Origin of the sequence: Arthrobacter sp. NPDC058192, from assembly GCF_042883665.1 — a bacterium.
Lineage (GTDB): Bacteria > Actinomycetota > Actinomycetes > Actinomycetales > Micrococcaceae > Arthrobacter.
In genome coordinates this window covers 56952-113010 of record NZ_JBHVVJ010000008.1, presented here as the reverse complement: position 1 = coordinate 113010, position 56059 = coordinate 56952, and the positions used below count along the sequence as shown (strand labels likewise).

The 56059-nt window shown below is 68.3% G+C and carries 55 protein-coding genes, 1 tRNA gene and 1 riboswitch (2 of these 57 only partly in view); of the genes, 23 read left to right on the top strand and 33 right to left on the bottom strand.

The genetic code is table 11. The annotated features are described in order from the left end of the window. The 4 genes from ACFVVK_RS10120 to ACFVVK_RS10105 form a co-directional block, all read right to left on the bottom strand. Positions 1-333, bottom strand: partial view of a SixA phosphatase family protein gene (locus ACFVVK_RS10120; RefSeq protein ID WP_390266288.1) — the 5' portion only. Its footprint begins 195 nt before the window's first position; 333 of the gene's 528 nt are visible here — the first part of the coding sequence; it begins with the start codon at positions 331-333; the stop codon falls past the left edge of the window. Positions 334-388: 55 nt separating this feature from the next. Further along, positions 389-592: a dodecin family protein gene (locus ACFVVK_RS10115; RefSeq protein WP_390266287.1), complete on the bottom strand. Its 204-nt coding sequence runs from the start codon at positions 590-592 to the stop codon at positions 389-391. A 152-nt stretch (positions 593-744) separates the two neighbouring features. Then, positions 745-1608 carry a winged helix-turn-helix domain-containing protein gene (locus ACFVVK_RS10110; RefSeq protein ID WP_390266286.1) on the bottom strand — a complete coding sequence of 288 codons (864 nt, stop codon included), beginning with the start codon at positions 1606-1608 and terminating at the stop codon, positions 745-747. Positions 1609-2196: 588 nt separating this feature from the next. Then, entirely contained in the window at positions 2197-3186 is a 990-nt protein-coding gene (locus ACFVVK_RS10105; RefSeq protein ID WP_390266285.1) for a hypothetical protein, read from the bottom strand. 228 nt (positions 3187-3414) lie between these two features. On the opposite strand from ACFVVK_RS10105, the gene ACFVVK_RS10100 reads away from it, so the two are divergent. From ACFVVK_RS10100 to ACFVVK_RS10075, 6 genes are all read left to right on the top strand, one after another. Beyond that, positions 3415-4155 carry a response regulator transcription factor gene (locus tag ACFVVK_RS10100; RefSeq protein ID WP_390266284.1) on the top strand — a complete coding sequence of 247 codons (741 nt, stop codon included), beginning with the start codon at positions 3415-3417 and terminating at the stop codon, positions 4153-4155. A gap of 21 nt (positions 4156-4176) precedes the next feature. Continuing rightward, on the top strand, positions 4177-5814 hold the full coding sequence (locus ACFVVK_RS10095; RefSeq protein ID WP_390266283.1) for an ATP-binding protein: 1638 nt from the start codon (positions 4177-4179) through the stop codon (positions 5812-5814). 156 nt (positions 5815-5970) lie between these two features. After that, positions 5971-6158, top strand: a riboswitch (cyclic di-AMP (ydaO/yuaA leader). After that, complete coding sequence (locus ACFVVK_RS10090; protein ID WP_390266282.1) at positions 6158-6967, top strand: hypothetical protein; 810 nt, start codon at positions 6158-6160, stop codon at positions 6965-6967. Its footprint overlaps the riboswitch before it by 1 nt. 163 nt (positions 6968-7130) lie before the next feature. After that, positions 7131-8648 (top strand): glycosyltransferase, encoded by a 1518-nt coding sequence (locus tag ACFVVK_RS10085; RefSeq protein WP_390266281.1) that lies wholly within the window; start codon positions 7131-7133, stop codon positions 8646-8648. Beyond that, positions 8649-10664 carry a glycosyltransferase family 39 protein gene (locus tag ACFVVK_RS10080; RefSeq protein ID WP_390266280.1) on the top strand — a complete coding sequence of 672 codons (2016 nt, stop codon included), beginning with the start codon at positions 8649-8651 and terminating at the stop codon, positions 10662-10664. Positions 10665-10670: 6 nt separating this feature from the next. Next, a complete protein-coding gene (locus ACFVVK_RS10075; RefSeq protein WP_390266279.1) occupies positions 10671-12752 on the top strand; it encodes an ArnT family glycosyltransferase in 2082 nt (693 codons plus the stop codon). Positions 12753-12787: 35 nt separating this feature from the next. Here ACFVVK_RS10075 and ACFVVK_RS10070 read toward each other — a convergent pair whose 3' ends face one another. Together ACFVVK_RS10070 and ACFVVK_RS10065 are read right to left on the bottom strand one after the other, a co-directional pair. Next, positions 12788-13468, bottom strand: a complete 681-nt coding sequence (locus tag ACFVVK_RS10070; protein ID WP_390266278.1) for an HAD-IA family hydrolase — start codon at positions 13466-13468, stop codon at positions 12788-12790. 112 nt (positions 13469-13580) lie between these two features. Then, a complete protein-coding gene (locus ACFVVK_RS10065; protein WP_390266277.1) occupies positions 13581-13958 on the bottom strand; it encodes a VOC family protein in 378 nt (125 codons plus the stop codon). Between the two features lie 330 nt (positions 13959-14288). Here ACFVVK_RS10065 and ACFVVK_RS10060 point away from each other — a divergent pair, with 330 nt between their 5' ends. After that, positions 14289-14852 carry a YceI family protein gene (locus ACFVVK_RS10060; protein ID WP_390266276.1) on the top strand — a complete coding sequence of 188 codons (564 nt, stop codon included), beginning with the start codon at positions 14289-14291 and terminating at the stop codon, positions 14850-14852. Between the two features lie 42 nt (positions 14853-14894). On the opposite strand, the gene upp is transcribed toward ACFVVK_RS10060, so the two are convergent. Both upp and ACFVVK_RS10050 read right to left on the bottom strand, forming a co-directional pair. Then, complete coding sequence (upp, locus tag ACFVVK_RS10055) at positions 14895-15530, bottom strand: uracil phosphoribosyltransferase (protein WP_390266275.1); 636 nt, start codon at positions 15528-15530, stop codon at positions 14895-14897. Positions 15531-15572: 42 nt separating this feature from the next. After that, entirely contained in the window at positions 15573-16415 is an 843-nt protein-coding gene (locus ACFVVK_RS10050) for a phosphatase PAP2 family protein (RefSeq protein WP_390266274.1), read from the bottom strand. A gap of 74 nt (positions 16416-16489) precedes the next feature. On the opposite strand from ACFVVK_RS10050, the gene ACFVVK_RS10045 reads away from it, so the two are divergent. Next, positions 16490-16990: a nucleoside deaminase gene (locus tag ACFVVK_RS10045; protein WP_390266273.1), complete on the top strand. Its 501-nt coding sequence runs from the start codon at positions 16490-16492 to the stop codon at positions 16988-16990. 10 nt (positions 16991-17000) lie between these two features. Here the strand turns inward: ACFVVK_RS10045 and ACFVVK_RS10040 are convergent, their stop codons facing one another. Genes ACFVVK_RS10040 through ACFVVK_RS10025 form a run of 4 tightly spaced genes read right to left on the bottom strand, consistent with a single transcriptional unit; the run spans position 17001 to position 20863 of the window. Continuing rightward, entirely contained in the window at positions 17001-18296 is a 1296-nt protein-coding gene (locus ACFVVK_RS10040; RefSeq protein ID WP_390266272.1) for a DNA glycosylase AlkZ-like family protein, read from the bottom strand. Positions 18297-18300: 4 nt separating this feature from the next. Beyond that, a complete protein-coding gene (locus tag ACFVVK_RS10035) occupies positions 18301-19404 on the bottom strand; it encodes a glycosyltransferase family 4 protein (RefSeq protein WP_390266271.1) in 1104 nt (367 codons plus the stop codon). 7 nt (positions 19405-19411) lie between these two features. Further along, positions 19412-19810, bottom strand: coding sequence for a 6-pyruvoyl tetrahydropterin synthase family protein (locus tag ACFVVK_RS10030; RefSeq protein WP_390266270.1), 399 nt, complete (start codon positions 19808-19810; stop codon positions 19412-19414). A 3-nt stretch (positions 19811-19813) separates the two neighbouring features. Beyond that, the gene (locus ACFVVK_RS10025; RefSeq protein WP_390266269.1) at positions 19814-20863 is read right to left on the bottom strand and encodes a dehydrogenase; all 1050 of its coding nucleotides are present in this window, start codon (positions 20861-20863) and stop codon (positions 19814-19816) included. A 127-nt stretch (positions 20864-20990) separates the two neighbouring features. On the opposite strand from ACFVVK_RS10025, the gene ACFVVK_RS10020 reads away from it, so the two are divergent. Next, positions 20991-21080: transfer RNA gene (locus ACFVVK_RS10020), tRNA-Ser, on the top strand. Between the two features lie 171 nt (positions 21081-21251). Next, entirely contained in the window at positions 21252-21488 is a 237-nt protein-coding gene (locus ACFVVK_RS10015) for a hypothetical protein (protein WP_390266268.1), read from the top strand. A 21-nt stretch (positions 21489-21509) separates the two neighbouring features. On the opposite strand, the gene ACFVVK_RS10010 is transcribed toward ACFVVK_RS10015, so the two are convergent. After that, positions 21510-22178, bottom strand: coding sequence for an alpha/beta hydrolase (locus tag ACFVVK_RS10010; protein WP_390266267.1), 669 nt, complete (start codon positions 22176-22178; stop codon positions 21510-21512). Between the two features lie 174 nt (positions 22179-22352). Beyond that, the gene (locus ACFVVK_RS10005; RefSeq protein WP_390266266.1) at positions 22353-23339 is read right to left on the bottom strand and encodes a S66 peptidase family protein; all 987 of its coding nucleotides are present in this window, start codon (positions 23337-23339) and stop codon (positions 22353-22355) included. A 127-nt stretch (positions 23340-23466) separates the two neighbouring features. On the opposite strand from ACFVVK_RS10005, the gene ACFVVK_RS10000 reads away from it, so the two are divergent. Continuing rightward, the gene (locus ACFVVK_RS10000; RefSeq protein WP_390266265.1) at positions 23467-24072 is read left to right on the top strand and encodes a dihydrofolate reductase family protein; all 606 of its coding nucleotides are present in this window, start codon (positions 23467-23469) and stop codon (positions 24070-24072) included. 44 nt (positions 24073-24116) lie between these two features. On the opposite strand, the gene ACFVVK_RS09995 is transcribed toward ACFVVK_RS10000, so the two are convergent. The 12 genes from ACFVVK_RS09995 to ACFVVK_RS09940 all read right to left on the bottom strand — a co-directional run bounded on the left by ACFVVK_RS09995 (position 24117) and on the right by ACFVVK_RS09940 (position 37347). Further along, complete coding sequence (locus ACFVVK_RS09995; RefSeq protein ID WP_390266264.1) at positions 24117-24383, bottom strand: hypothetical protein; 267 nt, start codon at positions 24381-24383, stop codon at positions 24117-24119. A gap of 57 nt (positions 24384-24440) precedes the next feature. Continuing rightward, entirely contained in the window at positions 24441-25082 is a 642-nt protein-coding gene (locus ACFVVK_RS09990) for a lactate utilization protein C (protein ID WP_390266263.1), read from the bottom strand. Next, complete coding sequence (locus ACFVVK_RS09985; RefSeq protein WP_390266262.1) at positions 25079-26566, bottom strand: LutB/LldF family L-lactate oxidation iron-sulfur protein; 1488 nt, start codon at positions 26564-26566, stop codon at positions 25079-25081. The genes ACFVVK_RS09990 and ACFVVK_RS09985 overlap by 4 nt, the downstream gene beginning before the upstream one ends. After that, complete coding sequence (locus ACFVVK_RS09980; RefSeq protein WP_390266261.1) at positions 26563-27366, bottom strand: (Fe-S)-binding protein; 804 nt, start codon at positions 27364-27366, stop codon at positions 26563-26565. The genes ACFVVK_RS09985 and ACFVVK_RS09980 overlap by 4 nt, the downstream gene beginning before the upstream one ends. Beyond that, on the bottom strand, positions 27363-28865 hold the full coding sequence (locus tag ACFVVK_RS09975; RefSeq protein ID WP_390266260.1) for a rhamnulokinase family protein: 1503 nt from the start codon (positions 28863-28865) through the stop codon (positions 27363-27365). Before ACFVVK_RS09975 ends, ACFVVK_RS09980 begins: the two co-directional genes overlap by 4 nt. Next, positions 28862-30901 (bottom strand): bifunctional aldolase/short-chain dehydrogenase, encoded by a 2040-nt coding sequence (locus tag ACFVVK_RS09970; RefSeq protein ID WP_390266259.1) that lies wholly within the window; start codon positions 30899-30901, stop codon positions 28862-28864. Before ACFVVK_RS09970 ends, ACFVVK_RS09975 begins: the two co-directional genes overlap by 4 nt. A gap of 38 nt (positions 30902-30939) precedes the next feature. Continuing rightward, positions 30940-32106, bottom strand: coding sequence for an L-rhamnose isomerase (rhaI, locus tag ACFVVK_RS09965; protein WP_390266258.1), 1167 nt, complete (start codon positions 32104-32106; stop codon positions 30940-30942). Then, positions 32103-32477 (bottom strand): L-rhamnose mutarotase, encoded by a 375-nt coding sequence (locus tag ACFVVK_RS09960; protein ID WP_390266257.1) that lies wholly within the window; start codon positions 32475-32477, stop codon positions 32103-32105. Before ACFVVK_RS09960 ends, rhaI begins: the two co-directional genes overlap by 4 nt. A 140-nt stretch (positions 32478-32617) precedes the next feature. Then, the gene (rhaS, locus tag ACFVVK_RS09955) at positions 32618-33703 is read right to left on the bottom strand and encodes a rhamnose ABC transporter substrate-binding protein (RefSeq protein ID WP_390266351.1); all 1086 of its coding nucleotides are present in this window, start codon (positions 33701-33703) and stop codon (positions 32618-32620) included. Positions 33704-33759: 56 nt separating this feature from the next. Beyond that, positions 33760-34773, bottom strand: a complete 1014-nt coding sequence (locus ACFVVK_RS09950) for an ABC transporter permease (protein WP_390266256.1) — start codon at positions 34771-34773, stop codon at positions 33760-33762. Further along, positions 34763-35785, bottom strand: coding sequence for an ABC transporter permease (locus tag ACFVVK_RS09945; RefSeq protein WP_390266255.1), 1023 nt, complete (start codon positions 35783-35785; stop codon positions 34763-34765). The genes ACFVVK_RS09950 and ACFVVK_RS09945 overlap by 11 nt, the downstream gene beginning before the upstream one ends. After that, complete coding sequence (locus tag ACFVVK_RS09940) at positions 35782-37347, bottom strand: sugar ABC transporter ATP-binding protein (protein ID WP_390266254.1); 1566 nt, start codon at positions 37345-37347, stop codon at positions 35782-35784. Before ACFVVK_RS09940 ends, ACFVVK_RS09945 begins: the two co-directional genes overlap by 4 nt. A 173-nt stretch (positions 37348-37520) precedes the next feature. On the opposite strand from ACFVVK_RS09940, the gene ACFVVK_RS09935 reads away from it, so the two are divergent. From ACFVVK_RS09935 to ACFVVK_RS09915, 5 genes are all read left to right on the top strand, one after another. Next, positions 37521-38525 carry a LacI family DNA-binding transcriptional regulator gene (locus tag ACFVVK_RS09935; RefSeq protein ID WP_390266253.1) on the top strand — a complete coding sequence of 335 codons (1005 nt, stop codon included), beginning with the start codon at positions 37521-37523 and terminating at the stop codon, positions 38523-38525. A 9-nt stretch (positions 38526-38534) separates the two neighbouring features. After that, positions 38535-39125 carry an SRPBCC family protein gene (locus ACFVVK_RS09930; RefSeq protein WP_390266252.1) on the top strand — a complete coding sequence of 197 codons (591 nt, stop codon included), beginning with the start codon at positions 38535-38537 and terminating at the stop codon, positions 39123-39125. A 147-nt stretch (positions 39126-39272) separates the two neighbouring features. After that, entirely contained in the window at positions 39273-39911 is a 639-nt protein-coding gene (locus ACFVVK_RS09925; RefSeq protein WP_390266251.1) for a DUF4232 domain-containing protein, read from the top strand. Between the two features lie 77 nt (positions 39912-39988). Then, positions 39989-45118 (top strand): DNA glycosylase AlkZ-like family protein, encoded by a 5130-nt coding sequence (locus ACFVVK_RS09920; RefSeq protein WP_390266250.1) that lies wholly within the window; start codon positions 39989-39991, stop codon positions 45116-45118. Then, entirely contained in the window at positions 45111-46043 is a 933-nt protein-coding gene (locus ACFVVK_RS09915) for an Fpg/Nei family DNA glycosylase (protein ID WP_390266249.1), read from the top strand. The genes ACFVVK_RS09920 and ACFVVK_RS09915 overlap by 8 nt, the downstream gene beginning before the upstream one ends. Here ACFVVK_RS09915 and ACFVVK_RS09910 read toward each other — a convergent pair. Continuing rightward, on the bottom strand, positions 46040-46711 hold the full coding sequence (locus ACFVVK_RS09910) for a YitT family protein (RefSeq protein ID WP_390266350.1): 672 nt from the start codon (positions 46709-46711) through the stop codon (positions 46040-46042). The genes ACFVVK_RS09915 and ACFVVK_RS09910 overlap by 4 nt on opposite strands. Positions 46712-46732: 21 nt before the next feature. On the opposite strand from ACFVVK_RS09910, the gene ACFVVK_RS09905 reads away from it, so the two are divergent. Then, entirely contained in the window at positions 46733-48247 is a 1515-nt protein-coding gene (locus tag ACFVVK_RS09905) for a PLP-dependent aminotransferase family protein (protein WP_390266248.1), read from the top strand. Positions 48248-48263: 16 nt separating this feature from the next. Here ACFVVK_RS09905 and ACFVVK_RS09900 read toward each other — a convergent pair whose 3' ends face one another. The 4 genes from ACFVVK_RS09900 to ACFVVK_RS09885 form a co-directional block, all read right to left on the bottom strand. Continuing rightward, positions 48264-48656: a VOC family protein gene (locus tag ACFVVK_RS09900; protein WP_390266247.1), complete on the bottom strand. Its 393-nt coding sequence runs from the start codon at positions 48654-48656 to the stop codon at positions 48264-48266. A gap of 107 nt (positions 48657-48763) precedes the next feature. Next, positions 48764-49474, bottom strand: a complete 711-nt coding sequence (locus tag ACFVVK_RS09895; protein ID WP_390266246.1) for an esterase/lipase family protein — start codon at positions 49472-49474, stop codon at positions 48764-48766. Then, the gene (locus ACFVVK_RS09890; RefSeq protein ID WP_390266245.1) at positions 49471-50268 is read right to left on the bottom strand and encodes an alpha/beta fold hydrolase; all 798 of its coding nucleotides are present in this window, start codon (positions 50266-50268) and stop codon (positions 49471-49473) included. Before ACFVVK_RS09890 ends, ACFVVK_RS09895 begins: the two co-directional genes overlap by 4 nt. A gap of 88 nt (positions 50269-50356) precedes the next feature. After that, a complete protein-coding gene (locus ACFVVK_RS09885) occupies positions 50357-51070 on the bottom strand; it encodes a TetR/AcrR family transcriptional regulator C-terminal domain-containing protein (protein ID WP_390266244.1) in 714 nt (237 codons plus the stop codon). Positions 51071-51393: 323 nt separating this feature from the next. On the opposite strand from ACFVVK_RS09885, the gene ACFVVK_RS09880 reads away from it, so the two are divergent. The 5 genes from ACFVVK_RS09880 to ACFVVK_RS09860 all read left to right on the top strand — a co-directional run bounded on the left by ACFVVK_RS09880 (position 51394) and on the right by ACFVVK_RS09860 (position 54310). Beyond that, on the top strand, positions 51394-51651 hold the full coding sequence (locus tag ACFVVK_RS09880) for a hypothetical protein (RefSeq protein WP_390266243.1): 258 nt from the start codon (positions 51394-51396) through the stop codon (positions 51649-51651). A gap of 5 nt (positions 51652-51656) precedes the next feature. After that, a complete protein-coding gene (locus ACFVVK_RS09875) occupies positions 51657-52091 on the top strand; it encodes a hypothetical protein (protein ID WP_390266242.1) in 435 nt (144 codons plus the stop codon). 314 nt (positions 52092-52405) lie between these two features. Further along, positions 52406-52582: a CsbD family protein gene (locus tag ACFVVK_RS09870; RefSeq protein ID WP_390266241.1), complete on the top strand. Its 177-nt coding sequence runs from the start codon at positions 52406-52408 to the stop codon at positions 52580-52582. A 93-nt stretch (positions 52583-52675) separates the two neighbouring features. Next, positions 52676-53647 carry a pseudouridine synthase gene (locus tag ACFVVK_RS09865; protein ID WP_390266349.1) on the top strand — a complete coding sequence of 324 codons (972 nt, stop codon included), beginning with the start codon at positions 52676-52678 and terminating at the stop codon, positions 53645-53647. 27 nt (positions 53648-53674) lie between these two features. Continuing rightward, on the top strand, positions 53675-54310 hold the full coding sequence (locus ACFVVK_RS09860) for a DedA family protein (protein WP_390266240.1): 636 nt from the start codon (positions 53675-53677) through the stop codon (positions 54308-54310). Here ACFVVK_RS09860 and ACFVVK_RS09855 read toward each other — a convergent pair. After that, a complete protein-coding gene (locus ACFVVK_RS09855) occupies positions 54307-54612 on the bottom strand; it encodes a hypothetical protein (RefSeq protein WP_390266239.1) in 306 nt (101 codons plus the stop codon). The genes ACFVVK_RS09860 and ACFVVK_RS09855 overlap by 4 nt on opposite strands. 42 nt (positions 54613-54654) lie before the next feature. Then, a complete protein-coding gene (locus ACFVVK_RS09850; RefSeq protein WP_390266238.1) occupies positions 54655-55695 on the bottom strand; it encodes a HoxN/HupN/NixA family nickel/cobalt transporter in 1041 nt (346 codons plus the stop codon). A 227-nt stretch (positions 55696-55922) separates the two neighbouring features. On the opposite strand from ACFVVK_RS09850, the gene ACFVVK_RS09845 reads away from it, so the two are divergent. Beyond that, on the top strand, positions 55923-56059 hold the 5' portion of the coding sequence (locus tag ACFVVK_RS09845) for a hydrogenase maturation nickel metallochaperone HypA (protein ID WP_390266237.1). Its footprint extends 193 nt past the window's final position; the window shows 137 of its 330 coding nt (coding positions 1-137); its start codon is at positions 55923-55925; its stop codon lies off the right edge, out of view.

Here is a 56059-nt window from a genome sequence, read left to right as displayed (position 1 = left end):
CACCATCAGCGTATTGACTGTTTCCGGGACGTGGTTGATGACGGCCAACATCCGCAAGGCCGAGGCAGCGTACAGGCCGTCCTCAAGCTTCGGCGTCGGCGCCTTGTCGCCCAGGGCATGGCACACCCAAGTGCAGGTCTGCCGGGTCCGGAGCGCGCTGGAACACAGAATGAAATCAGGCACGACGCCGTGTTTAAGCAGCCATTTCCCGGCTACGGGGGCGTCGCGGTGGCCGCGCTCATCCAGCGGCCTTTCGTGGTCGGCGACGCCGCCGGGCCAGTCGGACTTGGCGTGCCGCATGATCACGAGGCGTTTGATGTGGTGCGCGCTCATGGCTCAATCCTAGTGCGGCAACCGTGAGCCACGGGCACGCATCGCCCGGCCCGGCTCATCCCTCCAGGACGAACGTCACTTCCAGCACGACGTGCCAGGCCACGACCGCTCCGTCCTTGATTTCCACCTTCTGTTCCTTGACCCATGCCCCGGTGACGTTGCGCAGTGTCTTATTGGCCCGGTCGATACCCTCTTTAATGGCAGCGTCGAACGAGGACGTGGAGTTGGCACTCAGGGTGGTGATGCGTGCAACAGACATGGTTCCTCCCAATAGTCGGATCAACGATCCGAAGCCTACGCCGGAGCCCATAAACACGAAAGAGTCGAACAGCCGAGCGAGCACGTGCCGGAAAAGCGAAAGCGCCCGCCCCTTGGAAGGAACGGACGCTTTCGGCTAAGGATTTATAGGGGCTAGATCGAATACTCCGGAGCGGCCCAGACGACAACCTCGGGGTGCTCGTAGAAGCGGTAGCCCTGCCCGCGCACGGTGCGCACGGTGTTGGCGAGGCGTCCGAGCTTGGAGCGCAGTCGGCGGATGTGGACGTCGATGGTCCGCTCGTTCGGCACCTCTTCGGCGTTCCGCCACAGGCCTTCGAGGAGCTCGTCGCGTCCCACCGTGCGGGTGCCGTTCTCGACAAGGTAATTCAAGAGCTCGAACTCCTTGAACGTCAGGTTCAGGGACTCGCCGTCGAGGTGCACTTCACGGCGGGCGAGGTCGATCAGCACACCGGAAGGCCGCGGATCCTGCGGCTGGGGCAGCCGTGTGGTCTCGGTGCGCTGGCGGGCACCGGCGGTGGGGTCGCCAAACGTGGAACGGACGACGTCGAGTGCTGAACCCGGTGCGCTGGCTGGCGCGACGGCGACGGCAGCGTAACTTTCGGCGCCGGTGACGAGCGACTGTGCGTAGGCACGGATTTCCTGGGCGAGCTTGGCGATCGAGGTGCCAGCCGCGGCCGCGGTTTCCTCGTCGATCCCCATGTACAGCACGAAGCCGCGGGCTACGTTATCGCTGGGGGCAGGACGCACAGGGCCGCCGGCACCCGGGGCAATCACGGGCGTGGGCGCCGTGGCCGGGGCGGGGTTAACGGCACGGAGCTGGCCATAGGAGTCAGGGTTATAGCCCTGGGCTGCATATCCGGGGGCAGGGAAGGTCCCGGCGGATCCGGCCGGGGCGAAAGCGGAACGGCCGCCAAAGCCCTGGCGGATCCCGGAGGTCTGGCTGGCCTTGCTGGCGTTACGGACGGAGATGTGGACGTATCCGGATGCAACTGACATGGAATGCTTACCTCAATGTGAATGGCCGTCATCGCGGCTCGAATGCTTCTTTCCCCGCAATGAAAACTGGGGAGGGGCGCCCGACTCTGGGCTGGGGCTGAATGCCTAAAAACTCCTGGGGTGTCAAAGTTAGGCGTGCATTCGACAACAGCGCATCTCGGTACCAGCGGGTGCGCTGATCCAGGAAGCTGCGGCTGCAGATGCTGTTGAGTTCTTGTTCACAATGGAAGTGTGCAACGTAACAATATGAACTTGCAAGTAACAAAGGACGGCAGCTTCCACATAGTGAGACAGAATCCCAAGATGTAGCACAAATCACAATTTCGCCGCCGTGAAAAAATAACAACTGTTTTGCCAACTTGGCGACCATTGGCCCCTGTCGGGCGAATTTTGTTCGACGAACTCGGCGGCTCGGCTGAAATCATTCAAGGCATTCCACGACGGCCAAACCGCCGTACCGCGGCTCGCGGCCTGGGGTTGTCCACGGAGTGGGCACGCCGCCGGACCCGGCGGCTCCGGCGGCTCCGGCGGCTCCGGCGGTTTCGACGGCGCCGGCGGGTCCGGCGGCAATGACCGCCTAACCGGTGGTTAGTTGGACTGGCCCGTCGAGCCGGTCGAGGTTGCTGCCGCGACCATGACCGAGGCGGCCGTGTAACCGGAGCCGTCCTTGGCAGCCACGACGCGCACACTCCCGCCGGCGACGATGTCCGCCACCGTCAGCTGAGACGCCGAGCCGCCGGCCTGCTGGCGTCGCTGTTGCAGATTGCTCACCACTACGTCGCTGCCCAGCGCATAGCTGCGCGTAAAGCCGTCACTGCTTTTAACCGTGACGGAGGACGAGCTCACCTCACTCACCGTTCCCGTCTGCTCTGCCATGGTGACGTACTGGCTTCCCTGCAGCACCACGTAATCCGCATGAACCGCCGCCGAAAGTCCGCCCATCCCGCCGGCGGCGAAGTCGCGGGGGCCGCCCTGCCCGGACATGCCGCCGCCTGCAAACCCGCCCTGCCCCGAGCCCGGCATGCCCGGCGCAAATCCCTGGCCGCCGGCGCCCGGGCCCGCGCCCGCCCCGGCAGCTGCGCCGTCGGCCGTCGCCGAACTTGAGGTCAGCGCATAGACGCCAAGCCCGGACCCGACTGCCAGGACGGCGGCGACTCCGGCCACGGCGAGCCCACGCTTCAGCGTCCACGGCTTGGCGGAGGCGGCCCTGGGTCCGGCTCCCGGCGCGCCCCAGCCGGGCGCGGCGGCCGGGGACGTCGGCTCCGGCTGTGGCATGCCCCAGGCCGGGGCAGCAGCCGGAACCGTCGAGGCCACAGGGGGCACGCCCCAGCCCGACGCGGCGCCGGCGTCGAACCGCCCGGCATCCGCTCTTCCGCCGTCGGGCTGCCCGCCGTCGAACTGGTGACCCTCGAACTGGACGGCTTCAGGTTGCCCGCCGACGAACTGGCGCCCCTCAGGCTGGCTGGCGTCGTGGTGGGAGGCGGGGCGGGGCGCGGTCACGGGCGCGGGCGCCGTTACGGCGTCCGCGGAGGATGCGGGGGCGGGCCCTGAACCGGCTCCGGGATACTGACCGCTCATGATGTTTCTCCTTATTGGTATGTGGTGCGGATCGGTGTTCACTCCAGCGTGCTGACAGATCCTGTGCTGGGGCTGTGCGGGCCGACAGCCGGGCCTGTGACGTTTCGGGCACTCGGAAGCAGAGACCGGCAGCGCCGGGAAGGCCGTCCAGCTCGCTAGGCTGGGATTCACAGGTGCCGCACAGGGTCCCCAAAGCCCCGCCTAACTGGCAGATCGGAGAGTTGTCCCATGGCAACTTCGCACTCCATGACCAACAACCTTCCCCAGCTGACGCATCCGGACGGTTCGCCGATCCGTGCGCTGGTGGTTGACGACGAACCCAGCCTTTCCGAGCTCATGAGCATGGGCCTTCGGATGGCTGGCTGGTCCGTGGCAGTGGCCGGTGATGGGCCGGGCGCCGTGCGGCTTGCCAAGGAATTCCGCCCCGACGTGCTGGTGTTGGACGTCATGCTCCCCGGGTTCGACGGCGTCGAGCTGCTCAACCGGATCCGCGCGTTCGCGCCGGAGGTTCCGGCGCTGTTCCTGACCGCCAAGGATGCCGTCCAGGACCGCATCACAGGCTTGGCTGCCGGCGGCGATGACTACGTCACGAAGCCGTTCAGCATGGAAGAAGTTCTGCTCCGCCTGCACCGGCTGGTCCAACGCTCCGGAGTGGCCGCCATGGACACCGCCGAGCTCGTGGTGGGTGACCTTGTGCTCAATGTCGACACGCGCGAAGTCAGCCGGGCCGGCGCTGAGCTCCACCTGACCGCCACGCAGTTCGAGCTGCTCCGTTACCTCATGGAAAACCCCAAGCGGGTCATCAGCAAGGCCCAAATCCTGGACCGCGTCTGGGAATATGACTTCGGCGGCCAGGCGAACATCGTGGAACTGTACATCTCCTACCTCCGCAAGAAGGTCGACGCCAATCACGCGCCCATGATCCACACCGTGCGTGGCGCTGGCTACGTCCTGAAGCCGGCGGACTGATCCGTGCCCACACTTTCCGGCGTGACCCGGGCTCCCGGACGCGACTGGCGCAACCCGTCCACGTGGCATCTGCGCACCCGGCTGGTACTGGTCGCGATGGCACTGCTGGTGGCCATCTGCGGCGCGGTGGGTCTGTTCAGCTACGCCTCCATGGATCTCTTCCTCACCCGGCAGCTCGATGACCAGCTCGGCCAGGCCTCCCACCGCTCGAGCGAGTTCGGCCGGCCCGCCGTCGGCAACCCGGGCGGCCGTCCCGACCCCCTCGAGGCCCGCGGGCAGGGCGCCGGGACGCTGAACGCACGGCTGCTCGACGGCGCGGTCAGCAGGGCCGGCTTCCTGGCCGGTGACGGCACCCGGGAGAGCCTCTCCCCCGACGACAATGCGGTCCTACTGGCACTCACCCCGAACGGTGTACCAGTGGACCGGACCCTTTCGGCGGGCGCGTACCGGCTTACGGCCGCGCGCGCACCCTATGGCGACATCATTGTCACCGGGCTCCCGCTGGCAGAAAAGCAAAACACCTTAGCCTCGCTGGTGTGGACCATGGTGGTGGTATCCGCCGGAGGGCTTGTGCTGATCGGACTCGCGGGCACGGCCCTGATCCGGCGCACCATGAAGCCGCTGGAGCAGCTCTCCGAAGTGGCCACCAAGGTCTCTCGCCTGCCGCTGGATGCCGGCGAAGTGGCGCTGGGGGTGCGCGTCCCGGCGTCGGCCGCCCATCCTGGAACGGAAGTGGGCAGCGTGGGCCACGCACTAAACCAGATGCTGGACAACGTCGCCAGCGCCCTGGAATCGCGGCAGGAGAGCGAAACGAAGGTACGGCAGTTCGTTGCTGACGCCTCGCACGAGCTCCGCACACCGCTCACGGCCATCCGCGGCTACACAGAGCTGATGCGGATGACCGAGCACTTCACGCCCGACGGCGAGAGGTCCCTGTCCCGCGTCCAAAGCCAGTCTGAGCGAATGACCACCCTCGTGGAAGACCTGCTGCTGCTGGCGCGGCTGGACGAGGGGCAGCCGCTCAAGATGGCCGATGTCGACCTCACCCAGTTGGCCATCGAGACGGTGAGCGACGAAAAGGTCATGGCGCCGGACCATGTCTGGCAGCTGGAACTCCCAGACGGGCCTGTGGCCGTTCGCGGCGACGCGGCGCAGCTCCACCAGGTCATCGCCAACCTCCTGTCCAATGCGCGCAAGCACACGGCACCGGGAACCACAGTGGTCACCGGCGTCATGCGTTCGGCCGACGGCAGTGCCGTGGTCACGGTAACGGACAACGGCGGCGGCATCGCCCCGGAGTTCGTCGGCCGGGTCTTCGCCCGCTTCGCGCGGGCCGACGCCGCACGCAGCAATCCGGCGGCCAACGCCGCACCCAGGCCCGCGGTGGCGACGGCGGGCGCCCGGTCCGGGTCCGCCGCCCGGGAAGTTTCTGCCGCTGTTTCTCGGGCTGCTTCCGGGGGCCGCGGCGGTGCCGCCGATGGCGTCCCCGGCAGTCGCGGCGCGGCTGCTGCCGTGCCGACGTCCGAAGGCACGAGCGGCCTGGGCCTCTCCATTGTCCAGTCGATCGTGGAGGCCCATGGCGGCACTGTGGAAGTCACGTCACGACCTGGCCGCACCGAGTTCGCTGTCCGGCTGCCTGCCGTGCCGCCGGTGGTGTAGCCAGCCCACCGGACCCACCATCTCCAGCTCTATCTCCCCGCCCGGAGACTCGACGCAAGCCGACACCCCGCCACTGTGACTCCTGTTACCAAATTGTGACTTCGGCGTCCGAGTGCTGTAGCGTCTTTAGCGTGCGGCCGTCACTAGTGCCGCGTATCCGGATGAACGCCAAACTCTGCCGCTTCCCGGATTCCGCTCGTACAGGCAGAGGCGGGGGACCCAGAGTTCCCGGGCATTCTGCATTCATGCGCCCTCGGGGTGAAGCCGACACGTGATTTTCCGTGCGGCCGGATGACCTCATCCGAACCCGACAGCTAACTCCGCCGGCGTATGAGAGGCGATCATGACTGAATTCCAGGTACAAACGCGCCCTGACGGCGTTTCCGATTCCCGCACCGCCAAGACGCGCCACCGCGCCGAACCGGCGAAAAAGACGACTGCCCTGTCCCGGCTGGCCGCCGGGTTGGGCATCAGCAGCCGCCGCGCCGCCGTCGCGACAGCCACCTGCGCCGTACTGCTGGCCGGCGGTGCCGCCGCTGTCCAGGCAGCCGAGACGGGCGCCCACGCGACGAACGCTGCGGGCACCGAGGCGGCCACGCTCGCCGACCCGCTGCCCAAGCTTAACTTCGAACAGGTCCTGGTCGCTGCGCCGGCGCCTGCAGCGCAGCACAACACGGCAGCACGGACCGCCGCGGCCAAGCCCGCCAAAGCGCCGGCCGCCGCTCCGGCAAAGGCGCCCGTGAAGGTGGCCGCCCCGGCTAAGGCGCCCGCAAAGGCGGCTGCCCCCGTGAAGGTGGCTGCCCCCAAAAAGGCACCAGCCCCCGCAAAGGCGCCTGTCGCCGTCAACGACCCGGCTGGAGCACAGGCTTACGCCGCCGCCAAGCTGGGCAGCTACGGCTGGGGCGCCGGTCAGATGCCGTGCCTGCAAAAGCTCTGGACCAAGGAATCGGACTGGAAGACCACTGCGACGAACGCCAGCAGCGGCGCCTACGGTGTGGTCCAGTCCCTGCCTGCCTCGAAGATGGCGAGCGCCGGTGCCGACTACATGACCAACTACCGGACCCAGATCAACTGGGGACTGGACTACGTCAAGTCGCGCTACGGCTCCCCCTGCGGGGCCTTGGACTTCCACCTGGCACACAACTGGTACTAGGCCGGCAAAACAGCCAGCCCGCGCACAGCGCGCACAGAGGCCCCGGATCCACGTGATCCGGGGCCTCCTCTGCGCGGGCGGGAGCCGGAGCGGGCCCGATTTCCACAGGCCCCGCACAGCTTCGCCCTAAAGCCTTCATATGGGCCGCCGGGAAAGTGGGACCATGACGTTCACAGACCAGGCCCCAGGAACCCTTCCCCATCCCGCGGCGACGCCGGCGGTCCCGGCGGGACCCGCTGCATCGTCCGCGCTGGCCTTGGCCGACGTGGCCGTCCCGGGCACGCTTGCCGGCCCTGCTGCGGGCGCGTTTGCCCTCCCGTTCACCACCGAAGCTGGCGGGCGCCGGTTGGCCATTGACACCCGTGCCAGCACGCCGGTGCTGGACGTCACCGTCCCCGTCTTCAATGAAGAGCGGGACCTCGAAGCCTGCCTGCGCCGGCTGCACGCCTATCTTCTTGGCTCTTTCCCGCATTCGTTCCGGATCACGGTGGCTGACAACGCCAGCACCGACGGGACGCTCAAGACCGCCGAACGGGTGGCCCGGGAGCTGCGCGAGGTGAACGTGGTCCATATGGCCGAGAAAGGCCGCGGCAACGCGCTCCGCAAGGTGTGGCTCGCCTCGCCGTCGCCGGTCCTGGCGTACATGGATGTGGATCTCTCCACCGATCTGGCGGCGCTCGGCCCGCTCCTCGCCCCGCTCATTTCGGGACACTCCGACCTCGCGATCGGCACCCGGCTGACCCGCAACTCCCGCGTGGTCCGCGGACCCAAGCGGGAATTCATCTCTCGCAGCTACAACTTCCTGCTGCAGTCCTGCATGGGCGCCCACTTCAGCGACGCCCAGTGCGGCTTCAAGGCAATCCGGGCGGACGTGGCCCGGCAACTGCTCCCCCATACGCTGGACAACGCCTGGTTCTTCGACACGGAACTGCTGGTCCTGGCCGAAAAGTGCGGCCTGCGTGTCCACGAAGTGCCCGTGGACTGGACCGACGACCCGGATTCCAGCGTGGACATCGTCCAGACCGCCCTCGCCGACCTGCGCGGCATGACACGGCTGAGCCGGGACCTGGTCTCGGGCCGGATCCCGGTTCCCGAACTGCGCGCCGCCCTGGCCCGCGGGCCGCTGCCGGCATCCTCGCGGGCCCACGAACAAAGCCCCGGCGGAAGCCTCTTCGGACAGCTCGTCCGCTTCGGCAGCATCGGGGTGGCCTCCACCCTGGCATACCTGGTGATCTTCCTGTTCTGCCGCGGGATCATGGACCCTCAGCTGGCCAATTTCCTCGCCCTGCTCACCACCGCGGTGGCCAACACCGCAGCCAACCGGCGCTTCACGTTCGGCATCCAGGGCAGCAGCCAGGCCGCCCGCCACCACTTCGAAGGACTTCTGGTCTTTGGGATTGGGCTGGCCCTGACGTCGGGTGCGCTCGCCCTGATTCACGGCGTGTCGGGCGGAACACCGGACCGCTGGCTTGAACTGGTCACGGTCACCGCCGCCAACTTGGCCGCCACGGCCGTCAAGTTCCTGCTCTTCAGACTGGTGGTCTTCCGCCCCCGGGCCACCCCGGCCATACAGGCGCCGGGCGCCACACCCGCTGTTCCGGTGCCCGGCGCCCCCGGTGCTTCCCTCCTCTGCACGAAAACCGCTTGCACAGAAACCACTTGCACAGAAACGGCCGAGTAAATGACCACTACCATCAGCCCCGCGACCGGCGCCCAGCCCGGCTCCCCCGCCGGCGGCCAGCCGGCAGGCCAGGAATCACAGGCCCAGGCGCATGAAGCGGCAGGATCAACGCCGCTCCCGCTGCCGTCCCGGAGCCACAAGGACAGTCTCCTGTTCGGGTTGCAGCCCCGTTGGGTGCGGCCCTCGGCAGCTCTGCTGTTGGTCATCACCGCCGGGCTCTACCTGTGGAACCTGCAAGCCACCGGCTACGCCAACTCCTTCTACGCCGCGGCGATCCAGGCCGGAACCAAGGACTGGACCGCACTGCTGTTCGGCTCCCTCGACGCCGGCAACGCCATCACGGTGGACAAGCCGCCCGCTGCCCTGTGGATTCCTGCCCTCGCCGGACGGATCTTCGGCTTCTCGGCCCTGAGCATGCTCGTTCCCGAGGCACTCATGGGGGTGGCCGCCGTCGGGCTCCTCTACCTGACGGTCAAGCGGGTCTCCGGCCCTGCCGCAGGCCTGATAGCCGGCGGCGCCCTGGCGCTGACCCCGGTGGCCGCGCTCATGTTCCGGTTCAACAACCCCGACGCCATGCTCACCCTGTGCCTGGTGCTGGCCGCGTATCTCACCACCCGCGCCATCGAGAAAGCGTGCTGGAAATGGCTCGCCGCGGCCGGGGCCGTGATCGGCCTGGCATTCCTGACCAAGATGTTGCAGGGTTTCCTGATCGTGCCGGGACTGGCCCTGGCGTACCTGTGGGCGGCGCCTGCCACCCTCGGGCGCAGACTCTTGCACCTGCTGGCCGCCGCCGCGGGGATCGTGGCGGTAGGCGGAAGCTACCTTGCGCTGTTCCAGCTGACCCCGGCCTCAGCCCGCCCGTATATGGCGGGCTCAGAGACCAACAGCTTCCTGGAACTCACGTTCGGCTACAACGGCCTGGGCCGGATCACCGGTTCCGGCGGCGGCCCGGGCGGCAACGGCAACGTGGGCTTCGGCGGCACGGCCGGCATCACCCGGATGTTCGGGACGAGCTTCGGCGGCGAGGTGTCCTGGCTGCTGCCGGCCGCCCTGATCCTCCTGGCCGCCGGACTCTGGTTCACCCGGCGCGACTCCCGGGCCTCGAGAACCCGTGCGGCGCTCCTGCTGTGGGGCGGCTGGCTGGTGGTCACAGCCGGGATCCTGAGCTTCATGGGCGGCACGGTGCACCCGTACTACGCTGTGGCGCTGGCTCCGGCAGTCGCAGCCCTGGCAGGCATCGGCTCCGTGGAACTGTGGCGGGGCCGGGCCTACTGGCCGGCACGGATTGTCCTGGCCGTGACAATTCTCGCCACCTCGGTCTGGTCCGCCGTGCTTCTGGGCCGCGACCCGGCCTGGCTTCCCGCGCTCCGCGTGGTGGTGGTGGCCCTGGGCGTACTCGCGGCCGTGGCCGTGATCCTGCGCGTGGACAGCCTCCCGGCTCTTCCTGCCCGGTTCCGCAAGGCCGCCACCGCCGGCGTCGTGATCCTCTCCGTCCTGGCGGGCGGGCTTGGCAGCACTGCCTGGACGCTGGCGACGGCGGCCCAGCCGCACTCCGGTTCCATCCCCACGTCCGGGCCCACCGCGTCCGCCATGGGCGGCGGTTTCGGGGCTGCCGGCAGGACGGCCCCCGACGGCGGGAACGTCAGCACCGGCGGCGCCCCGGGCGGCGGGATGGGCGGTATGGGCGAGGGAACCAGCTCGTCCGAGCTGACCGCACTGCTGCGGTCCTCCGGCACCAAGTGGTCCGCGATTGTCTCCGGCGCCACCCAGGCCGCCAGCCTGGAACTCGCCACCGGCACCAGCGTGATCGCACTCGGCGGCTGGAACGGCGGCGACCCCTACCCGACGCTCGCACAGTTCCAGGCCATGGTGGACCGCGGCGAGATCGGTTACTTCATCGCCGGCGGCGGCATGGGCGGGGGCCGCGGCGGCAACTCCGAGGTCGCCGCGTGGGTCGCGGCCAACTACCAGGCCCAGACCGTGGGCAACACCACCGTCTACAAGCTGGGGGCATAGGCAGCCATGACTGACACCCTTTCCCCCGGGGCGGCCCCGACGCCGGACCGGGTTGGCACGTCGCCGCTGCAAGCACCTGACCGCCCCCGGTTCCTGCAGTCCCGGTTGCTGCCGTTCCCCTCTGCCACCCGCTCCAGTGCCCCTGCCGCTGCCGGGCGGACCCGGCCTGGACCCCGGGTGCTGCGGAGGCGGCTCGAATTGGCGGGCCTGCTCCTGGCCACCGCCCTGCTGTACCTGTGGAACCTCAACGTCTCCGGCTGGGCGAATGCCTTCTACTCTGCCGCGGCCCAGGCCGGGTCACAGGACTGGACGGCCTGGTTTTTTGGTTCGTCCGACGCCGCCAACGCCATCACCGTGGACAAGCCGCCGGCGTCGCTGTGGGTGATGGGGTTGTCGGTGCGGCTCTTCGGGCTGAGTTCCTGGAGCGTCCTGGTCCCGCAGGCGCTCATGGGAGTCGGCACGGTCTGGCTGGTCTACCTGGCCGTGCGCCGGGCCGCGATGCCCGCCACGGCCGATGCGCGGCTGGCCCGCCGGGCCGGGCTGCTCGCCGGCGCGGTCATGGCCCTGACGCCGGTGGCCGTGCTGATGTTCCGGTTCAACAACCCGGACGCCCTGCTGGTGCTGCTGATGACGGCGGCCGCCTACGCGGTGGTGCGCTCCATCCAGGACGCGCGGCTGCGCTGGCTGCTGTTCGCCGGGGCGCTTCTGGGCTTCGGGTTCCTCACCAAACAGCTGCAGGTCCTGCTGGTTGTCCCCGGTTTCGCCTTGGCCTACCTGCTCGCCGCGCCGGCCGGGCCGGGCAAGCGCCTTCTGCACTTGCTCGCCGCGGGCGGGACGATGGCCGCCGCGGCCGGGTGGTGGCTGGCCGCCGTCGAACTCATCCCCGCCGCGGACCGGCCCTACATCGGCGGTTCGCAGAACAACTCCATCCTCGAACTGACCCTCGGCTACAACGGCCTGGGCCGGCTGAACGGAGACGAGACCGGAAGCGTGGGCGGCGGCAACGGCTGGGGCACGCCAGGGCTGTTCCGGCTCTTCAACAGTGAGTTCGGCGGCCAGATCGCCTGGCTGCTGCCGTCGGTGCTGGTGCTCGGAGCGGGTCTGCTCTGGCTGGGCCGGCGGGCGCCGCGCACCGACGCCGTGCGGGCCTCGGTGATCATCTGGGGCGCCTGGGTGGCGGTGACCGGCCTGACGTTCAGCTTCATGGCCGGAATCATCCACCCCTACTACATGGTGGCGCTGGCTCCCGGCATTGCCGGGCTCGCCGGCCTCGGCGGCGTCCTGCTCTGGCAGCGGCGGGACCAGCCCGTGGCGGCCGCGGTGCTCGCCGGGGCGGTCGTGGCGGCCGGCGTCATGGGCTCCGAACTGCTCGGCCGCACGGCAACCTTCGTGCCGTGGCTGCGCTGGTTGGTGCTCCTCGGCTCGCTCGCCGCGGCCTGCCTGGTACTGGCGGCCCCGGCGGTGAGGTGGCCCGTGGCGGCGTCCAGGATCATGGCGCGGACGACGGCGGCGCTCGCCGTCGCGGCCGCCCTTGCCGGACCGCTGGCGTACTCATTGTCGACGGCCGCCAGCGCCCACAGCGGCTCGATCGTCAGTGCCGGTCCGGCCGCGTCCGCGCGGGGCGGGGCAGGCCTGCCGCGGGCCTTCGGCGGTACTACCGGCATGAACGGGACTGGCGCGAACGGCGGGGGCGCCGGCCGTGGCCCAGGGGCGGGCGGGGCGGCCGGCATGGGCGGCCTGCTCGGGGCCAGCACGCCGTCAGCGGCCCTGGTGAGCGCGTTGCAGACGGACGCCGGGAACTTCACGTGGGCTGCCGCCGTCGTCGGGTCCAACAATGCCGCAGGCTACCAGCTGGCGACCGGACTTCCGGTGATGGCCGTGGGCGGGTTCAACGGCACGGACCCGGCGCCGACGCTGGCGCAGTTCCAGCAGTACGTGGCCGACGGCAAGATCCATTACTTCATCGCCGGGCAGATGATGCAGGGCGAGAGCGGATCCGATGACGCCGCCCAGATTGCGGCCTGGGTGCAGGCCAATTTCACCGCCCAGACGGTGGGCGGGACCAGCGTCTACCTGCTGGCGGGGTAGTCGGACGGATGCCGGCGGGGCCGGCATCCAGGGCCCTAAAACGTGAAGGACAGGGTGCGGACGCCGGCGCTGCTGAACTCCGTGGTCACCGACACCCCGGAGTAGTCGGGAATGTGAAGCACGCCGTCCGGCAGTTCGCCGGCGTTGGGTCCGACCGCCACTGTCCGGATGCCGGCGGCGACGCCCGCGGCGATGCCGGCCGGCGCGTCCTCGAACACCACGGCGTCGGCCGGGTCCACGCCCAGCAGGGCGGCCGCCCGGAGGTACCCCTCAGGGTGCGGTTTGCCGCGCAGGACATCCTCGGATGTGACCGAAGCGGCCGGCACGGCGATCTCCGCGGCCGCCATCCGGACTTCGGCCAGGTCCCGAGAAGCGGACGTCACCAGGGCCACGGCATCCGGCGGAAGGTTCGCCAGCAGCTCCAGCGCGCCCGGCACCGGAACAATGCCGCGGGTCTCGGCCAGCTCCATCCGGCCCAGTTCCGCCGCCAGCGCAGCGACGTCCGCGCCGGCGGGGGCGAACCTGCGGACCGTGTCCATCGCCTGGACCCCGTGGGAGGTGGCCAGAATCTCCGCGATATCCAGGCCGTAGCGTCCGGCAAACGTGGCCCACACCTGCTCCACGATGCTCGTGGAATCCACCAGCGTGCCGTCCATATCAAACAGGACGGCACGAGCGGTCAGGGTCGTGGCACTGCGGCGGAGGGGAAGGCTCATGACTCCATCCTGCCCCATGTCCGCTCCCCACAGCCGCGGCCCGCTTCACATTGGCCCCGGGCGGGCCGTCACCGCGCCGTCACCGCACGCAATGCGGCGGTATCAGCCGGTTTCAGCCGTTGGGCCGGTTCGGGATGTACTGCACGGCCCATTTGTTGCCGTCCGGATCGGCGAAGTAGACGAAGTGCCCCCAGTCCTGGATGTCGACGTCGCTGACGTCCACACCGTTGTCCTTGAGCTGCCCGTGCGCGGCCTGGATGTCGCTGACCACGAGCTGCAGGCTCGGCGCCGTGCCGGGCGGGGCGTCATTGAGGCCCTCGCCGATCGCGATCGAACAGCCGGAGCCCGGCGGTGTCAGCTGGACGAACCGCAGACCCTCCGTGGGGCGTTCGTCGTAGTCGGCGTTGAAGCCCACCTTGTTGACATAGAAATCCTTCGCCCGGTCAACATCGGACACGGGGACAAACACGAGTTCTAGTTTCCAATCCATGGCGCACAGGCTAGCGCGGGCGGCGATGGGGCGGAAGGGCTCCGCCTACGGCTGCCCGGGTGTTGAGGCCGGGACAGGGACGTTGCAGGCCCTCGGGCAATGCATGAGTTCCCGGTACGGGCAGCCGATGCGCTGGATTCGGCGGCGATAGTCATAGGGCCGCTTATCCGGCAATTTGGTTACGGATGGGGGCCACGGTGGTTCCGATGACGCTAGGATTGTGCCGGAATGACGCACTTAGCAACGACGCTGAGTGGTTGTCGCCAGGTAGCCATGCATCGGCCCATCCAGCGGCAGTGCCTGGTCCCAGCTACACAGGAGGCTGTCCTTATGCCGGAACTAACACCGGATCTTTCCGGGGAATGGCGCATCGATCCGGACCACACGCGGATCGGGTTCTCCACCCGGCACGCCATGGTCACTAAGGTTCGCGGCGCTTTCAACGACGTTGAGGGAATCATCAACGCCGACGTCGAGAATCCCGTCAACTCATCCGTGCGGGTGAGGATTCAGGTCGCCAGCATCGACACCCGCAGTGCCCAGCGCGACGAACACCTTCGCACCAACGACTTCTTTGATGCGCCGGGCTATCCCGAGATCACGTTCGTCAGCACCCGGATCGATCAGGTCGAAGAGGGGAATTTCATCGTCAGCGGCAATCTGACCATCCGCGGCGTAACCAAGGAAATCAGTCTGCCGATCGAGTTCCTTGGGGTTGAACGGGACCCGGCAGGGCAGCTGCGCGCCGGGTTCGAGGGATCCCGCCGCATCGACCGCCAGCAGTTCGGCGTCAAGTGGAACACGGCCCTTGATTCCGGTGGCCTGCTCGTCTCGGACAAAATCACCCTCGAGTTCGAGGTTTCGGCTGTCAAAGCCGAGGCGGGCCAGGGCTGATCTGGCGGGGCTTGCTAGCAGGGCGGGGCTGACAGGGCGAGGCTAGCCCGCGATGCCGTACAGGCGGTCGCCGGCGTCGCCCAGGCCGGGCACGATGTACGACTTCTCGTTGAGTTTCTCGTCAATCGAGGCCAGCACGATGGTCACGTTGGCGCCGGACAGCTCCTCCTCCAGCTTGGCCAGGCCCTCGGGGGCGGCCAGGAGGCAGATGCACGTGACGTCGGAGGCACCGCGCTTGAAGAGGAACTTGATGGCCTCGCGCAGGGTTCCGCCCGTGGCCAGCATGGGGTCCAGGACGAAAATCTGGCGGCCCGTGAGGTCATCCGGGAGACGCTCGGCGTACGTGATGATGTCTAGGGTCTCTTCGTCGCGGGCCATGCCCAGGAAGCCGACCTCCGCGGTGGGGACCAGCTTGGTCATGCCCTCGAGCATGCCGAGCCCGGCGCGGAGAATCGGAACAACCAGCGGGGTGGGCTTAGTGAAAGCCGTGCCGATGGTGGTGCTGACGGGCGTCTCGATGGTCACGGGCTCGGTGCGGACCTCACGCGTGGCTTCGTAGGCGAGGAGCGTGACAAGTTCCTCGGTGAGCTGGCGGAAGACCGGGGACGGCGTGTTCTTATCCCGCAGAACGGTGAGCTTATGGGCGACCAGGGGGTGGTCCACAACGAGAGTGCGCATGCGTCAAAACTATCACCCGGACGCCGGGGACCGTCCCGCGGGTCAGGGCCTATCGGCGCCGTTCGCCCCTGCCCCTTTTCCTGCCGCAGTGCCGCCGCCGTCGGCCGCCGTTGCGCCGCTGGCGCCCGCACCCAGGTGGGCGGGGTGCTCGAAGGTCGGCGCGGGGCCGGCGTGTTCGCGGTGCCGCAGCACATGGAAGAGATGGTGGGCCAGGATCACAATCCCCACCCAGGCCAGTCCCAGCGCCCATCCCACCATCACGTCGGTCATCCAGTGGTGGCCCAGGAAGACCCTGCTCATGCCCATCGCGGCGATGAACAGCACCCCCGCCGTGATGATGACCACCCGGGCGAGCGTGCGCTTGATCTGCAGGCAGGCCAGGTACACCACCAGTGCGATCACCACCGTGGTGTTCAGGGTGTGGCCGCTCGGGAACGAGGGCGAGTTCTCGTAGGGCGGCACGGCGTCGGCGTGGTCCGGGCGGGTCCGGCCAATCAGTTTTTTGCCCAGGCTCGTGGCGGTGATGGAGACGGCGGCGGCGCCCCCGATCAGGATCAGCGGCCGCCAGGTGCGCGAGGTGTAGATCAGCAGTGCCGTCAGGATGCTGGCCAGGATGGGCATTCCGATTCCGCCGCCGATGTTGGTGAACCCGGTGACAAAGGCGTCCAGCCCCGGACTGCGGATCTGTTCCATGAACGCCAGGGTGGGTTTGTCCAGGTTCGCGAGGCCGGCCTCGTCCACCACGTTGTCGTAGAGCTCGGCGACGAAAAGCGCAAGGAAGATCACCAGGATGCCGCCAATGAGCATCGTGATCCACAGTGCGGCGTAGGGCACCACCCACTTGCCCCAGTGTTTCGTCAGCCAGTTCTCGGCTCCGGTCGTCACGGCCGCCTCCCGAATGCTTGGGGCTGCCCAGCTGCGCTGCACAGCACGCTTATGGTTGAACCTATCATTGAGCCATGACCTCCCCCGAGCCCCGCCATGCCGAGTGGCTGGGACTTGCCCTGGCCGAGGCACGCCGGGCCCTGGCCACGGCGGACGTGCCGATCGGCGCCGTCGTCATTGGACCGGACGGCTCGGTTCTGGGTTCCGGACGCAATGAACGCGAGGCACTGGGTGACCCGACGGCCCATGCCGAGATCGTCGCCATCCGGGAGGCCGCCGCGCGGCTGCGGGCCCGCCGGGCGGCGGAGGGCAGGGACGACGATGGCTGGCGGCTGGAGGACTGCACCCTGGCGGTCACCTTGGAGCCGTGCGCGATGTGCGCGGGGGCGGTGGTCCTGGCCAGAATTCCGCGTGTGGTGTTCGGCGCCTGGGATGAAAAGGCCGGGGCGGCGGGCTCCGTGTTCGATATCCTCCGCGAGCGCCGACTCAATCACTGGGTGGAAGTGTATGGGGGCGTGCGGGAGCAGGAATGTGCCGCGCTGCTGCGGGACTTTTTTGCCGGACATCGCGCCTGATCCGTTCCGGCTAGCTGGCCGTACCGGGGGCAATGGAAGCCGCCGCGGCGGCTGCGGAGGCCGCCAGCGCGTCGATCCGCTTCTGCCGGCTGGCCGGTGAGTCCAGGCTGAACGCCCGGAAATCGCCGAGGTCCTCCCGGACCCAGGCTTCCACCTCGGCAATCCGCGCCGTGACGGCGGGCGTGGGGCCATGGAACAGCCAGGTCACGATCCGCTCCTTGGCCGGCTCGTACTGCCAGAGTCCGATGATCCTGCCGCGGTCCAGGATGGGGTGGTCCGGGAGGTCGGCCTGCAGTGCGAGTGATTCCAGCGCCGGTTTGTGCTGGTCTTCCTCCGCAAGCAGGTCCGCCGCGTTGCGCCGCAGCAGGAACAGTGAGTCGGTGCCCGCCAGCAGCTGGATCTGTTCGGCGTCCGGTTCTTCGAACGTGGCCAGCCGGCCGACGTCGTCGGGCAGCATCCACAGCGCGTCACCCCCGGCGAGCGTCAACGCAGTGGGCACCTCGACGGCGCCGACGGCGGCGAGTGCGGTCTTGCTTTGCGCCACGGTGAAGCCCGTAAACCACTGCGACTGTTTGAGGGTGGCTCCCCCGGTCCAGCCCAGGTAGCGGCGGATCAGCTCGGTGCGGGCGGCGTCGTCGTCGAGCGTGCTCGGCGGCAGGTTCCAGAGCTCGTAGGCGTAGCGCTGCTGGTCCAGGCGCCCGTTGGCCGGGACGCGGCGGATCCTGCCCTGTGATTGGAGGATCCCCAGCGCGGTGGGCAGCGTGGTGGCGGCGCCCTTCTTCTTGCCTTCCTCGCCGAGGTTCCGCACGGAGTCACCCAGCTCCTCCTTGAGCTGCCGCGGATCCATTGGCCCCTCCGCCTCGGCGAGCGTGTGCACCACCTGCTCCTCCAGCAGCGTGATTTCACCGCGGTCCACGCCGAGCCTGCCCAGCACGCGCACCGCTTCGGCGGCGTCCTTGCCCAGCTTCAGGGACCACGCGAAGTCGTCCCGGCCCAGGACGTAGGTGCAGCCGCGGGCGGCGGGAAGTTCGAGGATCCGGTGCGCGAGCACGTCCGCGTCCACCTGTTCGCGGCGGATGCCGGCCCGGGCGAAGAGTGTGATGTAGGGATTGGCGCCGCCAACGGACCGGGCCCAGCCGGCCCGGGCCAGAACCTGCTCCGCCGTGCAGCCGGCCAGCGAGCCGTCCAGGCCCTGACGGTGCCAGGCCCATGCCCGGAGACGCTCCCGGGTCAGGGTCTGCGGTTCCGGCATGGTGGCGCGCTCGTCTACCGAGGGCGACGTCGTCGTTGCAGGCTGGGTACTCATGGGCTCATTCTCCAACAGCTTCTCCGTCAGCGGTATCAACCTGCGCCTGCCAGTTTGGCCGCCCGTCCGCGCCCACGAGCTCCAGCACGGTCCGGGCCGTGGCGTCCCAGCCGGGCAGCCCGCCCCGGGCGGCCCGGGCCGCATCCTGCCAGCGTGCCCGCAGCGCGGGGTCGGTCAGCCAGCGGCGCAGCAGGTCCGCGAGCGGGGCCGGGTCCGTTCCGAGGCCGACGGCGGCGCCGGGCAGCGGTGTTCCGCGGCCGGCCGCGAGCGCCTCGACGGCGCCGGTGCCGTCACGGACCACGACGGGAGTGCCGCGGGCCAGGGATTCGATCACCACCAGGCCGTAGGCTTCGGCCCGGGAAATCAGCAGACTGAGATCGGCTGCGCTCCATTCGGACTCGAGTGCTGCGCCCCGGAGTTCGCCGGGGATGCTGACCCTCCGCATCAGGCCCAGACGTTCCACGGAATCCCGGAGCTGCGCGGCGTAGTCGGGGTCGGCGGTGTCCGAGCCGATGAAGGACGCCGTCCATGGCAGGTCCGTGAGTTCGGCGAGCGCGTCAAGCAGGAGCGCCTGGTCCTTGTTCGGCAACAGGGCAGCCACGGCGATGAAGTGCGGGATGCCGGAGCCGGCGGCCAGGCTGCCCGCCGCCAGCGGGGCGGCTGCCGTACCGGGAAGCGCCACCCCGATATTTTCCAGGCCGTGCCGGGCACGGATCCGCGCCGCGGCCGAACCGCTGGTGCAGATGACCCCGGCGGCGGCCGCCATGGCACGGCCCTCCCGTTCCAGGTCCGGCAGGGGCATGTGCAGCAGGATCCAGGCCGGGTGCCCGGCGGCCGCCGCCGCCTCAAGCTCATCGGGCGCACCGGAGGCAATCAGGCTGTCCACCAGGGTCACCGAGCCCCGGGGCGCCGCACCCAGCAGCCGCGACAGCCGGCGCCGGTCCTCCGCGCTGCCGCCGGGCCAGCCGCCGTCGAGCGGGCACGTTTCCACTTCGGCGCCGTGGCCGCTGAGCCCGCGTGCCAGGGCGGCGTTGTAGACGTTCCCGCCGGAATTATGCCGGATGTTGCCGGGCACGACGAGCCGGAGGCGGAGGCTGGCCGGCACCATCAGCGGCCTAGCTTGCGTCGAAGTTCAGCGAGTAGCCCGCCCACGCGTCGGGGGTCTCGCGCAGGGTGACATCCAGGCCGGCGAGATCCTTCCCGTCCGCGCCCACGCGGACCTGCGCGGCGACGGCGTCGGCGATGTACTGCGCGAGGGCCTCCGTGGTGCTCAGCTTGCCGGAGAAGTCGGGGTGTTCGTCGAGGTTCTTGTAGTTCAGCCCGTCAAGGACCTCATCCAGCACGTCCCCCGCGGCGCCGATGTCCAGCACGATTGAGTCGTCGTTGAGCGCACGACGGCGGAACGTCACCTCCGTGACGAAGGTGGCCCCGTGCAGGCCCTGGGCGGGGCCAAAGGCCTCCCGCGGGAGGCTGTGGGCGATCATGAAGTTACGGCGAACGGTCAGACTGAACACGGATTACCTCGTGGCTTCGGTTGGCTGGGCTGGGGATGGGATTGCGGCGGACGGGGTTTCGTTCGGTGGGTATTCAATGACGTGGCACAGGGCGTCAAGGGTCCCGTCGGAGAGGCGCTGGACGACGCCGGGGAGTTCGGCGAATGTGGAGGAACCGGTGAGGAAGACGTCGAACACCGGATCCCGCAGCAGGGAGACCGCAAGCGCAAGACGGTCGGCGTTCGTGCGGCGGTGCCGCCGGGCACGGGCCACCACCCCGACCTGGCTGGCGCGGATCGACAGCCGGCGGGCGTGGAAGTCCTCCCCCAGCGGCAGAGTGACCGACCGGTCGGCGTACCAGGACATTTCGATGATCTCCCCTTCGTCCCCCACCAGCTGCAGGGCCCGTTCGAGGCCTGCCTGCGAGGCGGAGCAGTGGATCACGATGTCACAGTCGGGCAGGGCATTGTCGGGGTGGCAGAAGTCGACGCCGAGGGCCTCAGCGAACGCGCGTTTTGCCGGGTCGACGTCGACCAGCTGCAGCCGCTCCAGCGGGAAACCCGCCAGGAGCTTCGCCACCATGCCGCCCACGAGTCCGGCCCCGATCACGGCGACCCGGTCGCCCAGCCGGGGCCCGGCCTCCCACAGGCCGTTGACGGCGGTTTCCACGGTGCCGGTGAGCACCGCCCGGCGGGCGGGAACGCCGCCGGGGATCACGGTGAGCGACTCGACGGGGACGACGAAGCGGTCCTGGTGCGGGTAGAGGCAGAAGACGGTCTTGCCCGTCCAGCATTCCGGGCCCTCCTCGACCACCCCCACGGTCAGGTATCCGAACTTCACCGGGTAGGGGAAGTCCCCCTCCTGGTTGGGGGCGGCCATCGCCGCGGCCACGCAGGACGGGACACTGGCCTGGTGGACGACGAGCTCGGTGCCCTTGCTGATGCCGGAATACAGGGTCCGGACCAGCGCCTCGCCGGGTCCGGGGGCCGGCAGGTCCTCGCTCCGGAGTTCGCCCTGTTCCGGCCCGACGGTCCAATAGGCGGTGGCCGTGGCGTGCTGTTCAGAATTAGTCATTGTGCTTACGAATCTAGTGCCCCCGCTGTTCGCGGGGAAGCGTGCCGCGCCCGCCCGCAGCGTCATGTGCATGCTGTTGCGGCTCGTTTTGTGGATGGGCGCCCTGCTCCGGTACCCTAGTCAGGTTGGTGACGTGTCCGAGCGGCCGAAGGTGCAACACTCGAAATGTTGTTTGGTGTAAAAGCCAACGTGGGTTCAAATCCCACCGTCACCGCCAAGTAGCGAGGCCCCTGCTTCCCTTTGTTTACAAGGGAAGCAGGGGCTTTTGCTTTGCCAAAAATTGGGCCGGTTGGCACAGCAGTTTCAAGCCGAGACTGAAAGAGCTGCAATACTCTGACGATGGCCGTCTATTTGTGTCCCGCTTCAGATGACGAGCAGGATCACCGAGATGCAGTCACCCGACTATTTCGTAGATGAACAGGTCAAAGGTCCGTTCCAACGGTTCCGGCATGTCCATGAGTTCAGCCAGGACTCAGAAGGAGCCACGATGGTGGATCGTATCGAGTCTGCGGTACCGCTCGGACCCATAGGACGTCTGGCCGAGAAACTGGTGCTGGCCCGCTATCTCCAAAGGCTGATCGAGAGGCGCAACCGACACCTTGCAGGTGACTCGACTCATGAATAAAGAGTCTCGGTAGTCGAAGATTCAACGTTGCAGGAGGTAATCGGCGACGCCGTTCGGATTCGACAGAGCGATGAGGTGACCGCCGGGCACAGCATCCGGCTCCAGGCCAAGGCGATCGCGCGCGACTGCGCGCTGAAATTCGAGCGGGAAGAACCGGTCCCCTTCGCCACTGAGCACCCGGATCGGGATGGCTGGCCAATCCGCGAAGTCGCACGCTGACTCGAAGACAGCATTTGCCTCTGGCCGCTGATGCGTTTCTCCCGCAGCCGCCACCTCGGGTGGAACGTCGTGCAGAAAGTAAGTGTTCAGGTCGAACTCAGTGCTGTAGCCACCGCCCCTAGCGGCCGTCTCGCGCGCGTCGAGCCAGCCCGTGTTATCCCACCATGCACCAGGGGTCTCGCCCGGGTTGGGGATCATCGCGTTCACGAAAACAAGCTCTCCGACGGCGACTCGGGTGCACACCAGCGGCGCAGTGAACCCGCCGAGCGATTGCGCCACGAGCACCACGTCGTCGCTCTCACCGATTGCCTCGACCACCAGGCGCGCGTAGTCGGGCAGACCGGCGTTTTCGTCGTCGCCGGGCAGTTCGACTGCGACTGCCTCGTGTCCGGCCCTTTGCAGCAGCGGGATGACACGACTCCAGTACCAGGCTGCGCCGCCCGCGCCGGGCACCAGCACGAACGTGCTCATGAGGCGGGCCGCAAAGCGCCTGCACCCAGGCACGCGTCAAGGACCAAACCTAGGTCATCACGAAACGGGCGAATGCATAACGTCCATGTCATTCCCACATTTTCGCCAAAATCACCGCGCCCGCAACCCCACCTCCACCGTCGGAGGACGATCTCCTCCTTCTGCAACTGCCCCCTAGCCCGCGGTGATATGGAGTGAGCTGGTTGGTCCGACAGCCAGCTCAGCCCGGCCGCCTATAGGCAGCGTGATCTGCGGCTGCGTGTGTCCGAAGTCGGCGTTGGCCAGGACGGGAAGTCCGCTGAGGCCCTGCTGGGTCCTGACGATCTGCTCCAGGAGATCCTTGGTCATCCGGCTTGCCCGCTGGAAGCGGCCAATGACCAGCCCTGTGATACCTCTGGCATCCGGCACCTGAAGGAGGGAGGTCAGGTCCCGGGCGAAGGTTGCCGGATGACTCTCGTAGTCATCCTCCAGGAAGAGAAGCGCGCCATCGAGCGACGGCATGTGGGGCGTTCCTTGGAGCAGATTGAGTGTGCACAGGTTGCCGCCGACGATGCGGCCCGACGCCGTGCCCGGCTGAACGGCCCACCAGCCTTCTCCGGCGAGAGGGCTCCGGTTGTCCTGGTCGAGGAACCAGTCGTCGTCGGTCCACGATTCCGAAGGCTTTATTTCCTGGTCCTGGCCGTTGAGGAGCGTTTCAACAAACCAGTGACGGGTCTGCTCAAAGTGATCTCTCATCCCAAAGCTCGACCAGTGTGGTCCGGAGTATGTCACCAGTCCCGTGTGGGCGAGGATGGCGTTCTGGAGGGCTGTGATGTCCGAGTACCCGCACAGAATCTTGGGATTGGCCGCAATCAGGTCCCAGTCCAGACAGGGAAGAAGCTCGTTGCTGTTGAACCCGCCAATGACGGTAAGAATGCCTGCGACCTCAGGGTCGGCGAAAGCAGCGTGAAGATCCGCGACCCTTGACTCAACCGACGAAGAGTCAAGGCTGTCACGTTCGTCCACGCGTGCCCCGAACGAGATGCTCAGTCCCATCTCAGCGAACCGTTGCTCGATCAAGGCGCTGTGGTCGTGTTCCATGACCATGGCCCGGCTCCGGGCCGGCGCAACGACCCGAACCAGATCACCGGGGATGAGTTTCCGGGGGTATGTGACATCCATGTGAGGGACGCTAACGTGCAATGCCTGCCCGGGCCAACCAGGGGTCAGCGAGGATGCCAACACGTGCTAGACTCCCCGAAATCCCTCGCGGCCCGCATGCACGTCGCAATCACTCAGGAGGTTCGCAGTGCCGGACACCACCTGCCACATGTCGATCTCGCTGGACGGCTTCGTCGCCGGGCCGGACCAGAGCCGCGAGGATCCCCTGGGCAAGCGGGGGCTGGAGCTGCACGGCTGGCACATCGGCGACCCGCGGGCCAACGATGCCGACAAGGTCGCGACCGAGTGGCTCATGCGCCCGCGGGGCGCATATGTGATGGGTCGGAACATGTTCGGTCCGATCCGCGGGGACTGGGCTGAGGAATGGACGGGGTGGTGGGGCCCCGAACCGCCGTACCATGCGCCGGTGTTCGTGCTGACCCATCACGCACATGATCCGATCCAAATGGACGGCGGGACAACCTTCCACTTCGTCACCGACGGCTTCGACGCCGCCTACTCCGCAGCGCGCCAGGCAGCCGGGGACAAGGGTGTGGACATCGCCGGTGGGGCCTCGACCGTCCGGCAGGCACTGATCGCCGGCGTGATCGACGAGCTCACCCTCGACATCGCACCGGTCCTGCTCGGTTCGGGCGAGCGCATCTTCGACGGGGTTGAATCCTTCGATTTCGAACCTGTCGAGGTGCTTCACTCGCCGCTGACCACGCACATCCGCTATCGCCGCGTCAGCTAACTCCGCAGGCGCTGCCGGCAGCGGCCGTCAGGGCCGCCAGCCGATCACGGCTCGCCGTCAAGCGCTTCCATCTCCAAGCACGCGTCGTCGTAGGAAACCCCGCCGTTGCGGAATACCTGTTCCAGTTCCTTGACCCTGCGTCGTGAATAGGACGTGCTCGACGTTCCCGTGAGGCCGGTCTCGAGGTAGTCGAGCCGGGAGTGCGCGGGCTGCCGGGCCTGGGCGACCAGGTGCAGGCGGGTCTTCGAGTGGAACCAAGCGCCGGGGTGCATCAGGCGACGTGCATAGGCTCTGGGATCGACTAGGTACATGCCTTCATGGTTCACCTCCCTGCTGAGAGGACCCTTAGTTTCTCCTCGGCGTCCCGCCTATCCGCGCACGATCACCACGTCCAGGGTCCGCGGGCCGTGGACGCCCTCGACGCGTTCGAGTTCGATGTCGCTCGTGGCGCTGGGGCCGCTGATCCAGGTCTGCGGGCGGGTGCCGTCGAGCCGGCGGAGGGCCTCCGGCAGAATCGCCGTGATGTCCCCAACCCGGACCAGACAGATGTGCCGGTCCGGGACGAGGCTGAGAACCCGGCGGCCCTGGTCCGGGCCGGTGTCGAGGACGATGGTGCCGGTTTCGGCCACCGCCACGGCGCTGCCGGTGACGACGGCGTCCACCGCGTCCAGCGCTGCCACGCCCAGCCGCTGCCCGGGGGCATCGGTGAGGCGGCGGCGGGAACCGCCGTCGCGCGCGTCTGCCTCCGCGAACAGGGACGCCGCGAGTCCGTGCGGCGCGGCGTAGCTCCGGGCGCCTTCGAGCAGGACGGCGAGCCGCTGCGGCACCGCGGCCGCCTCCTCGACGAAGACGTTCGCCTTGTAGTCGACCAGCCGGTCCGTCAGCAGTTCGATGAGCTCGTCCTGACCGAGGTCGGAAGCCCGCCGGTAGTCCCGGGGCACCTCCGGCACCGCCGGGGCGTCCCGGAGCGCGGAGCGGAGCCGGCCGAGTATCTCGTCGCGCGCGTTCACGGCTTCTCCTTCGGGTGTTCCTTGTTCCACCATTGCCGGAACGACTGCGCCGGCGGGGCGGGGATGTCCCGGCTCTGGGTCCAGCCGCCGGCGATGCCGGGCAGCTTGGTGATCTTCTTGTCAGGCCCGGCGGCAAGCCGGCCCAGGGGAAGCGCCTTTTCCACCAGGCCGAGGTTCCTTCCGGAGGAGAGCGCCCAGGACGCGGCCTTCATGCCGAGGTCCATCTGGCTGGGCAGCTTCTTCTTGCCGCGTTTGCTGTCCACGTCCTCACCGCGCAGATGCACCAGGACGTCCGGGATGTTGATTTTCACCGGGCAGGCGTCGTAGCAGGCGCCGCACAGGGATGAGGCGTACGGCAGGGAGTTGTTCTCCTCGGCCGTGATCCCGGTCAGCAGTGGGGACAGGATCGCGCCGATCGGTCCCGGATACGTGGATCCGTAGGCGTGCCCGCCGGTGCGTTCGTAGACGGGGCAGACGTTCATGCAGGCGCTGCAGCGGATGCAGTGCAGGGCGGCGCGGCCCATCTCGTCGGCCAGGGCGGCGCTGCGGCCGTTGTCGAGCAGGACCAGGTGGACGTTCTGCGGCCCGTCGTCCGGTGTGACGCCGGTCCACAGCGAGGTGTACGGGTTCATCCGTTCCCCGGTGGAGGACCGCGGCAGCAGCTGCATGAACACTTCCAGGTCCTCCCAGCCCGGCAGCAGCTTCTCCACTCCCATGACGGTGATGAGGGTCTCCGGGAGCGTCAGGCACATGCGCCCGTTGCCTTCAGATTCGACGACGGCGAGCGTGCCGGAGTCGGCCAGGGCGAAGTTCGCGCCGGAGACGGCCACCTTGGCGCTGAGGAATTTGCGGCGCAGATGCGCCCGGGCGGCCGCGGCGAGCCGCGCGGGTTCGTTGGTCAGGTCCGGGTCCACGCCGTCCATTTCACGCAGGAAGATGTCCCGGACCTGGCTGCGGTTCTTGTGGATGGCGGGGACCAGGATGTGGCTGGGCTTGTCGTGGTCCAGCTGGACGATGAGCTCGGCGAGGTCGGTCTCGAACGCGGCGATGCCCTGCTCTTCGAGGTATTCGTTGAGGCCGATTTCCTGCGTGGCCATGGATTTGACCTTGACCACCTCGTCGGCGCCCTGGTCCCGGATGAGGGCGGCCACAACGCTGTTGGCCTCGCCGGCGTCGCGGGCCCAGTGGATGGTCCCGCCGCGGGCGGTGAAGTTGGCCTCGAACTCCTCGAGCAGCTCCGGCAGCCTGGACATCACGGATTCCTTGATCGCCCGGCCGGCCTCGCGGAGGTCCTCCCAGTCGGGGAGTTCGGAGACCACGGCCAGGCGCTTGTCCCGGATGGTCCGGGTGGCGTGGCCCAGGTTGGCCCGCAGCTGGGCGTTGCCGAGCTCGCGGTGCGCGGCCTTCGGGAAGGGCTCGTGTTCGTGCAGGTTGCCGGTGCCGAAGACCGGCAGGGACGGCATCCCCAGGAATGTGCCGCTCATCGTGCGGTCCTTCCGGTGGTGAGGCGGACGTCGCCGGTGACGGCGGCGGGGTGCTCGGCGGTGCTGGCCAGGATCTCGGCGAAGTGCAGGGTGGTGACGCCGCTGCCCTGCCGGGACAGGCCGCCGCCGATGTGCAGGAGGCAGGATGCGTCGCCGCCGGCGCAAAGCTCGGCGCCTGTGCCGCAGATGTTGGCGGTCTTGTCCGCGAGCATCGCCGAGGACACGTCCGCGTTCTTCATCGAGAAGGTGCCGCCGAAGCCGCAGCACTGCTCGGCCTCGGGCAGCTCGGCCAGCTCAATCCCGCCGACGGAGCGCAGCAGGTTCAGCTGGCGGTCGCCGAGCCGGAGCAGGCGCATGCCGTGGCAGCTGAGGTGGTAGGTGATCCGGTGCGGGAAGTAGGAGCCCAGCTGCGCTGCGGCGTCCGTGACGCCCAGGACGTCCACCAGGAGCTGGGAGAGCTCGTAGGTTTTGCGTCCGACGGCGGCCGCGCGGGCTTCCAGCCCGGCGTCCCCGCAGCGGCGGGCGACCATGGGGTGCTGGTGCTTCACGGAGGCGACGCAGGAACCGGACGGTGCGACGGCGACGTCGTACTCCTCCTCCTCGAACGTCTTCACGTGGTTGGCAATAACGGGCAGCGCCTCCTTGAAGTAGCCGCTGTTGACGTGCATCTGCCCGCAGCAGGCCTGCCCGGCGGGGAAGATGACCTCGTGGCCGAGGCGTTCCAGGATGGACACGGTGGCGCGTGCCGTGCCCGGGTACATGGCATCCACGACGCACGTGGCGAAGAGCGCGATCCTCACAAGGCACACCCGCTACTGACAATTCGGGCGGACGGCGCATACTCCGACGGCTGCTGGGAGGCCCGCACGACGGCGCGCAGCTCCCCCAGGCCGCCGCTGAGCACGCCCGCGGCGCGGGCCTGGACCAGGACGTTGCCCAGGGCGGTGGCTTCGACGGGACCAGCCAGGACGCGCTTGCCGGTGGCGTCGGCGGTGAGCTGGCAGAGGAGCCGGTTCTGGGACCCGCCGCCGACGATGTGCACGACGTCGGCGCGCACGTCCGCGAGCCGCTCGGCGTCGGCGATGGTCCGGGCGTAGCCGGCGGCGAGGCTGTCGAGGATGCACCGCACGATGTGCGCGGGGCGCTCCGGAAGGACCGCCCCGGTGTTGCGGACCGCGGCCCGGATGCGTTCGGGCATGTTGCCGGGGGCGATGAAGTAGGGGTCGTCGGCGTTGATGACCGGCCCGCCGGCGGGCAGAGCCGCGGCGGCCTCGAGCAGTTCCTCGAGCGCGGGTTCGTAGCCCTGCCCCGCCCACGTGCGCTGGCACTCGCTGAGCAGCCAGAGGCCGCCGACGTTGCGCAGGTAGCGGATGGTGGCGTCCACGCCGCGTTCGTTGGTGAAGTTCGCGGCCCGGCTGGCCTCGGTCAGGACCGGGTGGGACAGCTCGACGCCGACCAGGGACCAGGTGCCCGAGGAAATGTACGCGAAGCTTTCCTGGCCGGCGGGCACCGCGGCGACGGCGGAGGCGGTGTCGTGCGAGCCGACGGCCACCACCTGCGTGCCGGCGGGCAGCCCGGTCCGTTCCGCGACGGCCTTGGTGAGCGTGCCGACGGTTTCGCCGGGCTGGATCAATGGCGGGAACCGGCCCGCGGGCAGGCCCAGCGCGGCCAGGAACTCCGTGGCCCACTCCCCCGCCACGGCGTCGAAGAGCCCGGTGGTGGAGGCGTTGGTGGCCTCGGTGCGGCGCCGGCCGGTCAGCAGGAACCCGATGAGGTCCGGGATCAGCAGCGCCTGCAGCCCGTCCAGGTCAGGCTCCGTGGCGAGCTGGTAGATCGTGTTGAACGGCAGGAACTGCAGCCCGGTGGTGGCGTAGAGCCGGGACTCATCGAGGCGCCCGTGGACCCGGGCGACGGCGGCCCGGCTGCGGTCATCGCGGTAGCTGAAGGGCGCCGCGACGAGTTCCCCGGCAGCGTTGACCAGGCCGTAGTCCACGGCCCAGGTGTCGATCCCGATGCTGGCGATGCTCTCGCCGCGGGCTGCGGCCGCCGTGGCGGCGGCCGCGAGCCCGGTGAGGACCTCGGCGAACAGCGCGTCAAAGTCCCAGCGGAGTCCGCCGTCGAGCACCTTGACGCCGTTGGGGAAGCGGTGCACCGTCTCCAGCTCCGCGCTCGTCCCGCCGGGACCGCCTGCGACGCGGCCCAGGATGACCCGGCCCGAGGACGCACCAATATCGACCGCGGCGAAAACACTGCCGGCGAAGACGCCACGGGTGTGCGGCGCCGGGGCTGCAGAGCTCATCGCAGGAAGGCCGCGGCCACGCCGGCGTCCACCGGGATGTGGAGCCCGGTGGTGTGGGACAGGTCGTTGCCGGTGAGGACAGCGGCGGCGTTGGCCACGTTTTCGGGCAGCACTTCGCGCTTGAGCAGGGTCCGCTGCGCGTAGTACTTGCCCAGTTCCTCTTCCTGCACACCGTAGACGGCGGCGCGCTTGGCGCCCCAGCCGCCGGCGAAGATCCCGGAGCCGCGGACCACGCCGTCGGGGTTGATGCCGTTGACCCGGATCCCGTACTCGCCCAGTTCCGCGGCGAGGAGCCGGACCTGGTGGGCCTGGTCCGCCTTGGTGGCGGAATAGGCGATGTTGTTCGGCCCGGCGAACACGGAGTTTTTGGAGGAGATGTAGATGATGTCTCCGCCCATCTCCTGGCCGATCATCACCTGCGCGGCGGCCTTGGCCACCAGGAACGAGCCCTTGGCCATGACGTTGTGCTGCAGGTCCCAGTCCTTCTCGGTGGTTTCCAGCAGCGGCTTGGAGATGGAGAGCCCGGCGTTGTTGACCACCAGGTCCAGCCCGCCGAACGCGAGCACCGCTTCCTGGATCGCCGCGGCGATCTGGGCCTCGTCGGTGACGTCGGCCTGGACGCCGATGGCGACGTCGGCACCGCCCAGTTCCTCGGCCACCTTTGCGGCGTTCTCCAGGTTGAGGTCTGCTATGACGACGCATGCGCCGTCGGCCGCGAAGCGGGTGGCGATCGCCTTGCCGATGCCCGACGCCGCCCCGGTCACCAGGGCGATGCGTCCGGCGTGGGATTTCGGCTTGGGCATGCGGGCGAGCTTGGCTTCCTCCAGGGCCCAGTATTCGATGCGGAACTTCTCGGATTCCTCGATCGGGGCGTAGCTGGAGAGGGCTTCGGCGCCGCGCATGACGTTGATCGCGTTGAGGTAGAACTCCCCCGCCACCCGGGCGGTCTGCTTGTTCGCCCCGAAGGAGAACATGCCCACGCCGGGGACCAGGACGATCGCCGGGTCCGCGCCGCGGAGGGCGGGGCTGTCCGGGGTCGCGTGGCGGTCGTAATACCCCTGGTAGTCCTCGCGGTAGGCGGCGTGGAGTTCCTTCAGCCGGGCCACGGAGTCCTCGATCGGGGCGTCCGCGGGCAGGTCCAGGACCAGGGGCTTGACCTTGGTGCGCAGGAAGTGGTCCGGGCAGGACGTGCCCAAGGCACCGAGCCGCGGGTGTTCGGCGCTTTCGAGGAACTCCAGGAGGGCGGGGTCATCGCTGAAGTGGCCAAGCTGCGGCTTGTCCGTGGAGGCCAGGCCGCGGATGACCGGGGCCAGGGCGGCGGCCTTGGCGCGCCGTTCGGTCTCCGGGGGGGCGGCGTAGCCGGGCAGCTTCGGCCCGAAAGGCTCGTTCCTGCCGTGGTCCTTGATGTACTGCTCGGCCTGCTCGATGATCCACAGCGAGTTGGCTTCGGCTTCCTCGCTGGTGGCGCCCCACGCGGTGATGCCGTGGCCGCCGAGGATGGTGCCGACGGCCTGCGGGTTCGCGTCCTTGATCGCGGCGATGTCCAGGCCCAGCTGGAAGCCGGGGCGCCGCCACGGCACCCATGCCACCTTCTCGCCGAAGATCTCCTTGGTGAGGGCCTCGCCGTCGGCGGCGGTGGCGATGGCGATGCCGGAGTCCGGGTGCAGGTGGTCCACGTGGGCGGCGTCGACCAGGCCGTGCATGGCGGTGTCGATCGACGGCGCGGCGCCGCCTTTGCCGTGCAGGCAGTAGTCGAACGCGGCCACCATTTCGTCTTCACGCTCGACGCCGGGGTACACGTTCTTGAGCGCCTGCAGCCGGTCCAGCCGCAGCACGGCAAGGCCCTCGGCCTTCAGCGTGCCGAGGTCACCGCCGGAGCCCTTGACCCAGAGGAGTTCGACGTCCTCACCGGTCACGGGGTCCTTCTCGGTGCCCTTCGCGGAGGTGTTGCCGCCCGCGAAGTTGGTGTTCCGCTTGTCCGCGCCGAGGCGGTTGGAACGGGAGATCAGGTCTTCAACAGTCTTGTTCTCAGTCATAGCCGTGTTCTGCATTTCTGTGTTCTGCATATTCATGCTTATGCGCCCCATCCGGCTTGCTGGCCGCCGACGCGGTCCTCGTTGATCTTCTTCTGGTAGCCGCTGGCCTTGAAGGCGGCCAGCGGGTCCGCGGGCAAGCCGCGGGATTCACGCCACTGCGCCAGGGCGGGGCGGACATCGGTGTAGAAGGCATCGTTGAAGATGCCATTGGCAGCCAAAACATCGCCGGCCCGCTGCGCCTCGGCGAGGGCGTCGGTGTCGATGAGCAGGGCGCGGGCCGTCATTTCCTGGACGTTCAGCACCGAGCGGATCTGGCCGGGAATCTTTTCCTCCAGGTTGTGGCACTGGTCAAGCATGAGGGCGACCCCGGACTCCCTGCCGAAGCCGCCGCCGCGGATGACCTCGTGCATGATGCGGAAGAGCTGGAAGGGATCCGCTGCCCCGACGATCAGGTCATCGTCCGCGTAGAAGCGGGAGTTGAAGTCGAAGGAGCCAAGCTTGCCCAGGCGCAGCAGCTGCATGACGATGAACTCGATGTTGGTTCCCGGCGCGTGGTGGCCGGTGTCCAGGCAGACAAAGGCCTTCTCGCCCAGGGCCAGGGTCTGGGCGTACGAGGTGCCCCAGTCCGGGACGTCGGTGTGGTAAAAAGCCGGCTCGAAGAACTTGTACTCCAGCACCAGCCGCTGGTCCGCGCCGAGGCCCGCGTAGATTTCCTGCAGGGACTCGGCCAGGCGGTCCTGCCGGCCGCGCATGTCGTCCTGGCCCGGGTAGTTGGTGCCGTCCGCGAGCCAGATCTTCAGGTCACGGGAGCCCGTGGCGTTCATGATTTCCAGGCACTCGAGGTGGTGGTCGATGGCGCGGCGCCGGACCGAGGAGTCCGAGGAGGTCAGGGAACCAAACTTGTACTCGTCGTCCTGGAACGTGTTGGAGTTGATGGTGCCCAGCCCGACGCCCAGACCTGCCGCGTATTCCTTCAGGGCCGCATAGTCATCCACCTTGTCCCAGGGGATGTGCAGCGCAACTGTGGGGGCCAGGCCGGTGAGTTCGTGGACCTTCGCGGCGTCGGCAAGCTTCTCGTGGACCGTCCGCGGGGTGCCGGGGGTGCCGAACACCTTGAAGCGGGTGCCGGAGTTGCCGTAGGCCCAGGACGGGACCTCGATGGCAAGTTCCCCGAGGCGGCTGAGGGCCGTTTCTGTGCTGTTCATGGTTGTTCCTTCTGCGGTTGGTGGCTGTCCCCGGCGGCGTTGGCCGCGGACAACTGGTCCTCGAGATTGAAGATTTCGGTGAGCTGGACGAAGCCCTGGTCCGGCGCCTGCGCGCCGTCGTCGAACAGGACGGCCATCTCCGCCTGCCAGCGGGCATTCACCTCGGTCAGGGCCATGCGGGCCCGTGCTGCGTCAAAGTCGTCGCATTCGACGTAGCCCACCAGGAGCCCGTCGTCGGCGAGGAACAGTGAGTAGTTGTTCCAGCCGGCGGCCTTGAGTTCCCGGAGCATTTCCGGCCAGACGGCGGCGTGGCGCCGCCGGTATTCGGGAATCTGGCTGGGTTTGACCGAGGAGCGGAAGCACACCCTCATGAGAATTTCTCCTGGTTCCGACTCTGCTTCGGCTCTGGTTCCCAGCCTACTTGAATCGATTCATTTAAGCAACGGCATTCTGCCAATTTGTTCCGCCAGTTCCGGCGCTGAGTCTGACATCAGCGCCGGAACTGACGGGCCTAGAAGTTGTACTGGTCCACGTTCTGCGCGGTGAAGACCGTGGGATCGCCTAGCAGAACGGTGGAGTCTGGCCCCACCTTGAATTCGCCCATGGTGCCGGCCTTGAACGTCTGGCCTTCGGCGCCGGTGATCTGGCCGGACGCCAAGGCTGCGCCGGCGTAGGCGGCGAGGTAGCCAAGCTTCTCAACGTCCCACAGGGCGAAGGACTTCATGGTGCCGTTCTTCACGAATTCCTTGAGCTGGCTGGGGAAGCCGAGGCCGGTCAGCTGCACCTTGCCCTTGTATTCGGACCCGGAAAGGTACTGGGCCGCAGCGGCAATGCCGACGGTCGTGGGCGAGATGATGCCCTTGAGGGTCGGGTGGGCCTGGAGCAGCGCCTGGACTTCCTGCTGGGACTTCTGGGCGTTGTCATCGCCGTAGACAGTGGCGACGAGCTTGAGCTTGGAGTACTCGGGTTTCTGGAGTTCCTTCTTCATCAGCTCGATCCACGCGTTCTGGTTCGTGGCGTTGGCCGTGGCAGAAAGGATGGCGATGTCCCCGCCGTCGGGTCCGACGGCGTCGGAAATGAGCTTGATCTGGGTGGACGCAATGCCTTCCGCGGTGGCCTGGTTGACGTAGAGGTCCCGGCAGGAGGGGTCGGTGTCCGAATCAAAGGTGACCACCTTCGCCCCCGCACTGCGGGCCTCGTCCAGCGCCGAACAGATCGCCTTGGGATCGTTGGCCGAGGTTGCAATGACGTTAGAGCCCTGCTGCGTGAGCGTGTTGATGTAGCTCACCTGGCTGGAGGCGCTGGCTTCGGAGGGGCCCACCTCGGAGAAGGTGCCTTTGTACTCATCGACCGCGGTCTTGCCGCCGCGGTCAGTGACGGTGAAGTAGGAGTTGTTCAGCTGCTTGGGCAGGAACGCGACCTTCAGGCCTTCCTTGATCGGGGCGTTGGGATCCGCGGAGGCGCTGGAGGTAGCGCCTCCGCCGCTGGCGCTGCTGGAGCTGTTGGTGGTTCCGCCGCAGGCGCTGAGCGCCAGCGCGAGCCCCGTGGCGACGGCGATGTAGGTCGGCGCGAGGCGCCGGGATCCGGTGGTGGACATGAATTTCATAGTGGTGCCTTTCAACTGAACGTCGTTGTTGCTGTGGTTTGAGGTCGTCAGGTCGCTGAGGTTTTGCGGGACAGGGAGCGCGCCCAGGTGATGGCGTTGGGGGCGACGACGGCGAGGATCAGGAGGCCGCCGGTGAGCATGGACAAGGTGTCCTCGGGGACGCTGGCCAGCTGGAGGGCGTTGCGCAGGATGGCGAGGAGTCCGACGCCGGCGACGACGCCCGGCAGGGTGCCCTTGCCGCCGAAGATGGACACGCCGCCCAGCAGTACTGCCGCGATGACCGACAGCTCCAGGCCCGTGGCGTTGTCGCCGCGTGCGCTTCCGTAGCGCAGCGTCCACCAGACGCCGACCACGGCCGCGATGGCACCGGAGATGACGAACAGCCAGAACTTGGTCCGGGCGACGCCGATTCCCGAGAAGCGGGCGGCGTCGACGCTGTAGCCGATGGCGAACAGGGAGCGGCCGAAGCCCGTGAAGTGCAGGACGACGCCGAAGATGATGACCAGCAGGATTACCGGAAGAATCCAGACCGGGACGCCGGTAGTTCCGATCTTCGCCTGCAGGCCGGTGGTGATGGCCCGTGGGAAGCTGGTGACCGCCTGGTCCCCCAGGACCACGAAGGCAAGGCCGCGGTACAGGGCCAGGGTGCCGATGGTGACGGCCAGGGACGGCAGGCCGACCACCGAGACGAGGAAGCCGTTGAAGGCACCGGACACAACCCCGAGGACGATGCACAACGGGATGATGGTTTCCATCGGCATCCCGGCGTTCCAGAGGGCTCCGAACACGCAGCTGACGAACCCGGCGATGCTGGCGACGGAGAGGTCGATCTCCCCGGTCAGGATGATGTAGGTCATCGGCAGGGCCAGCAGCAGGATCGGGATGATGTCGATGAGCAGGAACCCGATGTTGCGCGGCGTCGCGAACCCGGTCACGGTCAGGGAGGCGACCACAATGCTGGCCAGGAGGGCCACAATGATCGCGGTGTCCCAGCTGCGCAGGAAGCCGAAGCGGGGCGGCCGGCTGGTTTCTGCTGCCGGCGGTGCTGTCTCAACCAGCATGTGAATCGTGTCCTCTCAGACGGCGCTCGGTGCGCAGGGCGAGGTATCGGTCCAAGACAATCGAGGCCAGGATCAGCGCGCCCACCATGGCACGCTGCCAGAACGGGGAGACTCCCAGGACCGGGAGGGCGGAGGAAATGGTGGTCAGGAGCACGGCGCCGATTGCGGCTCCGTAGACCGTGCCGACGCCGCCGGCGATTGCGACGCCGCCGACCACGGCCGCGGCCACGACATTCAGTTCGAGGCCCTGGCCCGCCGTCGCGTCCAGGTTGCCGTACTTGGCCGCGTAGATCACGCCGGCGAGTCCCGCGAGGGCGCCGGAGATGGCGAACGCGGAGAAGACCTTCCGCCCCACGCGGATCCCGTAGAGCCGGGCGGCCAGAACGTCTGAACCGATGGCGTAGAACTCCCGTCCGGAACGCGCGTTGTTCAGGTAAAGGCCGAAGACGATGACGACGGCGAGGGCGATCAGGGCCAGGTACGGGAACCCCAGCAGGGCACCGGCACCGAGTGCGAGGAAATCCGCCGGCAGGTTGGACGGGCTGATCTGCTGGCCCTGGGCCCAGGCGAAGTCGACGCCGCGGAATATGTACAAGGTGCCCAGGGTGACCACCAGGGCCGGCACCTTGGCCACCGCGATCAGTGCTCCGTTGAGGGCCCCCAGGAACGCGCCGAAGGCGACGCCGATGACCAGCATCGCGATCACCGGAAGGTCCGGCAGCGCTATGAAGATTTTTCCCGTGGCGAAGGCCGTCAGGCCCAGCACGGATCCGACCGACAGGTCCACGTTCTTCGTGACGATCACGATCGCCTGGCCGACGGCGAGGATCACGAGGATCGAGGAGTTCAGCAGCAGGTCCTTGATGCTTTGCGCGCTCAAGAACCTGGGATTGGCGGCCACCGTGACGGCGATGAGGATGAGCAGCGCCAGGAAGACGCTGAACTCGCGGGATCGGGTCAACGTCCCCACCCAGGCCATGGACGGCTGACGTTGCAGGGATAAAGTGGTCACGCTGTGGTCTCCTTGGTTTTCGGGTCGACTCCCGTGGCGGCCGTCATGACGGATTCCTCCGTGGCGTCGTGGCGGCTAAGTTCGGCGCTGATCCGGCCCTCGTGCATCACCAGCACGCGGTCGGACATGCCCAGGATCTCGGGCAGCTCCGAGGAGATCATCAGAACGGCCAGGCCGGTGCCTGCAAGCTCGGAGATGAGCCGGTGCACTTCAGCCTTGGTCCCGACGTCGATGCCGCGGGTGGGTTCGTCAATGATCAGCACGCGCGGGCCGGTGGCCAGCCACTTGCCCAGGACGACTTTCTGTTGGTTGCCACCGGAAAGAGTGGAAATCGGGGACATCGGGGACCCCGCCTTGATCTGCAGTTTCTTGGCCCATTCCCTGGTGGCTCCGGCCTCGGCCATGCTGGTGAGCAGGCCGAAACGGCTCAGCTTCCGCCGCAGCGTGAGCGTGAGGTTCCGGCTCACGTTCAGCTCCATGACCAGGCCCTGTTTGCGCCGGTCTTCCGGCACAAAGGCGACTCCTGCGGCCATCGATGCCCGGGGGGACAGGGATTTCAGCGGCTCGTTGCGGACCAGCACTTCGCCGGAGTCGTACTTGTCGATGCCGAAGACGGCCCGCGCCACCTCGGAACGCCCGGCGCCCACCAGACCGCTGAGGCCGACGATTTCGCCTTCCTTCACCGTGAAGGAAATATCCGAGAAGACGCCCTTGCGGCTCAGTCCCTTGACTTCGAGGGCGGTCGGCCCGATCTGCGTTTCCTGTTTGGGGAACAGTGACGAGACGTCGCGGCCGACCATCTGCCGGATCACCCCGTCTACGGTCAGTTCGGCGGCCGGGGCGGTGGCGACGTGCGCGCCGTCGCGCATTACCGTGATCCAGTCCGCCAGTGCAAAGACTTCCTCGAAGCGGTGGGAGATAAACAGTACGGCGGCACCTTGGGCCTGCAGGGTGCGGGTGACCGCGAAAAGCCGATTAACTTCGACGCCGCTCAGTGCCGCCGTCGGCTCGTCCATGATCAGGACCCGCGCGTCGAGGGAAATGGCCTTGGCGATTTCCACCACCTGCTGGTCGGCAATCGAGAGGCCCTGCGCGGCCCGGTCGGGATCGATCTTGACCCCCAACTGCTCAAATAGCTCCAGCGCCTGCCGGCGCATCGACTTCCGGTCAATCCGGCGCATCGAGCGCAACGGCTGCCGGCCCATGAAGATGTTCTCGGCGACAGTGAGGTCCGGAAACATGGTCGGTTCCTGGTAGATGACCGCAATCCCTGCTTCGCGGGCATGGAGCGGATCGCGGAACGAGACCTCCTCGCCGTCCAGCAGGACCTGACCGCGATCCTGCTGGTGCAGCCCGGCAAGTGTCTTGACCAGGGTGGACTTGCCGGCGCCGTTTTCCCCGACCAGCGCGGTGACCTGGCCCCGGTGCAGGCTGAGGCTGGCTCCCCGCAGGGCGTGCACCGCGCCGAAGGACTTGTGGATGTCGCGCAGTTCCAAGACCGGAACGTCGGCCACCTCGGCACTCCGGCTGCTTCGAACGGTGGCGTCCTGTGCTTCGGCCATGTCCGTTACTCCTTTGTAATGAATCGATTCATTTGTGAACCTACTCACACGGTAGGGCCTGTTTCCACGGTGTGTCAACAGGTTTACGGAAGGAACGCGATGTGAACGGCGTAACATTGCTGGAGCCTAGTTGATTCGATTCAGATGCGGGAGGTTCTTCGGTGCCAAGCGGCGTGGGTGCAAAGCTGAAGGATGTTGCCGCGCTCGCCGGGGTTTCTGTCGGCACTGTCTCGAATGTGCTCAACCGGCCGGAGCAGGTGTCGTCGGACAAGAGAAGCCGTGTGCTGGCCGCCATTGACGAGCTGGGATTCGTGCGGAACGAATCGGCCCGGTCCCTGCGCTCCGGTTCCACCAGGAGCCTGGGCATGCTGGTGCTGGACGTCCGTAACCCCTTTTTTACCGACGTGGCACTGGGCGCCGAAAACGTCGCCGAGGACCACAAGCATTCGCTGATCCTGGCCAACAGCGCCGAAGACTCCGGCCGGGAGCAGGCCTATCTTGACCTGTTCGAGCAGCAGCGGGTCCAGGGCATCCTGATCACCCCGTTCGGGAACGTGCTCGAACGGCTTGAAACCATGCGCTCCCGGGGCATTCCCTCGGTCCTCGTTGACCGGCTCGCCCGAACCGACCAGTTCTGCTCGGTCTCCGTTGATGACGTCGCCGGCGGCGCGACGGCGCTGTCCCACCTTCTCAGCGTCGGCTCGGTCCGCCCGGCCTTCGTCGGCGGCCCGTTCACGCTGCAACAGGTCGAGGACCGCCACCGGGGCGCCGCCGATGCGGCCGAACGGGCCGGGATACCGCTTCAGTTGTTCGAAACTCCCGACTTGAAGTTTGAGCGGGGACGGCACGTCGGCGATCTGATCGCGGATATCGAACCCGGCCATCGGCCGGACGCCGTCTTTGCCGCCAACGACCAGCTGGCGCTCGGGCTGCTGCAGTCCTTCGCAGCCAACGGGCTCCGGGTGCCCGAGGACGTCGCGATCGTCGGCTTCGACGACATCGACTTCGCCTCCCAGTCCAGCATCCCGCTGACCTCCGTCAGCCAGCCGAGGCAGCTGATCGGCGAACGTGCCGCCGAGCTCCTCTTCGACGAGATCGACGACGAACCCGGCCACGTGCACAGCCAGGTGGTGTTCACGCCCGAACTCGTCGCCCGGCAGAGCACGAGGCGCGGCTAGGGAGGCCCGATGGGCAGCACAGACTACGAGTTTCAAACCGTCTGGCGGGTGGCCGGAACGCCCGAGGAGGTCGCAGCCATCCTTGGCGAGGCCACTGCGATGCCCCGCTGGTGGCCGTCTGTTTACCTCGCCGCCGAACCGGTGGCTGGCGCCGCCCCGGAGCCCAGACCCGGCATTCCGCGCCCCGTGCATCTCCACACGAAAGGCTGGCTGCCCTACACGCTCCGCTGGACGCTCACGGTCACGGAGCCCGTCACCAGCCGCGGTTTCACCCTGAGCGCCGCCGGGGACCTCAACGGCACCGGCCGGTGGACCTTCGAGCCGGACGGCCCGGAAACCGTCATCACCTACGACTGGCGCGTCGGTGCCGCCAAGCCCCTGCTGCGCCGGCTGAGCTGGCTGCTGAAACCGGGCTTTGCCGCCAACCACCGCTGGGCGATGGCCCGCGGCCAGGAGAGCCTTGCCCTGGAACTGCGCCGGCGCCGGGCAGCTGCAGGCATTCCGCCAGGCAACCCACGGGCTGTTCCGGCTCCTCCGCCGCCCACTTTTACGTGGTGGCCAGGACGGCAAATCCGCGCCGCCGCCCAGCGGAACCGCTAGCGGAACCGCGCCGGCGCCGATGGGCCCCGCTGTGGCGCACGAGCAGTTGACCTCGGTTGATGCCCGGAAATTACAATCCGGGCATCAATCCGGCTCCGCCGCCGTGGCATCGTTGACTAAGGCACCGTTGGGCAGGATGGTTGAGCCATGAGGTCCCACCGAATCAAGCATGCACTGGTTCTGACGACGGCTGCCGCGGCGGCCCTCCTGCTCAGCGGCTGCGGGGGCAGCGCGGCGCAGGCCCCGGCAAGTACATCCGCGGCCGCCCCGGCAGACAGCGTGACAAGCCTGCCCACGGCCTCCGGCACCGGCACCGAATCTGCGGCCGCAGCCGCCCCATCATCGCAGGCGGCGCCCCAGACAGGGCCGGCGCCATGCAAGTCTTCGGGCCTGACCGCAACCACCGACGCCACCGGCGGGGGCGCGGCGGGCAGCGTGTACATGGAGCTCATCCTGACTAACTCCGGCAGCGCACCTTGCGTTCTGAAGGGCTACGCCGGCGTCTCGCTCACAGCGGGGCCCGACGGCAAGCCGATCGGCGCCGCTGCCACCCGCGACGACTCCACTCCGGTCACGGACGTTGTGCTCGCCCCCGGCAAAGCCGGTACCGCCACGCTGCGCTACACCCAGGCCGGCAACTACCCGGACTGCGCACGGGCGGCGGCGGCAGGATTCCGAGTCTACCCGCCCAACGACACCGCTTCCCTGTTCATCGCGCAGCCCAGGGACGCCTGCAGCAACGCGGAAATCGAACTGCTCACCATCGCAGCCTTCCGGGCGAAGTAGCACCGGGCCCGGAGGCCGCTCGCTGGCCGTGATCGCGCCCGGCCAGGAGTGTCGGCGGGGTAGGGCATGATGGAGGCATGAAGGGGCAGGAGAGCGGCGGCATGCTTGCCGCCGACGCCATGGACCGGTTCAGCCGGCCGACCCGGGACTGGTTCCTGGGCGCTTTTTCGGGGCCCACCCCGGCCCAGAACGGCGCCTGGAATGCCATCTCCTCCGGCTCGCACGCCCTCGTGGTCGCCCCTACGGGCTCCGGCAAGACGCTCGCGGCGTTCCTCTGGGCGCTGGACCGGCTGCTGGTTTCCGCCCCGGCCGAACCCGAGCCCCTGCCCGGCGTGGACACGGCAGCCAAGGGCCCGCGCCGGAGGACGGGCCAAAGCAGGGCCGCGCAGCGGAAGACCCGCGTACTGTACATCTCGCCGCTCAAAGCGTTGGGTGTCGACGTCGAACGCAACCTCCGCGCACCGCTGATCGGCATCACACAGACCGCCAAACGCCTCAACCTCGCCGCCCCGCTCATCACCGTGGGCGTACGGTCCGGCGACACGACTGCCGCTGACCGCCGCTCGCTGCTCAGCCACCCGCCGGACATCCTGATCACCACCCCGGAATCGCTCTTCCTCATGCTGACCTCCAAGGCGAGGGAGACCCTCAGCGAAGTGGACACGATCATTGTCGACGAGGTCCACGCCGTCGCCGGAACCAAGCGCGGGGCGCACCTGGCGGTGTCGCTGGAACGGCTCGACGCGCTGCTGCCCAAGCCCGCCCAGCGGATCGGCCTGTCGGCCACCGTGGAACCGAAGGAACTGGTGGCTCAGTTCCTCGCCGGTTCCGCGCCGGTCGAAATTGTGGCACCGCCGTCGCGGAAGAACTGGGACCTGACGGTCTCTGTCCCCGTGGAGGACATGTCCGATCTGCAGGGCGCGGCCGGCGCCTTCGACTCCGGCCCCGCTTCCGGACTCCAACCGCAGGCGTCCATCTGGCCGCACGTGGAGGAAAAGATCGTGGACCTGGTGCTGGCCAACCAGTCCACCATCGTGTTCGCGAACTCCCGGCGGCTGGCCGAGCGCCTGACCGCCCGGCTCAACGAGATCTATGCCGAACGCCAGCTGATGGCAGCCGGAGGCGGCTGGGACGACTTCGGCGTGGGGGCGCCGGACTTCGATGCCGTGCCGGTTGATGCCGTGCCCACCAGCACCGTCCCTATCGAGGCCATGCCCGGCGGTGCGGCTGCGGTGCCGGCCTCCACCGCGACGCCGGCGCACATGATGGCCCAGGCCGGCAGCACCGCCGGCGCGGATCCTGTGCTGGCCCGCGCGCACCATGGCTCCGTGTCCAAGGACCAGCGCGCCCTGATCGAGGACGATCTCAAGTCCGGGCGGCTGCGCTGTGTGGTGGCCACGTCCTCCCTGGAGCTTGGCATCGACATGGGTGCCGTGGACCTCGTGGTGCAGGTCGAGTCGCCGCCGTCGGTGGCCAGCGGCCTGCAGCGCGTGGGCCGTGCCGGCCACCAGGTCGGCGAAATCTCCCAGGGCGTCCTGTTCCCCAAGCACCGGGCCGATCTCGTCCACACGGCCATCACCGTCGAACGCATGCTCGACGGCAAGATCGAACGGCTCAGCGTCCCGGCCAACCCGCTGGACATCCTGGCCCAGCAGACGGTGGCCGCGACCGCGCTGGGGGCCATCGACGTCGAGGAGTGGTTCGCCACGGTCCGGCGGTCCGCGCCTTTCGCCTCACTCCCCCGCTCCGCGTTCGAGGCAACCCTGGACCTGCTGGCCGGGCGCTATCCCTCGGACGAATTCGCGGAATTGCGGCCGCGGGTCATCTGGGACCGGAACGCTGGCACCATCGAGGGCCGTCCCGGCGCGCAGCGGCTCGCCGTCACCTCCGGTGGGACCATTCCGGACCGCGGGCTCTTCGGCGTCTACATAATCGGCACCGAAGCCGAGGGCACCGGCGGTTCTGCCGGTGCGGACGGCAGGGCTGCCAGCCCCGCCACCGCCGCAGCCAAAGGCGGGCGCCGGGTGGGCGAACTCGACGAGGAAATGGTCTATGAGTCCCGGGTCGGCGACATCTTCGCGCTCGGCGCCACCAGCTGGAAGATCGAGGACATCACGCACGACCGCGTCCTCGTCTCGCCGGCATTCGGCCAGCCCGGCAAGCTCCCGTTCTGGAAAGGCGATTCGCTCGGCCGGCCGGTAGACCTTGGCCGCGCCCTCGGCGCGTTCATGCGCGAACTGGCAGCGTCCGACGTCGGACCGGCCACAGAGCGCTGCCAGGCCAGCGGGCTGGACGACTACGCCGCGAACAACCTGATCCAGTACCTCGCCGAACAGCGGCTCGCCACCGAGGTGGTCCCCAGCGACACCACCCTGGTGGTGGAGCGGTTCCATGACGAGCTCGGCGACTGGCGGGTGGTGCTGCACAGCCCCTTCGGCCTGCCGGTGCACGCACCGTGGGCCCTGGCGGTGGGCCAGCGCCTGCACCAGCGCTACGGGATGGACGGCTCGGCCATGGCGGCCGACGACGGCATCGTGCTGCGGGTTCCCATGATGGAGGACGAGCCGCCGGGCGCCGACCTTTTCCTCTTTGACCCTGAGGAACTCGAGCAGATCGTGACCGCCGAGGTTGGCGGCAGCGCCCTCTTCGCGTCCCGGTTCCGTGAGTGCGCTGCCCGGGCGCTGCTCCTGCCCCGGCAGAACCCCGGCAAACGTCAGCCGTTGTGGCAGCAGCGGCAGCGTTCAGCCCAGCTGCTGGATGTCGCCCGGAAGTACCCGACGTTCCCGATTGTCCTGGAGACAGTGCGCGAATGCCTTCAGGATGTCTATGACCTTCCGGCGTTGAAGGACATCGCCGCCTCGGTGGAACGCCGGGAGCTGCGGATCGTGGAGACCACCACGCAGCAGCCGTCACCGTTCGCCAAGTCCTTGTTGTTCGGCTACGTCGCGCAGTTCCTCTATGAAGGCGACTCGCCGCTGGCCGAACGCCGGGCCGCCGCCCTGGCCCTGGACTCGACCCTGCTCAACGAACTTCTGGGCCGGGTGGAGCTGCGCGAACTGCTCGACGCGAAAGTCATCGACGCCACCGAACGCGAACTGCAGCGCCTGGCGCCGGACCGGAAAGTGCGCGGGCTGGAGGGCGTGGCCGACCTCCTGCGCCTCCTGGGTCCGCTCACCCCGGGCGAAGTCGCCGCCCGGCTCGACCCAGCTCAGGCGGCTTCCGTTCCAGCCACCGAGGATCAGTCCGCTCCCGGGCTTGACCAGGTCGGAGCGGGAGCCGGGGACATAGCTGCCGCGCTTCCGGACGCCCCCGTCGCCGACGCCGCGGCCCACCTCGCGGTGCTGCAGCGCGCCAACCGGGCGATCAAGGTCAATATCGGCGGCGCTGAACGCTACGCTGCGGTCGAGGATGCCGCCCGGCTCCGCGATGCCCTCGGCGTGCCGTTGCCCATGGGCGTACCGCTGGCCTTCATCGCACCCGTCGCGGACCCGCTCGGGGATCTCGTCTCGCGCTACGCCCGGACCCACGGGCCGTTTACCGCCGCCGAAGCGGCGGCCCGGCTGGGGCTCGGGGTCGCCGTCGTCGGCACGGCGCTGAAGCGGCTTGCCGACGACGGCCGGGTGGTGGAAGGCGAGTTCCGCCCGCACGCTTCGCCGCCGCCAGCCGTTGCGGGCAGCGAAGAAGCCGGGGACACCGCGCCCTCGGCGCCCGTTCAGCCTGTTGTTCTGCCTGTTGTTCTGCCTGTTGTTCTGCCTGTGGCCAGTGTGAGCGAATGGTGCGACGCCGAGGTCCTCCGCAAGTTGCGCCGCCGTTCGCTGGCCGCGCTCCGGGCCGAAGTCGAGCCGGTGGACACCACCGCTTACGGCCGGTTCCTTCCGGCTTGGCAGAACGTGCGGGTACCCGGCGGCCGCGGCCAGTCAGCGCTCCGCGGGCTGGACGGGATCGTCACCGCCGTCGACCAGCTCTCCGGCGTGCCGATTCCCGCCTCGGCCTGGGAGCCCCTCGTCCTGGCCAGCCGGGTCTCGAATTATCAGCCCGCCATGCTGGACGAACTTATGGCCGCCGGCGAAGTCCTCTGGTCCGGTGCCGGCCCGCTGCCCGGCAACGACGGCTGGGTCAGCCTCCACCTCGCCGACTCGGCCGAACTGACGCTGAATCCGGCCATCGATTTCGCGCCCGGCGACGCCCAGCAACGGCTGCTGGAGCACCTGCAGAACAACGGTGGCGGCTACTTCTTCCGGCAGCTGACCGACGTCGCTGGCGGAATGGACGCTGTGCTGAGCGACCAGGACGTCGTGGCGGCCCTGTGGGATCTTGCCTGGGCCGGCCGGATCACCGGCGACACGTTCGCCCCTGTCAGGGCCCTCATCGCCGGCGGCCACACGGCGCACCGGCAGGTGGGACGCGCCCCCCGGGCCCGCGCCCCGCGGCTCAGCCGGCTCGGGCGTGCCCACGGCACCGGCCTGCTGGGATCGCCGGGGCTCACCGGCGGCCGGTACGGCTCCGGAGCCGGCACCGCCCCCGCGCCGCCGCTCGCCGCGGGACGCTGGTCCGCGCTGCCCACTCCGGAACTCGACCCCACCATCCATGCCCGCGCCACCGCGGAACTCCTCCTGGACCGCTACGGCGTAGTCACCCGCGGCTCGGTGATGGCGGAAAACATTCTCGGCGGGTTCGGCCTCATGTATAAGGTGCTGGCCAGGCTCGAGGAAGCCGGGCGCTGCCGCCGCGGTTACTTCATCGAACACCTCGGAGCCGCGCAGTTCGCCGTCCCGGCCACGGTGGACCGGCTGCGCTCCTACGTCGAAGACGCCCAGCTGCACAAGGCCGAGCCGGTGGCCTTGGCCCTCGCCGCGACCGACCCGGCCAACCCCTACGGCGCCGCGCTGCCCTGGCCTGCACTCAACGAGGACGCCGGCACGGGACACCGTCCCGGCCGGAAGGCCGGCGCCCTGGTTGTTCTGGTCGACGGCGCACTGGTGCTGTATGTGGAGCGCGGCGGCAAGACCCTGCTCGCCTTCAGCGACGACGCCGACGTCCTGGCAGCGGCCGGTGCGGCCCTGGTGGGCGTGGTGACCCGCGGGGCCATGGACAAGCTGATCATGGAGAAGGTCAACGGGCACGGCATCCTGGACACCCCCATCGCCGCCGCCCTCGTCCAGGCCGGGGCCTACTCCACTCCGAAGGGACTGAGGATCCGTGCCTGAGGGCGATTCCGTGTTCCGCGCGGCCGCGCAACTGCACGCCGCACTCGCCGGCCAGCAGCTGATCTCCTCCGATTTCCGAGTGCCCCGCTTTGCCACCCTCAAGCTCGACGGCTGGACGGTGGAGGAAGTAGTACCGCGCGGCAAGCACCTGCTCATGCGGCTCGTGGGGCCGGCGGCAGACGGCGCGTTTGAGTCCTCCGCCGGCCGCCCGCACAACGGTGCCGGCACCGGCACCGTCACCGGAGCCGGCACCCCAGCCAAGCGGCTGACTATCCACTCCCACCTGAAGATGGAAGGCGCCTGGCAGATCTATGCTCCGGGCGGGCGCTGGCGAAAGCCCGGCTTCACCGCCCGGTGCGTGCTGCGCACCGCCACGGCCGACGCCGTCGGATTTTCCCTGGGCCTTCTGGAGGTCATCCGCACCTCCGAGGAGGACTCCGTGGTGGGCCACCTCGGCCCGGACATCCTCGGCCCGGACTGGGACCTGGCCGAGGCCGAGCGCCGGATCCGCGCCGCTCCCGACGTCCCGATCGGGGTGGCGTTGCTGGACCAACGGAACCTCGCGGGCATCGGCAACATCTACCGCTGCGAGGCCTGTTTCCTCTCGGGGGTCCATCCGGCGGCGCCGGTCTCTTCAGTGCCGGATTTGGCCGGCATGATCACCCATGCCAAAGTCCTGCTGGAAGCGAACCTGGGACCCGGCCGGCGCACCACGGTGCTGAGTCCCGGCGGCCGGTCCGTGGGCCGGACGCCAGCGCTTCCCGGCTACTGGGTCTACCGTCGGGAGCACCAGCCGTGCGTCAGGTGCCGCACGCCCGTGCGCCGGGGAGTCCTGGCCAAGGACACCGGCACCGAAGAGCGGGACATTTACTACTGCCCGACCTGCCAGCCCGCGCCGGGCCCGAACAATGCACGCCCGGCCTAGGGCGCGGCGACGGCCGGATCGGTTGCCGCGACGGGCTGCCCTGGCTTTGGCCGTTCCGGCACCGTGAACCGCGGCAGCAGCAGCTGCACCAGCGGGCCGATGGCCAGGGCATAGATGACCGTTCCGGCTCCGACTGAACCGCCGAGCAACCAGCCGGCCCCGAGCACCACCACTTCGATGCCGGTCCGTGACGCCCGCACCGACCATCCCGTGCGGCGGGCGATTCCCGTCATGAGACCGTCCCGGGGTCCGGGCCCGAGGCGGGCGCCGATGTAGCAGGCCGTTGCAATGCCGTTGAGCAGCACGGACCCCGCCAGCAGGCCGATCTGGCCGCCGAGGTGCGAGAACTCCGGGATCAATGCCAGTCCGATGTCGGCAAAGACGCCAACCAGCACCGCATTGGCCAAAGTGCCCAATCCAGGCATCTGCCGGAGCGGAACCCAGAGGAGCAGCACCAGAAAGCTGACGATCACCACCACAGTGCCGATGCTCAGGCCGAACTTGCCAGCTATGCCCTGGTGGAACACGTCCCACGGGTCCAAGCCGAGCCCCGCCCGGATAAACATCGCGAGGGAGACGCCGTACAGGGCGAGACCAATCAGTAGCTGGAAGAGTCTGCGAGTCATCATGGGCTCAAGCCTCTCTGAAACTGGCCTTGTAAACCATATCCAGTTTGAGATACTGGCTTTATGTCCGGCTTCCTGAACCCCAGCTCGCTTGCCCGTCTCCTCGGCGCATGGAACGTGGGCGCCGCGCCCGCCTACCGCGAACTGGCCGACGTCGTCCGCCTGCTGGTCCTGGACGGACGCGTCGCGCTGGACGTCGCACTTCCCAGTGAGCGGTCCCTGGCCACAACGCTCGGTGTCAGCCGGACCACCGTCACGGCGGCATATTCGCTGCTGCGCGAGCAGGGCTTCCTCAGCAGCGGCCAGGGCAGCCGCGGCCGCACCTGCATTCCGCGTCACGGCACCCTGACCGCCGGGGCGGGCCCGAACGGCGGGGAGGGTGCCACCGGACACGGCGGGCCGGATGCCGCATCCACGCTCAGCGGGCCGCCGGGCCTGGCCGTTCCGGACGGCCTCCTTGACCTGGCGTACGCGTCGCTGCCGGCGAGCGGCGAGGTGGTGCACCGCGCGTTTGCCACTGCGCTGACGGAACTCCCGGCCCTGCTGCCCGGCTTCGGCTACGACGCCCTCGGGGTGGGCGCGCTGCGGGCGGCAATCGCAGCCCGCTATTCGTCCGAGGGCGTGCCCACCACCGCGGACCAGATCCTCGTGACTTCCGGCGCGCAGCACGCCCTGAACATTGTGCTGCGGACCCTCGCCGGCCGGGCAGACAAAGTCCTCGTGGAACACCCGACCTACCCGAACGCCCTCGATGCCATCCGCGCCGCCGGCTGCCGGCCCGTGCCGGTGGCCATGCCCGCGGGCGCGGGCTGGGATCTTGACGCGCTGGAGGCCACACTGCTGCAGCTGCGACCGGCCATGGCATACGTGGTGCCGGACTTCCACAACCCGACGGGCCGGCTGATGCCCGATCCCCAGCGGCGGCGGCTGGTCCGGGCCGCGGCCGCGTCCGGCACCGTGCTGGTTGTCGACGAAACGCTGCGCGAGCTCAACCTTGACGCAATGTCCGCGGTGCGGATGACGGCATTCAGCCCCGCGGTGGTCTCGATCGGCTCACTGAGCAAATCCCACTGGGCCGGGCTGCGTACCGGCTGGATCCGGGCCAGCGAGCCACTGATCCAGCGATTCGCTGCCGCCCGGACCACCATGGACCTCGGCGGTCCCGTGGTGGAGCAACTCGCGGCCGCCCATCTGGTCACCGCGCTGTCCGAGCCGCTGCCGGCGCGGCTCGAGGCGCTCCGGGGCAACCGGGACGCCCTCCTCGGGCTGATGGCGGAACACCTGCCCACCTGGCAGGCGGAGCGGCCCGACGGCGGCCTGTCCGTCTGGTGCCAGCTTCCGGTTCCGATCAGCACTGCCTTAGCGGTGGTTGCCCCGGACTTCGGCGTCCGGCTCGCCGCCGGTCCGAGGTTCGGCGTGGGCGGCGCCTTTGATCGCTATCTACGGGTGCCGTTCACATTGCCGCCGGAGCAGCTGGAGACCGCGGTCCTGGCCCTGCGCGCCGCTCAGGACCGGCTTGAGCGTTCTCCCCAGTTGCGGCGGAACCTCCCGGCACCGCCTGCCGCCGCGATTGCCTGACCGGACCGTTCGGCGCTTACCAGCGCGCCCCGGGTTCGTAGGAGCCGGCACTCCATTCCTGCCCTTGGGGATCCAGAACCCTGCTGCGCCTGGACCCCCACTCTGTATCCTCCGGTTCGATGACTGAGGTTGCGCCTGCGGCCATAGCCTTGCCATAGAAATTGTCGACGTCGTCGACCAGCAGGTACAGGCCGTGGCCAGTCGACCGGCCGATCAGCTGCGGCCTTTGGTAATCGGCGTCGCTGCTCGCCACCATCACCACGGCCTCCCCCATACGCAGCTCGGCGTGCACCACAGTGCCGTCGGGCCCGTCTTGGCGGTTGACAGCTTCAAAGCCCACTTTCCGCAGCCAATCCAGGGCCGCGGGCGCGTCAGCGTAACTGAGATAGGCGAACAGCCGGGTTTCCATACCGTGATGGTATTTGCCGGGCTCCGTGCTGGGAACACTTTGCCCGGGCCATCAATTCGGGCCCTGTTGCGTCGCCTGAGGCCCCGCAAAGTGCTCAGCCCGTTGGATTAGCTGGCGTCAGGAGCGCCGGACTCCGCGGCGACGTCGCTAGGGTGGAGTTCATCGAGAATCGTTTCAGCTGTGTCGGGATCGCCCAGGATCCGGAAATGTCCGGCCGTCTGAAGCTGGACATTCCTGGCTCCGGGCAGCGCGCTTCCTTCGGGGATGTGGGGATCGAAGACGCCGTAGACGGAACTGATCCTGCGGTTGACGGTTTCTTCGCGGGCCATCTGCAGCGTCAGGGCGTTGCGGGGAGAGAAGATGCGCAGGCTGGGGATGAGCAGGTAACGCGCGTAGCGCGATCCGGAGAACGGCGTGCAGATGGCGACCATGCGGTCGATCCGGCGTTCCGCGTCCATCGCGAGCATGGCGTATTTACCAATCAGGCCTCCCTTGCTGTGGGCGACGATCCTGACTCCCTCGAGGCCGGCCGCGGCAATGTGTTCGGCCACGAAGCGTGCGGCGACCGGCACCTCGTGCCGGTTCCACTGCAGCACCTTGACCACGTGGACCGGATGCCCGGCGGCATGCAGGGCCGTGATGAGCGGCAACATGAACCGCCAGTTCTCGTACACGCCCGGGATCACCACCACGGGACTGCGGTGGCCGCTGTGGAAGGAATCAGCCCTCGTCCGGGACAGTGCACCGCGGATTTGCCACCCGGCAGCATACGCGTAGTCCTGGGCCCACCAGAGCGCCTTGCGCAGCACGGAACTCATGCCGTGGCCTCCAGGGTCCTGCCGGGACGCCCGGCGAAATCCAGGATGGCTCGTGCGACGGCGGTGGTGCCGGTGTGTTGGACGACGTGGCCGCGTCCGGGAACCTCACGGAAATCCCCGGCCGCAGCGCGCGCGGCCAGCACCTGGCACCAGTCGCGCGATGCCACCGGGTCCTTGGCACCCCTTAACACCAGGACCGGAACCCCAACATCGCCGATGCGTTCCTCCAGGGGGTAGGCCATCATGACGGGGAGCTCGGTGAGGTACCACCGGGGCCCGCACCTCAGGTAGTCCGTCAGGACGATCAGGTTGGAACTGGCGCTCTCGAAGAACGCGCAATCCGTGGTGAGGTCCAGGGCCTGCCGCGTCACCGAGCGCCGCCGGGGGTCTACCACCGGGCCCATGAGGACGAGCTCGGTGATCCTGTCCGGCTGCCGTATGGCGGCCTCGACCGCGAACTGGGTTCCCATCGAATGCCCCACCAGCACACAGGACGTCACCCCCGCCTGGTCCAGGGCGGCCAGGATGAAGTCCGCGTAGTCCCCGACCGACAACCGACGGCCCGGCTTCGGCGTCCCGCCAAAGCCGGGAAGATCGATCGAGTACGTGTCCGTGGTCTCGGCCAGCAACTGGTGCAGCCGGAACAGGTAGCGGTGGGACACTCCAATGCCGTGGACGAGGACGAAAGCCGGGGCCGCCTCGCCCTCGGCGCGGGCCTTCCCCGCTCCGCGGGACGCATACATGCGCCCGCTCAGCCCTTGCCAGCGGACGTCGGAAACGGTGAGATCAGCCATCCGTAGAGGATAGCCTCCTATCGGCTGGGAGCGGTTCACCCTGTCGGTGGCGGCCCCGTCGGCGCGCATCCTTCCCGATCCTTCAGGATCAGTGACCCGGCTGTAAACCATGGACCAGGCGGGCCGCCAGGCCCGAGAGCAGGATGGCCAGGCCCTGGTCGAGTTCCGCAGCGCCGTCGTAGTCGGCGAGGACGGGCGCGAGGGCGCGCAGACGCGGGAATTCCTTGACCGGGAGGTTGTGGAGGCCGAGGCGCAGCAGTGCCTCGTTCTCGTCCGGGTCCACCACCCACTCCTGCAGCTCATTGAGGATGTGCCCGTAGAGGAACCCGTAGTAGGCGCGGTAGACATGCAGGGCGTCCGCCGTCGAGAACCCGGCGTCGACCAGCAGGGAAAGAATGAGTTCCACGGGGCGAAGCGTGCCGAGCGGCCGGAGGCCCAGGGGCGTCGACAGCGGCGCCGTCACCAGCAGGGGCACGACATTGGGGTGGCGCAGCGCGAGCCGTCGGAAATCATGGGCGATGCGCCGGAGTTGCGCTTGCCAGTCAGGGCCAGCCGGCACGGCGGGCAACTGGTTGAGGACCAGTTCAGTAACTCCGTCCAGGACCGCCGCCCGGTTCGCCGCATAGCGGTAGAGGCTCATGGGGTCCCTGCCCAGCTTTTGCCCGAGCCGGCGCATGGTCAGCGCCTCCAGGCCCTCTGCATCGACCAGTTCCAGCGCGGCGGAGAGGACGATTTCACGGCTCAATCGGCTCTTGTTGCCGGCCGCGCCTGGGCTGTCTGCGAGGTCTTGCGGGGCCTTCATGGCTTCTATCCTGACCAAGCAATACCCAGCCGAGCGAGGGCTGGCAGGCTTGCTTCCTAGACTGTCTACGCCTAAAGTCTACATTGTAGAAATGATGTGACGCAGATTGCAGGGAAACATTCCACCGAACCGAAATGCCACTGCAGTTCAACCTGCACCTCGGTCCAATGCGCCCGGTCCGCTTTCGGACCCATCCGCCAGCGCCCGGGCAGCGACATCCAGATTGAAATCCCCGTTCCGATGCCCCCGTGCTGGACACCGGATCGTCAGCTGCTGTAGCCACACGGCGGCATCTTTAGCACCCCCGCGGAAATGAGCCAACCATGGCAGATAGGCATTTTGACCAGTTTCTTCAGGAATCCACCATCCACGAGCTCGATTCGGACTCCAAACTTGAGCGGGACCAGCTCTACGGGCTCTACACCAGCTGGTGCTGCGTGACGGGTGAGCTGCCCGTCAGGGAAGCGGCCTTCTGGGCGGCGATGAAGTCCCGCCTCGTGTCGCGACACAACAACGGTCTGCGAATGAAGGGGGCCGCCGCAGCGGACTACATCCTGAGCAGCTACCCGGTCCTGGTCTGAACCGCGTGCCCGGATCGGCCGGCACGTACGTTCCGCGGGACGCGCACCAACCCATGGGCCACCGGCCCTGGTGTACCTACTGCGACTCCGACGACCACCTCGTCGTCGGCACGATCACCCGACTCAACCAGCTGCAGGAAACCCTCGCCGTTGCCTTCGACTGCTCCCGCTGCGGCGGGTCCCGGGTACTGGCGACAACCGCACAGTTCGTGGCCGCCATCATGGCCCGTCCCACCAGGGCCCGTGACGCCCTGGAGCTGGGGCGTCTCGACGGAGGCTACATCCATTGCGGAGAAGCCATGGCACCGGCAGATCCGGCGATGCGGAATGCATACCTTCCGCTCACCACCGACCCCGGGCCCGCTGATCTTCTGGGCGTGTACCTGCAAACTCGGGTCCTGCGCTGCAGGTGCGGCTTCCAGATGGAACTGCCCCACTGACGCGCCGAACCGGCACCACGGAGCCAACTCACCACCGACGAAACGGACACAACATCACCGATCACCACAACGCCCACCACGGGCCAGAACTGGCCGCCGCGACGGGTGCACTACTGGCAGGGATGGATCTTTCACCCCAGGGGCTTGCGGACATGCCGGCAAAGCAGGAAGACACGGAGAGCCTCGTCTACCCGGGAAACAGTTGACCGCGGTGGTCTTTCCAGAACCTGTCCAAGGCCCGCGCGGCGGCCATAGGATGGAACTGTCAGCCCCGGGGGCTCGCCCCGGGGACAGCCAACCGCAGGGAGGCCACCATGGGCTTGGGAGACAAGATCGACAACGCCGCAGAGAAGCTCGGCGGCAAGGGCAAGGAAGCTGCCGGCGAGGCAACGGGCGATGACAGCCTGAAGGCCGAGGGCAAGACTGATCAGGCGAAGGCGGACCTGAAGCAGGCCGGCGAAAAGGTCAAGGACGCTTTCAAGAAAGACTGAAAGCCAGACGACGGCGCGAGGGATGCTGCTCCTGTTGGGGGCCGCATCCCTCGCGTCGTTCTCTCCTGCCGGCCAAGTAGAATGGGCCGGGTGATGCAATCCCCCCTGCCCGTGCGCGACGGCGTGAACGCAACCCGCCTTCGCCTGCCCGAGGAGGGGCCCTGGGACACGGCGCTGGATTACATGATGCATCGCTGGGGACACATCGACCCGCAAGGCATCGAGGACCGGTTCGACGCCGGGGAGATCGTCGGTGAGGCTGGGGTGGCACTGGACCGCAGCACCCCACTGCAGGAGCACACCTTCATCTGGTACTACCGCACGCTGCCTCCCGAGACGCGCATGCCGGTGGAACTGAATATCCTGCACCAGGACGACCACCTGCTGGTGGTGGATAAGCCCCACTTCTTGCCCACGACGCCCGGCGGCACCTACATCCAGGAATCGGCCCTTGTCCGGCTCCGGAACCAGCTCGGCCTGCCGGACCTCATTCCCATGCATCGCCTGGACCGGATGACCGCCGGCGTCCTGCTGCTCTCGACCAATCCCGCCACCCGCGGCAAGTACCAAGTGCTCTTCGAAAAACGCCAGGTCCAGAAGGAGTACGAGTGTGTGGCGGCGGCCGCCCCGGCTCCCGGGCACCCGGCCGTCGGCTTCCCCGTGGTGGTGCGGAACCGGATGACCAAGTCCCGCAGCTATCTGCTGGCCGAAGTCATCGACGGCGAGCCCAACACGGAGACCCGGATTGAGCTGCTGCGGACGTTCGACGCCGGCACTCCAGCCGGAGGGGGTCCGGCGCCGGGCACCGCCGCGGCCCTCGCCGGACGGCTCGGGCTGTACCGGCTGGAGCCACAATCGGGGAAGACCCACCAGCTCCGCGTCCACATGGCCTCGCTGGGGCTGGGCATCGTCAACGACGCGTTCTACCCGGTATTGCTGGACAAAGCCCCGGACGACTACGCCAAGCCGCTGCAGCTGCTGGCGCGCGGAATCCGCTTCGTCGACCCCATCTCGGGGACCCCCGTGGAATACCGCAGCCGACTGAACCTGAGCCACGCCCGATAGCGGCCCGAAGTACGGTACCTTGTGCCCATGGACTTGGGAAATGCGGACAGCTGGGGTGCCGCGATCTATTTTTGGATCTTCCCCTTCGTGATCGGCGACGCCCTCTTCCCGCCTCTCCCCTCCGAAATGATCGTCATCACAGGCGGTGCGCTCTCCGCCGCAGGCAGCATCAACGGCTTCCTCGTGGTGCTCCTCGCGGCCCTGTCCTCATGGATTGGCGATGTCCTGGTCTTCCAGCTCTTCAAACGGCGCCTGAGCCACGTGCTCGACCGCTGGAGATGGGGCCGCCATTTCCACGCCACGGTGCACGCGGCCATTGCTAAGGCGGGCCGGTCCTCCACCTACGGAGCGATCATCGGCGTCCGCTTCATCCCCGGCGGGCGGCTGGCCACGACGGCCGCAGCCGGGATTGCCAACGTCTCCACCCGCGGGTTCAGCCTCTGCGCGGCCCTGGGCGGCCTGCTGTGGGCAAGCTGGTCCGTGGCACTGGGCTATTTCACCGGCTCCGCGACCGGGCTCCCGTTCTGGGCGAGCTCCCTGATCGGCGTCGGCGTCGGAATGGTGATCGGCGCCGTCGTGGGCGTGGTGGTGACGCGCCGCCGGGGAAACAACTCCCCCGTGGCGGCCGTGGCGAGCGATCCGGACGAGGAACTGGACTTCTAGACCGGCGCCCAGCGGCCGCGGCTGCGGCGCAGCACCGTCAGCGTTCCGGTAAGAGCAACGCGTTCGACGGCGTCACGCATCATGGCTGCCGATTCAATTGCCTGCCTGTTCTCAGCGCTGTCCGCGGTGGCCTCGACCAGGAAGCGCAGGTTCAGCTGCGGTACGCCGCCGGCAAGCTCGAGCTGGTGTGATTCGACGTGGTGCCGCGTCGCGAGCGCCTCGATGGCCGCGGCCATCACCGCTTCCGGGGCGTTTCCCGGCTTGAGCCCGGTGATCTTCAGTCTGGTTTGGAACGACGGCATAGGCTCAAGCCTAAATGCATCGGGTGCCTCCGGCTGCCCGGTTCAGCTGCCGACGCCGACGTCCGGGTTCCTGACCGGAGCGGACCACCGCTCCTCGATGCGGCCGAACCTCCAGACCCCCATGGCCAGCACCCACGTACCCAGGAACAGCGCTACCACCGTGTACCCCACGGAGTCCAGGTTAAGGCCACCGATTGCGGACAACGGACCGGTTGTGATCCCGGCTCGCTCCACGAGGATGGAGATCAGCTCGATCGAGCCGATGCCTAGGGCGACAGCCACCGAAAGTCCCGTGATGACGATGTTGTAGTAGACCCGGCGGACAGGCCGGGACACTGCCCAGCCGTAGGCGAAGTTCATGAGGCAGCCGTCCAGGGAGTCCAGCAGGCTCATGCCTGCGGCGAAGATGACCGGCAGAGTCATGATCGCGTACCAGGGCAGTACGGAAGCCGCCGCACCCCCGGCCAGAATCAGGAGGCTGACCTCGGTGGCGGTGTCAAAGCCGAGGCCGAACAGCAATCCGAGTCCGTACACGTGCCAAGGACGGGTGACCAGGCGAGCGGCTCGGCCGAAGACCCGGTACAACACCCCCGGCGACGGCGTCTGGGCTGACAGGTCCTCCTCGGCTGCTTCACTGGTGCGCATCCGCGCGGCTGACTTGATGATGCCCCGCAGCAGCACGAGGTTCAGGACACCGATGCACAACAGGAACACGCCGGAAACTGCTGTGCCCACAAGGCCTAGAAAAGTATGGAGCTCCGACGTCGCGGCCACGGCCCGGTCTGCCAGTCCGCGGATTCCGGCCGACAGCAGGGCGCACAGGCCAAACACGATGCTTGAGTGGCCCAGCGAAAACCAGAACCCCACCGACATGCTGCGCTTGCCCTCGGCACGGAGCTTGCGGGTGATGTTGTCGATGGCGGCGATGTGGTCGGCGTCGAAAGCGTGGCGCAAGCCCAGGGTGTAGGCGGCCACCCCCAGACCGACACCGAAAACCCCGGCAGAACCGACCGGGATGCTTTGCGGATCCGCCACGCCTGCCAAGACGCCCCAACCCAGAATGTGGAGGAAAGCAACGCACACGGCCACTCCACCGACCGATGCCCACTCCCGGCCCGATAGGGCACTGCTCGCGCCGCGGATCCGTCCCGGGCGCGTAACCTCCGGTTGCTTCATGATCCAGCCTCGGGTCCGCGGGCGGTCCGCTGTCCGTGTGGTTTGGCCGCCTTTTCGGCAGTATACGCCGGCGTCAGATCGGGTGGTTGTGTTTTATCCGGGGCGCGCCTATCTTGGCAGGAAGGGGTGCCGCAATGCACGAACTCTCCATCACGCAGAGCCTTATCGAAGCCGTCCTCGACCAAACCGGCGAGCGGAAAGTCACTGCGGTCAACGTGCAGGTGGGTCCGTTGTCCGGTGTCCTCCCCGACGCCATGCGCTTCTGCTTTGA

Coding starts and splice junctions, on each gene's coding strand:
- rhaS (WP_390266351.1), bottom strand. CDS start 33,703: ATGTCCACCACCGGATCCCGGCGCCTCGCGCCGACCTACATCGCCGTC.
- ACFVVK_RS09950 (WP_390266256.1), bottom strand. CDS start 34,773: ATGCTGGTTGAGACAGCACCGCCGGCAGCAGAAACCAGCCGGCCGCCC.
- ACFVVK_RS10115 (WP_390266287.1), bottom strand. CDS start 592: ATGTCTGTTGCACGCATCACCACCCTGAGTGCCAACTCCACGTCCTCG.
- ACFVVK_RS10090 (WP_390266282.1), top strand. CDS start 6,158: ATGACTGAATTCCAGGTACAAACGCGCCCTGACGGCGTTTCCGATTCC.
- ACFVVK_RS09905 (WP_390266248.1), top strand. CDS start 46,733: ATGTCCGGCTTCCTGAACCCCAGCTCGCTTGCCCGTCTCCTCGGCGCA.
- ACFVVK_RS09860 (WP_390266240.1), top strand. CDS start 53,675: ATGGACTTGGGAAATGCGGACAGCTGGGGTGCCGCGATCTATTTTTGG.
- ACFVVK_RS10045 (WP_390266273.1), top strand. CDS start 16,490: ATGACCTCCCCCGAGCCCCGCCATGCCGAGTGGCTGGGACTTGCCCTG.
- ACFVVK_RS09960 (WP_390266257.1), bottom strand. CDS start 32,477: ATGAGGGTGTGCTTCCGCTCCTCGGTCAAACCCAGCCAGATTCCCGAA.
- ACFVVK_RS10065 (WP_390266277.1), bottom strand. CDS start 13,958: ATGGATTGGAAACTAGAACTCGTGTTTGTCCCCGTGTCCGATGTTGAC.
- ACFVVK_RS09985 (WP_390266262.1), bottom strand. CDS start 26,566: ATGAGCGGCACATTCCTGGGGATGCCGTCCCTGCCGGTCTTCGGCACC.
- ACFVVK_RS09925 (WP_390266251.1), top strand. CDS start 39,273: ATGAGGTCCCACCGAATCAAGCATGCACTGGTTCTGACGACGGCTGCC.
- ACFVVK_RS10070 (WP_390266278.1), bottom strand. CDS start 13,468: ATGAGCCTTCCCCTCCGCCGCAGTGCCACGACCCTGACCGCTCGTGCC.
- ACFVVK_RS09900 (WP_390266247.1), bottom strand. CDS start 48,656: ATGGAAACCCGGCTGTTCGCCTATCTCAGTTACGCTGACGCGCCCGCG.
- ACFVVK_RS10035 (WP_390266271.1), bottom strand. CDS start 19,404: ATGGTGCCGGCCAGCCTCCGCCTCCGGCTCGTCGTGCCCGGCAACATC.
- ACFVVK_RS10110 (WP_390266286.1), bottom strand. CDS start 1,608: ATGTCAGTTGCATCCGGATACGTCCACATCTCCGTCCGTAACGCCAGC.
- ACFVVK_RS09885 (WP_390266244.1), bottom strand. CDS start 51,070: ATGAAGGCCCCGCAAGACCTCGCAGACAGCCCAGGCGCGGCCGGCAAC.
- ACFVVK_RS10080 (WP_390266280.1), top strand. CDS start 8,649: ATGACCACTACCATCAGCCCCGCGACCGGCGCCCAGCCCGGCTCCCCC.
- ACFVVK_RS10100 (WP_390266284.1), top strand. CDS start 3,415: ATGGCAACTTCGCACTCCATGACCAACAACCTTCCCCAGCTGACGCAT.
- ACFVVK_RS10040 (WP_390266272.1), bottom strand. CDS start 18,296: ATGAGTACCCAGCCTGCAACGACGACGTCGCCCTCGGTAGACGAGCGC.
- ACFVVK_RS10060 (WP_390266276.1), top strand. CDS start 14,289: ATGCCGGAACTAACACCGGATCTTTCCGGGGAATGGCGCATCGATCCG.
- ACFVVK_RS10010 (WP_390266267.1), bottom strand. CDS start 22,178: ATGAGCACGTTCGTGCTGGTGCCCGGCGCGGGCGGCGCAGCCTGGTAC.
- ACFVVK_RS09920 (WP_390266250.1), top strand. CDS start 39,989: ATGAAGGGGCAGGAGAGCGGCGGCATGCTTGCCGCCGACGCCATGGAC.
- ACFVVK_RS09855 (WP_390266239.1), bottom strand. CDS start 54,612: ATGCCGTCGTTCCAAACCAGACTGAAGATCACCGGGCTCAAGCCGGGA.
- upp (WP_390266275.1), bottom strand. CDS start 15,530: ATGCGCACTCTCGTTGTGGACCACCCCCTGGTCGCCCATAAGCTCACC.
- rhaI (WP_390266258.1), bottom strand. CDS start 32,106: ATGAACAGCACAGAAACGGCCCTCAGCCGCCTCGGGGAACTTGCCATC.
- ACFVVK_RS10025 (WP_390266269.1), bottom strand. CDS start 20,863: ATGACTAATTCTGAACAGCACGCCACGGCCACCGCCTATTGGACCGTC.
- ACFVVK_RS09995 (WP_390266264.1), bottom strand. CDS start 24,383: ATGTACCTAGTCGATCCCAGAGCCTATGCACGTCGCCTGATGCACCCC.
- ACFVVK_RS10105 (WP_390266285.1), bottom strand. CDS start 3,186: ATGAGCGGTCAGTATCCCGGAGCCGGTTCAGGGCCCGCCCCCGCATCC.
- ACFVVK_RS10005 (WP_390266266.1), bottom strand. CDS start 23,339: ATGGATGTCACATACCCCCGGAAACTCATCCCCGGTGATCTGGTTCGG.
- ACFVVK_RS09930 (WP_390266252.1), top strand. CDS start 38,535: ATGGGCAGCACAGACTACGAGTTTCAAACCGTCTGGCGGGTGGCCGGA.
- ACFVVK_RS09870 (WP_390266241.1), top strand. CDS start 52,406: ATGGGCTTGGGAGACAAGATCGACAACGCCGCAGAGAAGCTCGGCGGC.
- ACFVVK_RS10075 (WP_390266279.1), top strand. CDS start 10,671: ATGACTGACACCCTTTCCCCCGGGGCGGCCCCGACGCCGGACCGGGTT.
- ACFVVK_RS09865 (WP_390266349.1), top strand. CDS start 52,676: ATGCAATCCCCCCTGCCCGTGCGCGACGGCGTGAACGCAACCCGCCTT.
- ACFVVK_RS10015 (WP_390266268.1), top strand. CDS start 21,252: ATGCAGTCACCCGACTATTTCGTAGATGAACAGGTCAAAGGTCCGTTC.
- ACFVVK_RS10085 (WP_390266281.1), top strand. CDS start 7,131: ATGACGTTCACAGACCAGGCCCCAGGAACCCTTCCCCATCCCGCGGCG.
- ACFVVK_RS09895 (WP_390266246.1), bottom strand. CDS start 49,474: ATGAGTTCCGTGCTGCGCAAGGCGCTCTGGTGGGCCCAGGACTACGCG.
- ACFVVK_RS09890 (WP_390266245.1), bottom strand. CDS start 50,268: ATGGCTGATCTCACCGTTTCCGACGTCCGCTGGCAAGGGCTGAGCGGG.
- ACFVVK_RS09970 (WP_390266259.1), bottom strand. CDS start 30,901: ATGACTGAGAACAAGACTGTTGAAGACCTGATCTCCCGTTCCAACCGC.
- ACFVVK_RS09880 (WP_390266243.1), top strand. CDS start 51,394: ATGGCAGATAGGCATTTTGACCAGTTTCTTCAGGAATCCACCATCCAC.
- ACFVVK_RS09940 (WP_390266254.1), bottom strand. CDS start 37,347: ATGGCCGAAGCACAGGACGCCACCGTTCGAAGCAGCCGGAGTGCCGAG.
- ACFVVK_RS09975 (WP_390266260.1), bottom strand. CDS start 28,865: ATGAGCTCTGCAGCCCCGGCGCCGCACACCCGTGGCGTCTTCGCCGGC.